The 56,287-nt window shown below is 68.0% G+C and carries 45 protein-coding genes, 1 tRNA gene and 1 pseudogene; 19 read left to right on the plus strand and 28 right to left on the minus strand.

What is annotated here, in order from left to right:
- From BST15_RS22740 to htpG, 4 genes are all read right to left on the minus strand, one after another.
- Positions 1 to 2,909, minus strand: a 2,909-nt coding sequence (locus tag BST15_RS22740) for a PGRS repeat-containing protein (RefSeq protein WP_165757128.1), incomplete at its 3' end; no start/stop codon positions are given.
- Between the two features lie 432 nt (positions 2,910 to 3,341).
- A complete protein-coding gene (locus BST15_RS23090) occupies positions 3,342 to 4,532 on the minus strand; it encodes a PPE family protein (RefSeq protein WP_046191472.1) in 1,191 nt (396 codons plus the stop codon).
- A gap of 73 nt (positions 4,533 to 4,605) precedes the next feature.
- Positions 4,606 to 5,835: a PPE family protein gene (locus BST15_RS13535; protein WP_234808422.1), complete on the minus strand. Its 1,230-nt coding sequence runs from the start codon at positions 5,833 to 5,835 to the stop codon at positions 4,606 to 4,608.
- Between the two features lie 220 nt (positions 5,836 to 6,055).
- Positions 6,056 to 7,996, minus strand: a complete 1,941-nt coding sequence (gene htpG / locus BST15_RS13540) for a molecular chaperone HtpG (protein WP_046189584.1) — start codon at positions 7,994 to 7,996, stop codon at positions 6,056 to 6,058.
- Between the two features lie 164 nt (positions 7,997 to 8,160).
- Here htpG and BST15_RS13545 point away from each other — a divergent pair.
- Positions 8,161 to 11,978 (plus strand): annotated as a pseudogene (locus BST15_RS13545) (BTAD domain-containing putative transcriptional regulator); the annotation flags it as partial.
- A 1,674-nt stretch (positions 11,979 to 13,652) separates the two neighbouring features.
- On the opposite strand, the gene BST15_RS13550 reads toward BST15_RS13545, so the two are convergent.
- Both BST15_RS13550 and BST15_RS13555 read right to left on the minus strand, forming a co-directional pair.
- Complete coding sequence (locus BST15_RS13550; RefSeq protein WP_046189583.1) at positions 13,653 to 15,020, minus strand: metallopeptidase TldD-related protein; 1,368 nt, start codon at positions 15,018 to 15,020, stop codon at positions 13,653 to 13,655.
- Entirely contained in the window at positions 15,017 to 16,531 is a 1,515-nt protein-coding gene (locus BST15_RS13555; RefSeq protein WP_046189582.1) for a TldD/PmbA family protein, read from the minus strand. Before BST15_RS13555 ends, BST15_RS13550 begins: the two co-directional genes overlap by 4 nt.
- Before the next feature lie 33 nt (positions 16,532 to 16,564).
- Between BST15_RS13555 and BST15_RS13560 the strand changes: the two genes are divergently transcribed.
- The 3 genes from BST15_RS13560 to BST15_RS13570 are packed head-to-tail and all read left to right on the plus strand — an operon-like array spanning position 16,565 to position 19,567.
- The gene (locus tag BST15_RS13560; RefSeq protein WP_046189581.1) at positions 16,565 to 17,443 is read left to right on the plus strand and encodes a carbohydrate ABC transporter permease; all 879 of its coding nucleotides are present in this window, start codon (positions 16,565 to 16,567) and stop codon (positions 17,441 to 17,443) included.
- Positions 17,430 to 18,242 carry a carbohydrate ABC transporter permease gene (locus BST15_RS13565; protein ID WP_046189580.1) on the plus strand — a complete coding sequence of 271 codons (813 nt, stop codon included), beginning with the start codon at positions 17,430 to 17,432 and terminating at the stop codon, positions 18,240 to 18,242. The genes BST15_RS13560 and BST15_RS13565 overlap by 14 nt, the downstream gene beginning before the upstream one ends.
- On the plus strand, positions 18,239 to 19,567 hold the full coding sequence (locus BST15_RS13570) for an ABC transporter substrate-binding protein (protein ID WP_046189579.1): 1,329 nt from the start codon (positions 18,239 to 18,241) through the stop codon (positions 19,565 to 19,567). The genes BST15_RS13565 and BST15_RS13570 overlap by 4 nt, the downstream gene beginning before the upstream one ends.
- 21 nt (positions 19,568 to 19,588) lie before the next feature.
- Here the strand turns inward: BST15_RS13570 and BST15_RS13575 are convergent, their stop codons facing one another.
- Both BST15_RS13575 and BST15_RS13580 read right to left on the minus strand, forming a co-directional pair.
- The gene (locus BST15_RS13575; RefSeq protein WP_046189578.1) at positions 19,589 to 20,395 is read right to left on the minus strand and encodes a CbiQ family ECF transporter T component; all 807 of its coding nucleotides are present in this window, start codon (positions 20,393 to 20,395) and stop codon (positions 19,589 to 19,591) included.
- On the minus strand, positions 20,392 to 22,440 hold the full coding sequence (locus BST15_RS13580; protein ID WP_409366545.1) for an ATP-binding cassette domain-containing protein: 2,049 nt from the start codon (positions 22,438 to 22,440) through the stop codon (positions 20,392 to 20,394). The genes BST15_RS13575 and BST15_RS13580 overlap by 4 nt, the downstream gene beginning before the upstream one ends.
- 88 nt (positions 22,441 to 22,528) lie before the next feature.
- On the opposite strand from BST15_RS13580, the gene BST15_RS13585 reads away from it, so the two are divergent.
- From BST15_RS13585 to BST15_RS13595, 3 genes are all read left to right on the plus strand, one after another.
- On the plus strand, positions 22,529 to 22,978 hold the full coding sequence (locus tag BST15_RS13585) for a MarR family winged helix-turn-helix transcriptional regulator (protein ID WP_046189577.1): 450 nt from the start codon (positions 22,529 to 22,531) through the stop codon (positions 22,976 to 22,978).
- 225 nt (positions 22,979 to 23,203) lie between these two features.
- The gene (locus BST15_RS13590) at positions 23,204 to 25,012 is read left to right on the plus strand and encodes a putative bifunctional diguanylate cyclase/phosphodiesterase (RefSeq protein ID WP_046189587.1); all 1,809 of its coding nucleotides are present in this window, start codon (positions 23,204 to 23,206) and stop codon (positions 25,010 to 25,012) included.
- Between the two features lie 418 nt (positions 25,013 to 25,430).
- Complete coding sequence (locus BST15_RS13595) at positions 25,431 to 25,796, plus strand: PAS domain-containing protein (RefSeq protein WP_109370828.1); 366 nt, start codon at positions 25,431 to 25,433, stop codon at positions 25,794 to 25,796.
- A gap of 7 nt (positions 25,797 to 25,803) precedes the next feature.
- On the opposite strand, the gene BST15_RS13600 is transcribed toward BST15_RS13595, so the two are convergent.
- The 3 genes from BST15_RS13600 to BST15_RS13610 all read right to left on the minus strand — a co-directional run bounded on the left by BST15_RS13600 (position 25,804) and on the right by BST15_RS13610 (position 28,530).
- On the minus strand, positions 25,804 to 26,478 hold the full coding sequence (locus BST15_RS13600) for a TetR/AcrR family transcriptional regulator (RefSeq protein ID WP_046189575.1): 675 nt from the start codon (positions 26,476 to 26,478) through the stop codon (positions 25,804 to 25,806).
- Positions 26,478 to 27,170, minus strand: coding sequence for a TetR/AcrR family transcriptional regulator (locus BST15_RS13605; protein ID WP_046189574.1), 693 nt, complete (start codon positions 27,168 to 27,170; stop codon positions 26,478 to 26,480). Before BST15_RS13605 ends, BST15_RS13600 begins: the two co-directional genes overlap by 1 nt.
- A 172-nt stretch (positions 27,171 to 27,342) precedes the next feature.
- On the minus strand, positions 27,343 to 28,530 hold the full coding sequence (locus BST15_RS13610; protein WP_052751480.1) for an esterase-like activity of phytase family protein: 1,188 nt from the start codon (positions 28,528 to 28,530) through the stop codon (positions 27,343 to 27,345).
- Between the two features lie 54 nt (positions 28,531 to 28,584).
- Between BST15_RS13610 and BST15_RS13615 the strand changes: the two genes are divergently transcribed.
- Positions 28,585 to 30,546, plus strand: coding sequence for an acyl-CoA dehydrogenase family protein (locus tag BST15_RS13615; protein ID WP_046189585.1), 1,962 nt, complete (start codon positions 28,585 to 28,587; stop codon positions 30,544 to 30,546).
- Positions 30,547 to 30,585: 39 nt separating this feature from the next.
- Positions 30,586 to 30,972: a hypothetical protein gene (locus BST15_RS13620; RefSeq protein ID WP_046189573.1), complete on the plus strand. Its 387-nt coding sequence runs from the start codon at positions 30,586 to 30,588 to the stop codon at positions 30,970 to 30,972.
- A 15-nt stretch (positions 30,973 to 30,987) separates the two neighbouring features.
- On the opposite strand, the gene BST15_RS13625 is transcribed toward BST15_RS13620, so the two are convergent.
- A tRNA-Asn gene (locus tag BST15_RS13625) sits at positions 30,988 to 31,063 on the minus strand.
- Positions 31,064 to 31,197: 134 nt separating this feature from the next.
- Between BST15_RS13625 and BST15_RS13630 the strand changes: the two genes are divergently transcribed.
- Positions 31,198 to 31,452 carry a hypothetical protein gene (locus BST15_RS13630; RefSeq protein ID WP_046189572.1) on the plus strand — a complete coding sequence of 85 codons (255 nt, stop codon included), beginning with the start codon at positions 31,198 to 31,200 and terminating at the stop codon, positions 31,450 to 31,452.
- 38 nt (positions 31,453 to 31,490) lie between these two features.
- Here the strand turns inward: BST15_RS13630 and dnaG are convergent, their stop codons facing one another.
- The gene (gene dnaG, locus BST15_RS13635; RefSeq protein ID WP_046189571.1) at positions 31,491 to 33,407 is read right to left on the minus strand and encodes a DNA primase; all 1,917 of its coding nucleotides are present in this window, start codon (positions 33,405 to 33,407) and stop codon (positions 31,491 to 31,493) included.
- 94 nt (positions 33,408 to 33,501) lie between these two features.
- Here dnaG and BST15_RS13640 point away from each other — a divergent pair, with 94 nt between their 5' ends.
- Entirely contained in the window at positions 33,502 to 34,269 is a 768-nt protein-coding gene (locus BST15_RS13640; protein WP_046189570.1) for a sensor domain-containing protein, read from the plus strand.
- Between the two features lie 22 nt (positions 34,270 to 34,291).
- On the opposite strand, the gene BST15_RS13645 is transcribed toward BST15_RS13640, so the two are convergent.
- Positions 34,292 to 35,554: a deoxyguanosinetriphosphate triphosphohydrolase gene (locus BST15_RS13645; RefSeq protein WP_046189569.1), complete on the minus strand. Its 1,263-nt coding sequence runs from the start codon at positions 35,552 to 35,554 to the stop codon at positions 34,292 to 34,294.
- A gap of 137 nt (positions 35,555 to 35,691) precedes the next feature.
- Here BST15_RS13645 and BST15_RS13650 point away from each other — a divergent pair, with 137 nt between their 5' ends.
- The gene (locus tag BST15_RS13650) at positions 35,692 to 37,701 is read left to right on the plus strand and encodes a TPM domain-containing protein (RefSeq protein ID WP_083070999.1); all 2,010 of its coding nucleotides are present in this window, start codon (positions 35,692 to 35,694) and stop codon (positions 37,699 to 37,701) included.
- 14 nt (positions 37,702 to 37,715) lie between these two features.
- A complete protein-coding gene (locus BST15_RS13655) occupies positions 37,716 to 38,480 on the plus strand; it encodes a hypothetical protein (protein WP_046191344.1) in 765 nt (254 codons plus the stop codon).
- A 6-nt stretch (positions 38,481 to 38,486) separates the two neighbouring features.
- On the opposite strand, the gene BST15_RS13660 is transcribed toward BST15_RS13655, so the two are convergent.
- On the minus strand, positions 38,487 to 39,869 hold the full coding sequence (locus BST15_RS13660; protein WP_046191343.1) for a glycine--tRNA ligase: 1,383 nt from the start codon (positions 39,867 to 39,869) through the stop codon (positions 38,487 to 38,489).
- Positions 39,870 to 40,032: 163 nt separating this feature from the next.
- On the opposite strand from BST15_RS13660, the gene BST15_RS13665 reads away from it, so the two are divergent.
- Positions 40,033 to 40,386, plus strand: coding sequence for an ArsR/SmtB family transcription factor (locus BST15_RS13665; RefSeq protein ID WP_046191342.1), 354 nt, complete (start codon positions 40,033 to 40,035; stop codon positions 40,384 to 40,386).
- Positions 40,383 to 40,775, plus strand: a complete 393-nt coding sequence (locus BST15_RS13670; protein ID WP_046191341.1) for a Fur family transcriptional regulator — start codon at positions 40,383 to 40,385, stop codon at positions 40,773 to 40,775. Before BST15_RS13665 ends, BST15_RS13670 begins: the two co-directional genes overlap by 4 nt.
- 12 nt (positions 40,776 to 40,787) lie before the next feature.
- Here BST15_RS13670 and BST15_RS13675 read toward each other — a convergent pair whose 3' ends face one another.
- The 5 genes from BST15_RS13675 to recO all read right to left on the minus strand — a co-directional run bounded on the left by BST15_RS13675 (position 40,788) and on the right by recO (position 44,902).
- Complete coding sequence (locus tag BST15_RS13675; RefSeq protein ID WP_046191340.1) at positions 40,788 to 41,177, minus strand: hypothetical protein; 390 nt, start codon at positions 41,175 to 41,177, stop codon at positions 40,788 to 40,790.
- Positions 41,177 to 42,064, minus strand: coding sequence for a decaprenyl diphosphate synthase (locus tag BST15_RS13680; protein WP_046191339.1), 888 nt, complete (start codon positions 42,062 to 42,064; stop codon positions 41,177 to 41,179). The genes BST15_RS13675 and BST15_RS13680 overlap by 1 nt, the downstream gene beginning before the upstream one ends.
- A 93-nt stretch (positions 42,065 to 42,157) precedes the next feature.
- A complete protein-coding gene (locus BST15_RS13685; protein WP_046191536.1) occupies positions 42,158 to 43,378 on the minus strand; it encodes a class I SAM-dependent methyltransferase in 1,221 nt (406 codons plus the stop codon).
- 133 nt (positions 43,379 to 43,511) lie between these two features.
- The gene (locus BST15_RS22400; protein ID WP_207572052.1) at positions 43,512 to 44,018 is read right to left on the minus strand and encodes a hypothetical protein; all 507 of its coding nucleotides are present in this window, start codon (positions 44,016 to 44,018) and stop codon (positions 43,512 to 43,514) included.
- Between the two features lie 110 nt (positions 44,019 to 44,128).
- Positions 44,129 to 44,902: a DNA repair protein RecO gene (gene recO, locus BST15_RS13695; protein WP_046188760.1), complete on the minus strand. Its 774-nt coding sequence runs from the start codon at positions 44,900 to 44,902 to the stop codon at positions 44,129 to 44,131.
- 73 nt (positions 44,903 to 44,975) lie between these two features.
- Here recO and BST15_RS13700 point away from each other — a divergent pair, with 73 nt between their 5' ends.
- From BST15_RS13700 to BST15_RS13710, 3 genes are all read left to right on the plus strand, one after another.
- Complete coding sequence (locus tag BST15_RS13700) at positions 44,976 to 46,421, plus strand: amidase (RefSeq protein ID WP_046188761.1); 1,446 nt, start codon at positions 44,976 to 44,978, stop codon at positions 46,419 to 46,421.
- Positions 46,422 to 46,543: 122 nt separating this feature from the next.
- Positions 46,544 to 46,882: a hemophore-related protein gene (locus BST15_RS13705; protein ID WP_046188762.1), complete on the plus strand. Its 339-nt coding sequence runs from the start codon at positions 46,544 to 46,546 to the stop codon at positions 46,880 to 46,882.
- A 13-nt stretch (positions 46,883 to 46,895) separates the two neighbouring features.
- On the plus strand, positions 46,896 to 47,762 hold the full coding sequence (locus BST15_RS13710) for a sulfurtransferase (RefSeq protein WP_046188763.1): 867 nt from the start codon (positions 46,896 to 46,898) through the stop codon (positions 47,760 to 47,762).
- A gap of 8 nt (positions 47,763 to 47,770) precedes the next feature.
- Here the strand turns inward: BST15_RS13710 and BST15_RS13715 are convergent, their stop codons facing one another.
- The 7 genes from BST15_RS13715 to BST15_RS13745 form a co-directional block, all read right to left on the minus strand.
- Positions 47,771 to 49,228, minus strand: a complete 1,458-nt coding sequence (locus BST15_RS13715) for a flavin-containing monooxygenase (protein WP_046188764.1) — start codon at positions 49,226 to 49,228, stop codon at positions 47,771 to 47,773.
- The gene (locus BST15_RS13720; protein WP_046188765.1) at positions 49,225 to 50,085 is read right to left on the minus strand and encodes an SDR family oxidoreductase; all 861 of its coding nucleotides are present in this window, start codon (positions 50,083 to 50,085) and stop codon (positions 49,225 to 49,227) included. The genes BST15_RS13715 and BST15_RS13720 overlap by 4 nt, the downstream gene beginning before the upstream one ends.
- A 3-nt stretch (positions 50,086 to 50,088) precedes the next feature.
- Complete coding sequence (locus BST15_RS13725; RefSeq protein WP_046188766.1) at positions 50,089 to 50,763, minus strand: DUF5642 family protein; 675 nt, start codon at positions 50,761 to 50,763, stop codon at positions 50,089 to 50,091.
- A gap of 73 nt (positions 50,764 to 50,836) precedes the next feature.
- Positions 50,837 to 51,745, minus strand: coding sequence for a GTPase Era (gene era / locus BST15_RS13730; protein ID WP_046188767.1), 909 nt, complete (start codon positions 51,743 to 51,745; stop codon positions 50,837 to 50,839).
- 90 nt (positions 51,746 to 51,835) lie between these two features.
- A complete protein-coding gene (locus BST15_RS13735; RefSeq protein ID WP_046188768.1) occupies positions 51,836 to 53,134 on the minus strand; it encodes a hemolysin family protein in 1,299 nt (432 codons plus the stop codon).
- Positions 53,131 to 53,667: an rRNA maturation RNase YbeY gene (gene ybeY / locus BST15_RS13740; protein ID WP_046188769.1), complete on the minus strand. Its 537-nt coding sequence runs from the start codon at positions 53,665 to 53,667 to the stop codon at positions 53,131 to 53,133. The genes BST15_RS13735 and ybeY overlap by 4 nt, the downstream gene beginning before the upstream one ends.
- Positions 53,664 to 54,722: a PhoH family protein gene (locus tag BST15_RS13745; RefSeq protein WP_046188770.1), complete on the minus strand. Its 1,059-nt coding sequence runs from the start codon at positions 54,720 to 54,722 to the stop codon at positions 53,664 to 53,666. The genes ybeY and BST15_RS13745 overlap by 4 nt, the downstream gene beginning before the upstream one ends.
- Positions 54,723 to 54,860: 138 nt before the next feature.
- Between BST15_RS13745 and BST15_RS13750 the strand changes: the two genes are divergently transcribed.
- Positions 54,861 to 55,520, plus strand: a complete 660-nt coding sequence (locus BST15_RS13750) for a class I SAM-dependent methyltransferase (RefSeq protein ID WP_046188771.1) — start codon at positions 54,861 to 54,863, stop codon at positions 55,518 to 55,520.
- Here BST15_RS13750 and BST15_RS13755 read toward each other — a convergent pair whose 3' ends face one another.
- The gene (locus tag BST15_RS13755; protein ID WP_046188772.1) at positions 55,521 to 56,195 is read right to left on the minus strand and encodes a helix-turn-helix domain-containing protein; all 675 of its coding nucleotides are present in this window, start codon (positions 56,193 to 56,195) and stop codon (positions 55,521 to 55,523) included.
- Positions 56,196 to 56,287 lie beyond the last annotated feature (92 nt).

Raw genomic sequence — 56,287 nt, forward strand, 5'->3', positions numbered from 1 at the left:
CCCCCGCCCCCGCCGTCACCGCCGACGCCGCCGGTGCCGCCCTTGCCGGCGTTGCCGTTGGTGGCAGTGCCGCCGCGGCCGCCGTTACCGCCGTCACCGCCGGTGCCGCCCTTGCCTCCGGTGTTGCCGTAGCCGCCGCTCTGGGCAGGGGTGGAGGTGGCGCCGGCGCCATTGCCACCGCGTCCACCGTCGCCACCGTTACCGCCGGCCCCTCCGGTACCGCCGTCACCGCCGTTGCCGGAGATCGCACCCCCCGCGCCACCGCGTCCGCCGTTGCCGCCGGTGCCGCCCTTGTCACCACCGGTTCCCACACCACCGTTATAGTTGTTGCCGAATCCCTGTTGGCCGTCGCTGCCGTTGCTGCCCATCCGGCCGGGGCCACCGGCCCCGCCGTCGCCGCCGCGTCCACCGTTGCCGATGTTGCCGCCGTCGCCGCCTACGCCGCCAGCGCCACCGGTCCCGCGGATGGCGGTGGCCGATGCGCCGTTACCGCCGGCGCCGCCGTTGCCCAGTGCCCCGGTCGGCCGCTGACCTGCCGCACCGGTGGCGCCGGTGGTGGAACCGGCCCCGCCGGTCCCGCCTGCGCCGCCGGCACCGGCGTCACCGCCCTTGCCGCCGTCACCGCCGCGGCCGGAGAGCGTGTTGATGTCCGAGTTGTCGCCTCCGCGGCCGCCGTCGCCCGGCGTGCCGCCGGTGCCGCCGTTTCCACCGGCGCCACCGGCGCCCTGCGCACCTGCGCTACCGGATCCGCCGGAAGCCACCCCGCCGCCGGTGCCACCAGCGCCGCCCTTGCCGCCGATGCCACCGGCGCCACCGTTTCCGCCGGTCTTCCCGTCAGCGCCGTAGCTGGCGCCCGCCGCGCCGTTCACCCCGGTCCCGCCGGTCCCGCCGGTCCCGCCGGCGCCACCGGCACCGCCCTCGCCGCCGTCACCGCGGATGCGTCCACCCAGGCCGCCGGCGCCACCAGCGCCTCCGGACCCACCGGTCCCGCCGTCGCTGCCGGACTGGCCTGCGCCGACACCAAGGTCACCCTGACGGCCAGCGGCACCCTTACCGCCATCGCCGCCGTCACCGCCATTGCCGATATTGCCGCCGTTGCCGCCCCGGCCACCGGCACCGCCGCTAAAACCGGGCGAAATGGCGTCGGCGCCGTTGCCACCGGCGCCGCCGTTGCCGTGAATGCCGGTTGGCAGGCCGCCCGCGGTGCCCGCGGCCCCGCGGACGGAACCGCTGCCGGCGCTGCCGGCAGCACCGCCGGTGCCGGCGTTGCCGCCGTTGCCGCCGTTGCCGCCCTGGAAGCCACCGGTGGTGGCGTCGGCACCCTTGCCACCGTCACCGGGGATGCCACCGTTGCCGCCGTTGCCGGCAGCACCGCCGACACCGACCGTGCCGTCATGCCCGGAGCCGCCGGCGGCAACTCCGCCGGCCGCGCCGCCGTAGCCACCGTTGCCACCCCGGCCGCCGGCACCGCCGTCACCGCCGCGCTGGCCGTCGCCGCCCTCACCGGTTCCGGCGGTGCCGTTCTGGCCGGCCCCGCCGTTGCCACCGGTGCCGCCACTGCCGCCGGCGCCGCCGTCACCGCCGTCACCGCTGATCGAACCGCCCAGGCCGCCCGCGCCGCCGTTGCCGCCGAGTCCTCCGGCCCGTCCGGCAGTGCCGGCCTGGCCAGCGTGGCTGCCATCGGTTCCGGCCTCGCCGTTGCCGCCCCGACCGCCGACACCGCCGGTGCCGCCGTTGCCGTGATCGCCGCCGTTGCCGCCCCGGCCACCGTCGCCGCCGGTGCCGTTGTCCATCCCCGCACCACCCGTGCCGCCGGTGCCGCCGGTGCCGTAATTGCCGCCGTTGCCGCCGGCCCCGCCGCGGCCACCATTGTCGCCGGCCTCGGTGGCGTCGAAGCCGCGACCGCCGGTGCCGCCATTGCCGCCGCTGTTCGCGGCGGCACCGGCATCGCCGGTGAACCCCGGCCCCTCGTCGGCCGTACCACCGGCACCACCGACGCCGGCCGTACCGGCGTCGCCACCATTACCGCCTACGCCACCGTCCGGGTGGTCCTCGGTGCCGTCCGCCCCGGCTCCGCCGGTGCCGCCGAGACCCGCGGCACCGCCGCGGCCACCGGAGCCAGCGCTGCCGAATTCTCCCCCGTTGCCGCCGACCCCGCCGATACCACCGATACCACCGTTGCCGCCGTTGCCGCCGACTCCGAAGTTGACGCCGACGACACCTGTCGTGCCGTCACCGCCGGACCCGCCCTGGCCACCGGCACCACCAATGCCGCCGTTGCCGAAGCGTGCGGTACTCGCGCCGCCGGCGCCACCGTTGCCGCCGATGCCGCCGATGGCGCCGCTGGCACCCGTCGCACCGATCCCACCGGTACCGCCGACGCCGCCGTCACCGAACACCACGCCTCGACCGAGACCACCGACTCCGCCTTCGCCGCCCCCGGCACCACCGGCGCCGCCGACCCCACCGTCACCCAGCAACCAGCCGCCGTCGCCACCTTCGCCGCCACGCTCCCCATAGGCACCGTCCCCGCCGGCGCCGCCAGCGCCGAACATTCCGGCATCACCGCCGTTACCCCCCAGGCCGTCGTAGCCGTCGCCACCATCGCCGAACAACAGGCCACCGTCGCCGCCGTCGGGGTGTTCGGCGGTTCCGTCGGCCCCATCACCGATCCACAGCTGACCAGCCGGCGCCAGCAGGTTGATCGCATCGATAAGCCAGGCGTTGTCCGGGTCGTCGATGAAGCTGTCGATGCCGGCGTACAGGGGGTCGTCGACGAACCGATCCAGAAACGCGGCCGCGTCGAAGCCACCGACGAGGCCCGGCGCCCACTCACTGGGATCGAAAAGATCGACGATCCAATCGAAAACATCCGCCTGCGCGCGAGGGCCGACTGCGGACGGCAACATGCCGAACGCCAAGAAGGAACACGCCGCCGCCATGCTCGCGAAAACCCGACGCCAGGACGGCACCATACTCGGCGACCGACGGCGTCCGATGCGGTGTGTATCAAGCACCCGAGTGTGTCCCCTCTTCTTCCACGCTTACGCGCGACGAGCAACATAAAATTCAGCTGAGGTAGCCCTTGAGCAGCCTTTGTCGAAGCATTAAATTAACGCAAATGTAGGCTGAGGTCTAAGATAGGAGAGTTTGCTGCCTCACCGCTGCGCCGTCAAGCGGTTGAGCTCATTGAGTACGTCCATCTGACCGATATGGCCCGCCATAGCCATAGGCTGGAACCTATGCGCGTCGTCGTCATCACATAACACGGGCCACCGTCGGTGTGACGTGGACGAGACACCCCGGGCCCGCCGACGGCTTCATGAGATCGACGCTGCTGCCTACCCTCCGGCAGGTGGCCGCGGAAACCGGAATCGGCGATCACGCAGCCGGTACACCGCGACACCGTCGTTGCGGGCCACCGAACGCCCCATGGGTCCCAGCGCCCCCATCGGGGCGCTGTTTGCCGCGGGCCGCAGTGCCTGGGACGCCTCCGCACGCACCCCGGTCGAACCCGCCGGTCGAGTGGGCTCGACGGTGTCGGTCGTCGGAGCTGCCGTCAGCCACCCCGGCGGCACCGTCAGCTTCCCCACCGGCGCCGATCGGCCGGCGCTGGCCAGCACCGCCTGGGGGAACTGCGGCGACCCAGGCACCCCGTGCGGGACGATCGGGTTGGGCACCGCGGCTCCCGCGGCCGCCTTCTCGTGGGCGTTAAGAAGGGCCACACCGAAGGCGCCCTGCGATCCGGTGGTGAATACCACCTGCTGCGCGATCCCCAGAACCCCCAACGTGGGCCCCAGGACGGCAAGTTCGGCGACGATGGGCCACGTCTGCGGCGACGATGCCGCCACTACCCCGGCTTGCGCCGGCTGCGCCGGGGCCAGGAGGTGCGGTTGCTCAAGCACCGGTGACAGCAGCTCAGAGACCGGCAGTTGCGTCTGCCCGGCGACGGCCTCTGCGGCCGCGCGCGCGGATGCGGCGTGTTGCGCGAGCTGCCCTCCGAGGTTGGTGGTCTCCGGCGGCCGCTGAAACGGTCTCAGGGCCGATGCCTGGGCCGAGGCGCCGGCATAGCCGTACATGGCCGAGGCATCTTGGGCCCACATCTCGGCGTAGCCGGCCTCGGTGGCAGCAATCGCCGGCCCATTCTGCCCAAAGAAGTTCGTGGCCATCAGCATCAGCAACTGGGCGCGGTTGGCCACCACCGCTGTCGGCGGCACGGTCGCCGCGAAGGCCGTTTCGTATGCCCCTGCCACGGCCCGAATCTGAGCTGCGGTCGACTCGGCCTGCACCGCGGTCGCCGAGAGCCACGCGATGTATCGCGTGGCGGCCACGGCCATCGCGTCGGCAGCGGCTCCCGACCACACCTGGCTCTGAAGGTTCGACATCATCTCGGAGTAGCCGGCGGCCAGCGACTCCAGTTGGACTCCGACAGCCTCCCAGGCCGCGGCCGCAGCCATCATCGGCCCCGAACCCGGACCGGAATACATTCTGGCCGAATTGATTTCGGGAGGCAAAGCGCCGAAATCAAACACCAATGATCCCGTCGCTGCGGCAACACAGTGCCCACAACGCTCGGCGGACTCGCGCGCCGCGCATCAGCATCAGCTAGCCGCCAAGCGACGGGCGGGGCATGCTGAATCGCCCCGGCGCGACACGCAAAGCACTGGAGACAGTCTGGCGTCCCGTGGCCGCCGCGCCGCCCATCATGGCCGCCACCGGCCCCATGCCCATGGCCGGGGCAGCACCGGACATGTCCGTCGAACCGTCCGGCACAGCGACTTCACCCGCAAGCTCGTCTTCGGACAACCACACCGGGTCCTTGGAGACCGATGCCACCGGGGTGGCATCGGCCCACGCCGGTGGCACCGACAATTGGCCCACCGGCGCGACGTCGCTGCCCATCTGGGCCAACACCGCGCGACCGCCCACTGCTGCAGACTCCCCTGCCGACTTCTCGTCGTTCACCAGGACCGGCTTCTGTTCGTTCGCCGCGCCCGCGCCGGTTTCGGCATGGGCCACCAGATAGGCATTTCCGGCCAGCGCGAAGGAGCCCACCGACGAGATGGTCCGCGCAGTCTGCAGGGCAAAAGAAGTCGGCCCCAACACGATGTTGAGGGCAGCGATCAGATCCAGCGGCAGCCACGGATCTGCTTGCGCGGGCAGCGCAGCAGCCTGCCCGGTCGCAAGTCCGCCAAGCTGCTGCGGCAGCTGGGCCAGCAGCGGTGAAAGCAGACTCTGGGTATTGGTGGCCGCGGTCGAGCCGGCGGCCCCCGCGACCGCGGCCGCCTGGCCGGCCCCACCCATCGGGTTGGTGGTCTGCGGGGGCTGTTGAAACGGCGCCAACTCGGCGGCCGTCGCGGCCGCGGACGCATACCCGAACATCGCGAGCGCGTCTTGGGCCCACATCTGCGCGTATTCGAATTCGGCGGCCGCGATCGCGGGGGTGTTCTGACCGAAGATATTGGTTGCCGCCAGGTGCGCCAGCCGGGCGCGGTTGGCCAGCACCAGTGCCGGCGGGACGATCGCCGTGCGCGCGTTCTCGTAGGTGGCCGCTGCTGCCCGGGCTTGACCGGCCGCGCGCTCGACCTGGCCGGCGGTTGCCAACGCCCACTCGGCGTACGGAGTCGCCGCAGCGGCCATGGCCGCGGACGCCCTGCCGGTCCAGCTTTCGCCCTGCAGATTGGCGACCACCGAAAAATACCCGGCCGCAAAGGCCTGCAACTGCGCAGCAAGGGCATCGTAAGCGGCCGCGGCCGCCAGCAGGGGTCCCGAGCCTGGACCGGAATAGATCTTTGCCGAGGTCACCTCGGGCGGAGCCGCTCCGAAATCCACCATCGCCCATTCCCTCTTGCTGATGTGTACCGAATTCAGCGGAGAAAACCGTTCCGCCCCGCTACCAGCCTCCGCGCTGATCCGGTCCATCGCTATGCGCTGTAACCCCCAATCTCGGTAGGGGGCGACCTGTAGGCGCACTGAGCACCGCCGGCCGGGAGCTGGGACAGATCCTCTGCCTCAAGCCCCGGTCCGGCGGTCGTTCGTCGCGAATCAGAACTGGTCAGACGGTACGGGCGAGTCGCTGCGCCAGCAGCTCCGCGAAGCGCGCCGGGTCCTCGAGCGCCCCGCCCTCGGCCAACAGAGCGGTGCCGTAGAGCAGCTCCGCGGTCTCGGCGACGTCGGCGTCCTCGCCGCGCTCGCTGTGCGCCTGGCGCAGGCCGGTGATCAGCGGGTGATCCGGGTTGAGTTCGAGGATCCGCTTGCCGACCGGTACGTCCTGGCCGTTGGCGCGATAGATCCGTGCCAAGGCCGGGGTCATCTCAAAGGTGTCGGTGATCAAGCAGGCCGGTGACTCCGTCAACCTGCTGGACAGCCGCACCTCTTTAACGTGTTCGGTCAGCGTCTGCTCGAGCCAGGCGATCAGGTCGGCGAATTCCTTCTGCTGTTCCTGACGCTGCTCCTCGTGCGCCGTCTTGTCTTCCTCGGAGTCCAGGTCCACCTCACCCTTGGCCGTCGACTGCAAGGGCTTGCCGTCGAACTCGGCGACGGTGTTGACCCACAGTTCGTCGACCGGGTCGGTCAGCAGGAGCACCTCGTACCCCTTGGCCTTGAACGCCTCCAGGTGCGGCGACTTGAGCAGTTGCTGACGTGACTCACCGGTGGCGTAGAAGATCTGCTCCTGGCCGTCTTTCATGCGTTCGACGTACTGAGCCAGGGTGGTCGGCTCGGAGTCGCTGTGCGTGGAGGCGAAAGAGCTGATCCCCAGCAGCGCCTCCTGGTTGTCGAAGTCGGACAGCAGTCCTTCCTTGACGACGCGGCCGAACTCTGTCCAGAAGGTGCGGTAGTCCTCGGGCCGCTGGGACTGCAGCTCCTTGATGGTCGACAGCACCTTCTTGGTGAGCCGCCGGCGAATCGCGTTGATCTGGCGGTCCTGCTGCAAGATCTCCCGCGAGACGTTCAACGACATGTCCGCGGCATCCACGACACCCTTGACGAAGCGCAGGTACTCGGGCATCAGCTGGTCACAGTCGCCCATGATGAACACGCGCTTGACGTAGAGCTGGACCCCGACCTGAGCGTCGCGGCTGAACAAGTCGAACGGGGCATGCGACGGGATGAACAGCAACGCCTGATATTCGAAGGTGCCTTCGGCCTTCATCGCGATGACTTCGAGCGGCTCATCCCAGGCATGAGAGATGTGCTTGTAGAACTCGCTGTACTCCTCTTGCGAGACTTCCTCTTTGGGGCGCGCCCACAATGCCTGCATCGAGTTCAGCGTCTGAGTCTCGACGGTGACCGTCTCATCGCCGCCCTCGTGCTCCGGCGGTGTCCGGCGTTCGACCTGCATCCGGATCGGCCAGGCGATGAAGTCCGAGTACTTCTTGACCAGACCGCGGATCGTCCACTCCGCGGTGTAGTCGTGCAGTTCGTCTTCGGCGTCCTCGGGCTTGAGGTGCAAGGTGATCGACGTGCCCTGTGGCGCACCATCGACAGGTTCGATGGTGTAGGTGCCATCGCCACTGGAGGCCCAACGGATGCCTTCGCTCTGGCCCGCCTTGTGCGTGACCATCTCGACTCGGTCGGCCACCATGAACACCGAGTAGAACCCGATACCGAACTGTCCGATCAGCTCTTCGGAGGCCGCCTCGTTCTGGGCGTTCTGCGCCTCACGCAACTGCTGACGCAGCTCGGCTGTGCCGGAGCGGGCCAGGGTGCCGATCAGGTCCACCACTTCGTCGCGCGACATACCGATGCCGTTGTCGCGGACGGTCAAGGTGCGCGCCGACGTGTCGACCTCGATCTCGATGTGCAGATCGGAGGTGTCCGCCTCGAGGTCCTTGTTGCGGAACGCCTCAAGCCGCAGCTTGTCCAAGGCGTCGGAGGCGTTGGAGATCAGCTCCCGCAGGAACGCGTCCTTGTTGGTGTAGACGGAATGAATCATCAGATCCAGCAGTTGCCGAGCCTCGGCCTGAAACTCCAACTGCTCCACACGTTCGCTCATAGCCGCCAAATTTACCGCCGCCCTCCGGGCGTTCTTCGGGGGGCCGAGCGGCGGGCACAGGGGCCCACCGCCGGCCCCGCCAAGCCCCGCGCGGGCCTTTACCCGATCTTGACCGCCTGCTGAATCGCGACACCGACGATGGCCACGTGACTACCATTCAAGCCGTGGAGCTGGGGGTTTTGGGTCCTCTTCAGGCTCGGCACGAGGGGGCGCCGGTCGCGATTCCGGGCGCCAAGCCGCGTGCCATCCTCACCATGCTCGGCCTACACGGCGGTGGCGTCGTGTCCGCCGAAACCCTGATCGATCTGCTCTGGGGCACCCAGCCGCCCCGGACCGCCGCCAAGGCGCTGCAGACGCACATCTCTTCGCTGCGCCGCGCATTGGGCGACGGCTTCGTGCTCACCGAGGGAACGGGCTGGACCCTCGCCACGACCGCGGTGGACGCTCCCCGCTACAAGGCGGCCACCAGGGCCGGTAGCGATGCCGCGACGGCCGGCGACACCAACGCGGCGGTGGCCAGTTTTGACGAGGCACTGAACCTGTGGCGCGGAATTCCCGAACTGCCCGATTCGCGGCGCGGTGTGGCGGAGAAAACCCGCTGGATCGAAGCGCACGCCGCTTTGATCGAGGATCGCGCCGACGCGCTGCTGGCGACGGGGCGGGCCGCGGAGATCGTCGGTGAGCTGGAGGCCGCGGTGGCCGAAGCACCCCTGCGCGAACGGCGCTGGGCCCAGCTCATGCTCGCCCTCTACCGAGCCGGCCGACAAGGCGAGGCCCTGGGCGCCTATCAGCGAGCGCGGTCTCTGAACGCCGATGAGCTCGGCGTTGACCCGGGCCCGGAGCTACGACGCCTGGCGGCGGCGATCATCGCCCAGGACGCCGCCCTAGATCACCCGGCAGCCCAACAGCTCCGGTCAGTGACGCGCGCCGTGACCTTCCTGCTCACCGATATCGAAGGCTCGACCGCAGCGTGGGAGGCCGATGCCACCGCCATGGCCGTGGCGCTCGCCCGCCACGACGAGCTGGTCGAACAGATCGTCACCTCCCGCGGCGGCCGGCTCATCAAGACCCGCGGCGAAGGTGACGCCACCTTCTCGGTGTTCGATCGGCCCTCCGCAGCGGCGGCCGCAGCTGTCGAACTTCAGGACGCGGTCCTGCACGAGCCGTGGGCCTTGAAGGAGGCCATGCGAATCCGGATCGCACTGCATACCGGCGAGGTGGAGCTGCGCGACGGGGACTACTTCGGTCGCGCCGTCAATCGCGCCGCCCGACTGCGGTCGCTGGCCATCGGAGGCCAGATCCTGTGCTCAGGCGCCACTGCCGAGCTCGTCATCGACACCCTGCCCGACGATGTCGTCCTCGCCGATCACGGGATGCGCCAGCTACGCAATCTTCCGCGCCCGGAACACGTCTTCGAGCTGCACCGGCAGACCTCCGCTCCGGTGGAGGAGGACACTTCCCCCGAGCCCGTCACCCGGCCCGAACTCCCCGCGGTTCTGGGTGGCCCCGGCCGGTTTGTGGGGCGCGGCCGCGAGCTGGAACGCCTCGCCTCGGCATGGCAGAGCGCGCTGGCCGGCGGCATTCACGCGATGCTGATCTCCGGTGAACCCGGTGTCGGCAAAACGCGCTTGGCCGGCGAGTGGGCCCACCAGGCATACGAAGACGGCGCCATCGTCTTATACGGCCGATCCGACGAAGACCTGGGCGCGCCTTACCAGCCGTTCGCCGAGGCGTTGCGATCGCTCGTCCCGTGCATCGGCGCCAACCGCCTGCGTGGGATACGCGGGACGGAGTCGCTGCTTGCGCTGATTCCCGGGTTGAGCGAGATGCTGCCGGATCTCTCCGCGCCACCTGGCGCCGATCCCGACACGGAACGCTACGCACTCTTTGACGCGGTTGTCGCGCTGATGGAACTCGCCTCCGCCAGCGCGCCCGTCGTCCTGATTCTCGATGACCTGCACTGGGCGGCCAAGCCCACGCTGCTGTTGTTGCGGCACCTGCTGCGCTTCGGAGACCACACCCGCGTGCAGATCGTCGGGACCTACCGCAGCACCGACCTTGACCGATCCCATCCGCTGGCGGCGATGCTCGCCGACCTCCACCGAGGCGGCACCGCGAGCCGGGTTGCCCTTAGTGGCCTCGATCGCGACGACGTCACCGCCTACGTTGCCGGAGCCGGGTACGACGACGACCACCTCGCCCAGGCACTGGCGTCGGTCACCGGCGGCAATCCGTTCTTCTTGATCGAAGCGCTGCGCCACGTGGACGAGAGCGGCGGAGTTTGGGACCCCAACACCTTGCCGCAGGGTGTCCGTGAAGCGGTGAGCCGCAGGCTTTCCCGGCTTCCAGCCGACACGAACAAGGCGCTCGCCGCTGCTGCTGTGGTCGGCAGCCGATTCTCGTTGGACCTCGTGGAGAAGGTGGTTGAACGAGATCTCATCGACGCGTTAGACGAGGCCTGCAAGGCGGGCATCGTCGTCGAGGAGTCCGGCGGTCACTACCGGTTCAACCACGCCATCGTCCGGCAGTCACTGCTGGCCGAACTCGCATCGGTGCGGCGCATGCGGCTGCACCAACGGATCGCCGCCACGCTGGAAGCGAAGCCCGGCCCAGACGACGAGCTGCTGGCGGAACTGGCCTACCACTACTACGAATGCGCATGGGCCGGTAACGCGGCGAAAGCCGTCACCTACTGCCGGCGAGCGGCGGACCAGGCGATGTCGCGCCTGGCCTTCGAAGGTGCGGCCGACCTCTATGGCCAGGCGCTCCACGCGCTGGAGGAGATCGACGACGAGCTTGTTGATCGCGCCGACCAGCTGGCCGAGTTGCTGGTCGCGCGTTGCGAGGCATTGCTGGCCGCGGGCGACGTGGCGTCGGCGTCGACTGCGGTGTCGCAGTTGCAGTCGGCGACCGCCGACTCGGTCCGCCTGAGCGCGTGGGCGACCTGCTTCGACGGTCAGCTCTCGATGCTGACCCACCCGGAGCGGTTGGATGACGTCGAGACCGCGCTGGGTGCGGCGGCCGACACCCTGGCCGGGCTCAGCGACGCTGCCGGAGCGGCCAAGGCCCATACCGTTCGAGCCGGGTGTCTTGCCCGGGACGAATCGGCGACTGCGAGATCGCCTTGGACAATGCGCTGACCGCGGCGCGCGAAGCGCGCGATCACCGCCGGGTGAACGCGGTCCTGGGAGGCGCTCCGCTGGCAGCGCTGTGGGGCCCCAATCCGGTGCCGCGGGCCGGCGGGCGATGCCTGGACGTGGTGCGGCTGCTGCGCATCACGACCGACTCCCCCGCCGTTGAGGCGACGTCCACCCGATGCCAGGCCGTGTTGGAGGCCTTCCGCGGCCGGGCGGCCACCGCCCGGCGCATGATCGCCTCGGCACGGCGCACGGTGACCGAACTGGGGCTACGCCATGCCCTGCTGGAGGTCGAGGAGTTCGCCGGGATCATCGAACTCATCGTCGACGACCCCAGCGCGGCCGAGGCGCCGCTGCGGCAGGCCTACCTGGGCTTCCGCCGGATGGGCTTGGACGCCGACACCGCCGAGGCCGCCGCACTGTTGGGCCGAGTGTGCCTGACGCTGGGGCGGAACACTGAGGCGGAGGAGCTGTGCACCGAGAGTGAGCGTCTCGCCGGACACGCGCTGAAGGCCTCCATCGCCTGGCGGACGCTGCGAGCACTGCTGCTGGCCCGCAGCGGTGATCATGACGCGGCCAGAAAGATGGCCGAGTCCGCGGTAGGTCTGGCCGACCGTACCGACGCTTTGGTCGATCACGGCGACGCCTGCCTGGCACTGGCGACGGTCCTGGACGCCGCCGGTGATGTGGCTGGGGCACGAAGTGCCGCCGAAAGAGCGGCCACACTCTATGAACGCAAGGGCGCCGAGACCCTGGCCGCCAGGGCTCATGCGATGCTGGGCGAGCGCGTCACCCCGCCCACCGAGGCACTGCCCGAGCCCGCTGTCGCAGAGCCCGAGAACGCGGCCGAGTTGGAGGCGCTGCACCCGCGGTTCGGACAGGGCTGCGCGCCGCAGCGGCGTGAAGAGAACCAGACGGCACGCATGTATCGGCGCAACCTGGAGCACTACGCAGCCCACGACTGGCAGGCGATGGCAACGAGTCTGGCGCCGCACTTGGTGGAGGAAGATCGCCGGCGAGCGGTCAACGCAGGCCTGCAGCAAGGCAAAGACGCGGTTATGGCCGGCTACCGCGCGTTGGCCGAGATTGGAGCAACCATCGCCTCGGACACCCTCGCCACCCGCGGCCAGTACCTGGCGTTGAATCGCAGCCGGGCCACGGTAGGTGGCCAGGGTGACGATGCGTTCCATGTCGACTATCTGGAAGTGACAGAGATCGACACGGCCGGACAGTTCGTGACACACATCATCTTCGACATCGAAGACATCGATGCCGCCGTCGCCGAACTGGACGCCCGTTACCTGGCGGGCGCGACGAGCGCCTGCGCACAGGCGTGGTCGGTGATAACTGCGGGCTATGCAGCATTCAACCGACACGACTTTCCCGATCTCGACTGGGTGACCATCGATCACCGTCGCGCGCGAGCGTTCGAACCCGGTGAATTGACGGCGTATATGCGTGCGACGTGGGATCTGGCGCCCAACGTCGGGGGGTACAGTCAGGCCGTGCATCGGCTGAGCCCCCTGGGCGCGGTCGTCACGCACGTGGTGCGCGGCACCTCACAGGATGGGTTCGAGGCCGAATGGCGCGAAGTCGTCCTGTTCGCGGTCGAGGGCGAAATGATCAGCCGCTGCGAAGTATTCGACGAGGCCGACCTCGACACCGCGCTCGCTAGGTTCGACGAGCTGAGTCGACCGACTCCGGCGCTGGAGAACGCAGCAACACGGACCTGCGTACGCGTTGCCGAGGCATTCGACCGCCGTGAGGGGGATGCGATCTTCGCGCTTGCCGACGACAACGGCCGCTACGAGGATCGGCGGAAAGGCCTGCGCTCCGTCCTCGACGGTCCCGAGCGGCGCAAAGTCATCGACGCCACCTTGAAGACGGTCCCGAGCACCTGGCGGTTGGAGGTAGAACCGATCGCAATCCGCGGATCTCGGCTCTCGCTGACCCGCGACTGTTATCGCGATGCCGGCGATCCCGATCGAACGGTCGTCGTCGAGCTTTTGCATCTCGTGGAGGTCGACACCACCGGTCTTATGCGGCACACGGTGACTTTCGACCCCGACGACACCGATGTCGCCATCGCCGAGCTTGACGCGCGTTACCTCGCCGGCGAAGCGGCCGAATACGCCCAGACGTGGTCGCTCGTCATGAGCGCCTACGCCGATTTCAACCAGCGCAACGCTTTTGCAACGACGCCGGACTGGATCAGCATCGACCACCGGAGGGGCGCAGGTTTCGAGACCGGAGACATGATCCCCTATATCGAGGCCGCCTGGGCCGACTCCCCCGACACCACCATCTACATCGCAGCGGTGCATCGACTCAGCCAGATCGGCGCGGTCGTCACCCACGTGGCGCAGGGGGTCTCACAAGACGGTTTCGCCGCCCAGTGGCGCGACATCATCGTCATGACCGTCGACGGCCAACGGTTCAGTCGTTCTGAACTCTTCGACGGGGACGACCTCGACGCCGCGCTGGCCAGGTTCGACGAGCTCAGTTGACCGAGGCGGCAGTCACTGCGCCTGACTCACCGACGACATGTGGAAATCGGGAATGCGCAGCGACGGCATGGACGCCCGGGTGGCCCAGTCGCCCCACTCCCGGGGCAGGGTCGGTTCGGCGATACCGGCCTGGGTGGCGCGGCGCAGCAGGTCCAACGGACTCTCGTTGAACCGGAAATTGTTCACCGCCGCAGTCACTTTGCCGTCTTCGACCAAATAGACACCGTCACGGGTCAGACCGGTCAGCAGCAGCGTGGTCGGGTCCACCTCACGGATGTACCAGAGCGTGGTGAGCAGCAGCCCGCGCTCGGTGGAGGCGATCATCTCGTCCATGCTGGCCGAACCGCCCGTCATCAGCAGGTTGTCGGCGGGCAGGGCCACAGGGACACCGAACTCGGCGGCGGCGGCCCGCGGATAAGCCAGCGCATTGATCACGCCACCGCGGATCCAGTCCACGCACCCGATGTCCAAGCCGTTGTCGAACACCGACGCCGTCTCCGATGAGGCGCCGGTCGCCACGAACGGCGCGCATTCGAGCCCGAACGCGTGCGGGTCGGAGTACAGCGTCAGCGGCAGATCGGACAATCGCTCCCCCACCCGGGTTCCGCCGCCGGGTGCCGAGAGTGCGGTTCGGCCTTCCTGGGCGCCGCGGCCGCCCATCGTCCAGCCGAGATAGATCATCATGTCGGCGACCGTGGACGGCGGCATCAAGGTCTCGTAGCGTCCGGCCGGCAGTTCGACGCTGCGCGCCGCCCAACCCAGCCGCGTCGAGAGCTGTTCCAGAAGGGAATCCGTTGGCACGTCGACGAAATCGGGGGTGCTGATGCCGGCCCAGGCACTGGCGCCGGCACGTTTGCCGTTGATCTCCACCGTCCCGGTGGGCTGAGTGAATCGTCGCCGCAACCCGGTCGAGGACGCCAAGAAGGTGGTCTCCACCTCATGGCGGGCGAATCCATAAAGCTGGTCGGAACCACCAAAGCCGCGACTCAGTGACGTAGCCAGCCCGGCGAAAACCTCCGCGCCGGTCTCCGGTACCGGGTCATCCCAATCATCCGGTACACCGTTGCCGCGCACCAGTTCCGAGACGTCGCGGGCTTCCGGCGCTTGCGCCGCCGCCTCCGCGGAGGCCGCAACGAGCTCGGGGATCAGTGCCGGATCCACCTCCGCCGAGCGCAGCGAACCGACCCGTGCGCCATTGTCGTCGGAGACGATTGAGATCACCGTGGTGGTGCGGCTACGCGACACCCCATTGGTGGTCATCGAATTGCCGGCCCAGCGCAGTGAGGCCTGCGAACGCTCGGAAACCAGCACTATGGTCTCGGTGTTGTCGCTCTTCGCAGCGGCCAGGGCCGCGTCGATGACCTGGTGCGGTCCGATCATTCCCGGCCCCCCTCGCTGCGCGTGTTGAGCACGTTGATCCCCCGGAACAGCGCCGACGGGCAGCCGTGGCTGACCGCTGCCACTTGGCCTGGCTGGGCCTTACCGCAGTTAAAGGCACCACCCAACCGCCACGTCGAGGCACCACCGACGGCCTCCATGGCGTTCCAGAAATCAGTGGTGGTTGCCTGATAGGCCACGTCACGCAGTTGGCCATCGAGGCGGCCATCGCGAATCCGGAAGAACCGCTGGCCGGTGAACTGGAAGTTGTAGCGCTGCATATCGATCGACCACGATCGGTCTCCGACGATGTAGATGCCGTCATCCACCCGGCCGATCAGATCGACGGTGGACACGTCCTCGGGCCCCGGCTGCAGCGACACGTTGGCCATGCGCTGGATCGGGACGTGGTGCGGCGAGTCGGCGTAGGAGCACCCATTGGAACGAGATTGCCCCAGCCTGGGCGCGAACACCCGGTCCAGCTGATACCCGACGAATCGCCCGTCGCGCACCAGATCCCAGGTCTGGGCCGCAACACCTTCGTCGTCGTAGCCGATGCTCGCCAGCCCGTGGGGAACCGTGCGGTCCGCCGTCACGTTCATCACCGGCGAGCCGTAGCGCAGCGTACCGAGTTTGTCCGGGGTGGCGAATGACGTTCCGGCGTAGGCCGCCTCGTAGCCGATAGCACGGTCGTATTCGGTCGCATGGCCGATGGACTCGTGGATGGTCAACCACAGATTGGTGGGATCGATCACCAGGTCGGTTGGCCCGGCGATCACGCCGGGGGCTTTCATCTTCTCGGCGAGTAGTACCGGAAGCTGCGCCAATTCGTCCGACCAGTCCCAGACGGTGTCGCCGGCCACCGCCTCCCAGCCCCGCGCGGTCGGGGGCGCCAGGGTGCGCATCGAGTCGAAGCCTTCCGGCCCGACGGCGACCGCGTCGAGGACCGGCATCAGCCGCACCCGCTGCTGGGTGATCGCCGAGCCGAACGTGTCGGCGTAGAAGGTCTGCTCCTTGACCGCGGTGAGTGAGGCCGACACATGGTCTACCCCGTCGGCCGCCAGGAGACGGCCCGAGTAGTCCTCCAACACGTCGATCTTGTCGGCGGTGGGTACGTCGAAGGGATCGATCAGGTAGTCCGATACCCAGCTGGCGTCGCGGTACACGGGCTCGGCGGCAAGCTCAACGCGTTCGGAGTTGAGGACCGCCAGCGTCTTGGCCACCTGCACGGCGCGACGCGCGGTGTCGGCCGCGACGCCCGGTGCCAGTTCGGCATGCGAGGCGAAACCCCAGGTGCCGTCGACGATCACGCGCACCGCAAAGCCGAGCTCGCGATCGATGACGGCCGTCTCCAACTCGCCGTCGCGCAGCCGGATGATCTCCGTCGCTATCCGGTGGATACGCAGGTCAGCATGCTCGGCACCGGCCGCAGTCGCCGCCGACAACGCGGCGTCGGCCAGTTCGTGGCGGGGCAGGGCCAGAAAGTCGGCGTCGATCCCCCGGTTGGCTGTCACCCGTCCACGTTATCGACCGGCTTTAATACCTGCATGGCAGACTCGCCGCGCATGACCCGCTCCACCTCGCTGGGTTACGCGCTGCTGGCCCCCAGCCTCTTCGGCGTGGTCGCATTCCTGCTCTTGCCGATGCTGGTGGTGGTGTGGCTCAGTCTGCACCGCTGGGATCTGCTGGGCCCGATCAGTTACGTGGGCGCCGAGAACTGGCGATCGGTGCTGACCGATCCGGTATTCGGAAATTCTCTTGTGGTGACCATGCTTTTCGTGGCGCTCGTGGTGCCGCTACAGACGCTTCTGGGGCTGGCTGTCGCCGTGCTGCTGGCCCGCGAGTTGCCCGGCAGCGGCGTGTTCCGCACCCTCTATGTGCTGCCGTGGATCTGCGCACCGTTGGCGATCGCCGTGCTGTGGCGCTGGATTCTGAGCCCCACCGACGGGGCGGTGAGCACACTGCTGCAGCACCGCATCGAATGGCTGACCGATCCCGGGCTGGCACTGCCGGTGACTTCAGCGGTGGTGGTGTGGACCAACGTCGGCTATGTCGCGTTGTTCTTCCTGGCCGGCATCCTGGCCATCCCCACCCAGGTGTTGTCGGCGGCGCGTATCGACGGCGCCAACGGGTGGCAGCGGTTCTGGCGGGTCACCGTGCCGATGCTGCGGCCCACCCTGTTCTTTGTGCTGGTGACCGGAGTGGTCAGCGCGGCGCAGGTGTTCGACACCGTCTACGCGCTGACCGGCGGCGGACCGAGCGGCCGCACCGACCTGATCGCACACCGCATCTATGACGAGGCGTTCGGTGCCGCGGCGATCGGCCGGGCCGCGGTGATGGCCCTGGTGCTGTTCGCCGTACTGGTCGGTGTGACGGTGGTACAACAGCTTTCACTGGGTCGGCGGGTCAGTTATGACCTCACGTAACGCCGTGGTCTACGCGTTGCTGACGCTGGGGGCGCTGATCACCCTGGCGCCCTTCGCGCTCGGATTGTTGACGTCGTTCACCCCGGCGCAGCAGTTCGCCACCGGGACCCCGCTGTCGTGGCCACACCCGCCGACCCTGGACAACTACGGCGATCTCGGCGGTGCCGGATTCGCGCGTGCCGCGGCGGTGACGACGCTGATGACCGCTGTGATCCTGATCGGGCAGCTCAGCTTCTCGGTGCTGGCCGCCTACGCCTTCGCGCGGCTGGACTTCCCGGGGCGCGACACCTTGTTCTGGGTGTATGTCGCCACGTTGATGGTGCCGGCCACCGTGACGGTGGTGCCGCTGTACCTGATGATGGCGCAGCTTGGGCTGCGGAACACGTTCTGGGCGCTGGTGTTGCCGTTCGTCTTCGGCTCACCGTATGCGATCTTTCTGCTGCGGCAGCATTTTCGTGCCGTGCCCACCGATCTGATCAATGCCGCACGTCTTGACGGCGCGAACACCCTGGACGTGATCGTCCACGTGATGCTGCCCGCCAGCAGGCCGATCCTGGTCACCCTCGGATTGATCACCGTGGTCTCGCAGTGGAACAACTTCATGTGGCCGTTGGTGATCACCAGCGGTGACAAGTGGCGGGTCTTGACGGTGGCGACAGCTGCCCTGCAGTCGCGCTACAACGCGCAGTGGACGCTGGTGATGGCGGCGACCACGGTGGCCATGATTCCGCTGATCGTGCTGTTCCTGGTGTTCCAGCGGCGGATCGTGCAATCGATCGTGGTCACGGGAATCAAGTGACTCGGCCTCGGCTCTCCACCCTGTTCGCTGCGGCGGTGATCGGGGTTGCCGCGCTGCTGGCCGCTGCCGCGGTACTGCTCGACGGCGCCGGCACCCGAGCACCCGACGGCACGACGGTGGTGACGGTGCGGTTGTGGGACGAGCAGGTCGCACGGGCTTATCGGCATTCGTTCGACGCGTTCCACCGGGAGCACCCCGACATCGAAGTCCGCGTCAACGTCGTCGCCTACGGAACCTACTTCGACACGTTGCGCACCGATGTCGCCGGTGGCGGTGCCGACGACATCTTCTGGCTCTCCGATGCCTACCTCGCCGGGTACGCCGACAACGGCAGGCTGATGAAGATCGACGACGGCTCGGATTGGGAACCGTCGGTGGTCGCCCAGTTCACCCGCAACGGCACGCTGTGGGGTGTCCCGCAGCTGACCGATGCCGGCATAGCGATGTACTACAACGCGAATCTGCTGGCCGATGCCGGCGTGCGAGTCGCGCAGTTGGCTGGGCTGCGCTGGGACCCGCACGGCATCGAAGACACGTTGCGGCCGCTGCTGGCGCGGCTCACCCGCGACAGCGCCGGGCGCGGCGCTGATGACCCCGGGTTCGACGAGCGCCGGATCCGGCAATGGGGTTACAACGCCGCCAACGACCCGCAGGGCATCTACCTGAACTACATCGGCTCGGCCGGCGGGGTATTTCAGCGCGGCGACGAGTTCGCCTTCGACAATCCCGCCGCGATCGGCGCCTTCGACTACCTGGTGCGGCTCATCAATAGCGATCACGTGGCTCCGCCTGCTTCGGACACCAACACCAACGGCGACTTCTCCCGCAATCAGTTCCTGGCCGGAAGGATGGCGCTGTTCCAGTCCGGCACCTACAACTTGGCGGCCATCGCCGAACAGGCCACCTTTCCGTGGGGAGTGGCGATGCTACCGACCGGACCGGCCGGGCGGGTCAGCGTCACCAATGGGATCGCGGCCGTCGGCAACGCCGCCGCACGACACCCGGCGGCCGTACGTGACGTGCTGGCCTGGCTGGGCAGTCGCGACGGCAACGAATACGTGGGCCGCACCGGCGCTGCGATCCCCGCGGTGCTCAGCGCACAGCAGGTCTACTTCGACTACTGGTCGCAGCGCGGGATCGACGTGACGCCCTTCTTCGCGGTGCTGGACGGGCCCCGCATCCCCGCTCCGGGTGGCGGCGTCGGATTCCCCGCCGGAAACCAGGCGATCAAGCCCTATTTCGACGAGATGTTCCTCGGCCGCCTGGAGGTCGCTACCGCGCTCCGGCAGGCGCAGGACGCCGCCAACACGGCCGCGCACCGCTAGGGTTCTGGCCCGCGACCCCACTCAGGTCGTGCCCAACACCGTCAGTTCGAGCGCCACCGCCGCCCCGCACACGACGGCCACGATCACCAGGGTGCTCAGATCGGCCAGCCGCGGCCGCGCCGGCGACGCAGAGATCTGGCCGCTACCGCCACGCGCGGTGATCGCATCCCCCATCTCATCCGCCCGGCGAAGGGTGACCGTGATGGCGGCGGTGATCAAGTCGATGGCTTCGCGCGCCCACAGGCGCCGGCGATGCCGCCGCGAACGCGGCCGGGCCCGGGGGCGCAGTCGCCGCGCGGCATAGAGCACCCGGAATTCGTCGATCAGCATCGGGAACGCCCGCAGCGCCAAAGCGAGCGCCACCGCCCAATCATCGATGGGAATACGCAACAGCCGCAAGGGCTTCCCGAGCACTGCCACCGCCGGGGCGATCTCTGCCACGTTGGTGGTCCACGACACCATCGCGCCCAGTCCCAGCAGTACGAACGACAAGGCGGTGATCCGCAGGAAGTACAACAGTCCACCGAATCCGGCGGGGTCACCGCCCGACATGGCCGCGGTGGCGCCGCCGACCACCAAGAGCACCCACAGCCAGCGCGGCACGGTGGGCAGCGCACCGCGGGGGATGCGCGCGATAGCGGCCGCCCCGAACACCAACACCGCGGCCGCCCCGATGGTCGCCCAACCCGGGTAGAACGTGAGCAGCACCGAGATGCCGAAGACCACGATCAGCTTTGTCCCGGCCCACAGTCGGTGCACGGCGGAGTCGCCGGGAACCGGCCGCAGCAGCACCACCGGCCGCGGGGTGCTGCGCGGCTGCCCCGTCACGCGGCACCCGCCGGCGCCGTCACCAGTTCGCCGTTGTGCAGGTGCAGGGTCCGCGGGCACAACGAGTCGAGTCCGGCGAAATCGTGCGAGATGACCACGACCGTCAGTCCTCGCTCCCGCCGCAGCTCCTCCAGCAGGCGCAGGAGACCATCGCGGCTGGCCGCGTCGAGCCCGGCGAGCGGCTCGTCGAGGATCAAGGCCCGGGGCGATCGAGCCAGCAGGCCCGCCAGCACCAGACGGCGCATCTGGCCGCCGCTGAGCTGGTCGATACGGCGTCCGGCCAGCGCTGAATCCAGCCCGACAGCGGCCAGCGCAGCGCTCACCCGGGCGTGGTCACGAGACGAGAAGCCCGCCGCCGAGGCCACTTCCCGCCCCACATAGCTGCGCATCAGCTGGAGGCGAGCCGCCTGGAACGACAGCGCGACGGCCCCCACCTGCTGGTCCACGGGCCTGCCGCCGAGCAGACAACTGCCGGTGGTCGGGGTGGTCAGGCCCGCCATGATCCAGGCCAGTGTCGACTTACCCGAGCCGTTGCCGCCGTGGATCAACAGCCCGTCGCCCTCATGGACTTCGAAACTGATATCACGCAGCGCGGTCTTAGCCCACGGCGTGCCGCTGGCGTATTCGTGGCCCACGCCGGACAACTCGAGCACCGGTGGAGCGCCGTCACGGCGTTCGCTCCCGGCTGAGGCCGCGGGGACCTCGACGGTCTCCACCATGGCGGTGTTGTCGCGGGAGCCGGACAGGTCGATGGTTCGGTCGGCGCTGCCGGCCTCGTCGTTGTAGTGGGTGATGTGCACCAAGGAGGTACAGCGTTGACCGCTACACCCGGCCAGCTTGGACAACACCCCCAACAGCACCTCACGGCCCTGGGGATCAACCATGCTGGTGACCTCATCGGCGATCAGGAGTGCGGGTTCGCGGGCCAGTGCCGCGGCGACGGCCAAGCGCTGCAGTTCCCCACCGGACAGGCTGCCGGTGTCGCGCTCGGCGAACCCGGCCAGACCGACCTCCCCAAGCACCCGCTCGACGTCGACGGCGGTGCCCGCAGGCAGGCCCCACACCACGTCGTCGGCGACCCGCGTGCCCAGCACTTGGCTTTCGGGATGCTGCATCACGACCGCGGTCCCGCCGGGGGCGCCAAGGCCCACGGCCCCGGGACGCTCGATCGTGCCCGCCGTGGGGGACCGGCCGGCCAGCAACAGCATCAGCGTGGTCTTGCCCGAGCCGTTGGCCCCGGTGATGGCGACGTGCTCGCCTGCGCCTACTTCCAGGCTGACCGGTCCCAAGGCGTCATGGTCGGACTGCGGATAGCGGAAGCGGACCCCGTCCATCCGAACCGGAACGGGGGCCACCGGACCGTCCTCGACTGCCAGGTCCAGCTTGTGCACGTCGGGAACCCCACGCAGTCGGTGGAGCACCCGCGACAGCGCCCACCATCCCAGCAGCGAGACCATCATCACGCCGATCGTCATCTGAGCCAGGATCAGCCACTGCCAGTAACGCAGCAGCGTGCCGAGGAAGCCGTTGAGGTCCTCGGCGACCCGCTGGAACTCCGGCAGCGGGATACGTTCCATGAACGCCGCGACACCGTGCACATTGGCGGTGATCGCCTCGAAGATCAGGTGCCGTAAGCGCGACAAGACGTTCAGCGCCAGCACCATCACGGCGCCGAACAGAAGGCCGGCCACCGCAGAGGCCACGATCACGGTGGGCAGGCCACGACGATGACGCTTGATGACCCCCGTCAACCCGCCGATGTAGGCGCTGTTGACCACAGTCATGAAGCCGCCCATGCCGGCAATCAGGAACGCTATGGCCGCGGCTGCCACCATCGCGGCGATCAACACGCGAATCCGGTGCCGGTAGGCAAGCAGCCCCATCGGCACCGTTCCGAGCAGCGCCAACCCGCCGGCGAAGGGCACGACGACGGCGATGATCGCCGTCGCCGCGCACAGTGCCGCCATCACGGCGGCCTGCGCGATCTCGACGGGCCGCATCGACCGCGCCCGGACTCGGTTGGCGCCCTGGCCGGTCTTGGTCACCCGTCGATTCTGCCAGCCGCGTCGACCGGCCCCTGCCGCGTGGACCGAGGTCGTCCACTTTCGTTCACGGTTGTGAAATACTTGCCCGATGGTAGCCCCCGCCCATTCAAGCCTCGGCGCCGATTTGCTCAGTGTTGTCTCCCGCCTCAACCGGCTCGCCACCCAGCGTGTTGCGCTGCCGATCCCGGGAGCCCAGGCCCGGCTGCTGTCCACTATCGAGGACTTGGATGTGGCCCGGATCTCCGATCTGGCCGCGGTGGACCACTGCTCCCAACCGACCATGACGACTCAGGTGCGCCGGCTCGAAGACGCCGGACTGACCACCCGTGCCACCGATCCGCTTGACGCGCGAGCCGTGCTGATCCGGATCACCGACAAGGGCATCGACACCATGGCGCGTGTCCGGCAGGACCGGGCGGCGGCCCTGGATCCCGAGTTGGACCGGCTGGCTCCCGAAGACCGTCGAACGCTGGCCGAGGCCGTCGACGTGTTGCACCGATTCCTCGCTGAGGCCGCTCCCACCCGACCGGTTCGCTGACGCCGGGCGGAGCGGCGCTGATCGCCGGTCGCTCTGCCAGCCGAGATTCGGCTGAGATGTCACCAGCTCGGCCGCCTTTTCGAATATGCTCGACACCGGCATCGGCCCGAAGCGATCCCAGGCCTCCTGCGGCCCCCGCGGCTCGCCCACTGGGTTGCCGGTCTTCGGGGGAAGGACATCGTGGCGGATAGATTGGCGCTGGTCACCTCGATCGCCGCCCAGCTGATGGCCACCACACCATCGACGGCTGCCGCGGTCAGCGAACGTGTGCTGCAGACGCTGGTCGAGCAACTCAACGTCGACGCCGGGTTCCTGCGCCACAACGATCACGAGATCAGAGCCTCCAAGCTGGTGGCCGAATGGCCACCGCGCCCCGATCCCCCGCACCCCGATCCGCTGGCCGTCGTGTCCTTCACCACAGCCGATCCGGTCTTCACCACCTGCGCCCACGGGAAGCGGGTGGCGGTCGTCCGGCCGGATCCGGACGAATCCAGTTATGTGCGCCAGATGGCACGGGATCACGCTATCGAATCGCTGTCGGTGGCCACCGCGCCGCTGATCTCCGGCCCGGTGACCATCGGCATGCTGGGCCTGGTCAAGTTCCGCCGGCCCAAGTGGCGGCCAGAAGAACTCAACACCATCGAGGCGATCGCCTCCCTGTTCGCCCAATTGCAGGCCCGTGTCGCCGCCGAGGAGCGGTTGCGCTACCTGGCCGATCACGACGACCTGACCGGCCTGCACAACCGCCGCGCCCTGGTGGCCCACCTCTCCGAGCGGCTTATCGCCGGCAAGCCCGGACCCGTCGGCGTCTTCTACATCGACCTCGATCGGCTCAAGCCGATCAACGACTACCTCGGTCATGCCGCCGGCGACTGGTTCATCCAGGACTTCGCCCGGCGGCTGCGCGCCTATGCCGGGAACCGCACCATGACGGCCCGCATCGGCGGCGACGAATTCGTCGTCATCCCGGACTGGCCCATGTCCATGTCCAGCGCCGAGACCTTCGCCGACCGGCTGCAGGGCGCGCTGCGTGAACGGGTGGAGATCCAGGGCCACACCGTCAACAGCACGGTCAGTGTGGGTGTGACGGTCGGTCTTCCCGGGGAGGACACCAGCGCGGGCCTGCTGCACCGGGCCGACGAGGCCGTGCTGGCCGCCAAACGCGGCGGCGGGAACCAGACCGTCAGCTCCACCGACGACATGTCCTTGAAGAGCCTGTTCCGCAAGGACATTGAACTGCATATGCAGGGCAAGATCGACGACGAATCGCTCCTGCTGTACTACCAGCCCGAGGTCGACCTGTGGAGCGGTGCGATCGTCGCAGTGGAGGCTCTGGTTCGCTGGCGGCATCCCACCCGTGGGCTGCTGTTGCCCGGTTCCTTTATCAGCATCGCCGAATCGGCCAACCTGGCCGACGATCTGGGCCGCTGGGTGATGCGCAGCGCGTGCGCGGAATTCAGCGGGTGGCAGGCCAACGGTGTGCGGACCAACGCCACCCTGCGCATCAACGTCTCGCCGGTTCAGCTGGCCGCCCGCGGGTTCGTCCAGAACGTGGTCGACACCGTCAACGAGTTCGGCCTGAGTCCCAGTTCGTTGTGCCTGGAGATCACCGAACGTGCGGTGGTGCAGAACATCGAGACGACCCGCCGGACGCTGGCGGAGTTACGCGAAGCCGGAGTACAGATCGCCATAGACGACTTCGGCACCGGATACGCGGTGCTGTCCCACCTCAAGGATCTGCCGGTCGACATCCTGAAGATCGACACCGTGTTCGTCCGCGAACTGGGCGTCAACGCCGGCGATCTCGCGATCGTCCGCGCGATCATCGCGCTCGCCGAGGCCTTCGGTCTGCAGGTGGTCGCTGAGGGCGTGGAAACCTCAGCGGCCGCGCTCACCTTGATGCGGCATGGATGTCACCGGGCGCAGGGATTCCTGTTCTCCCGCCCGGTTCCGGGCCCCGCCGCTGAGTCAATGCTGGCGGCGCGCTGGATGGCCATGCCTTTCCTGGCCGACAGCCAGGCGTTGGTGATCTGACAAGAAAGTCGCCCGGTAGAAAGCGGCACGCAACCGCACCCCCGACTGCCCGCCGGCGAGCGCTGCGGTCGGTGCGATGCACCAACCCGGCTCGGCATACAGCGGGAAGCGGCGATGCGGACCCCTCAAGGTGCCCCGGGCGAAGCTATCGGAGGAACTCACCGGCGCCGGCCACGGCGCACGCCGCAGCGCGCCCGTCGCTTGCAAACCAGTCCCTCGCATAAACGGGAATAGTACATACCTTTTGGATGATGTTCAATCCCCACAAGACTGTGCGTCAGGTCACGTCGAGAGTGGTCCCGCCACCCCCTTCATGGGGACTCTCCGACAGCTCTCAACAACGCCCGAACGGTCCGCGGTGCCCGTCATAATCAGACCCATGGAGCGACGGCGTAACGCGCAGACCCCTCTGGCCCCGATGGACACGCTGCGGCAGCTGCCCGCCTTAGTCGCACTGGAGAGAATTCCCGTTCCGGTACTCGCGATCGCCGATGACGGCACCATCTTGTTCGCCAACAGCGGTTTTGCCACCATGCTCGGCTACACCAAGGAAGAGGTGCTCGAACGGGAGTTCCGGCAGATCTTCGGCGAGGTTCCGCCGGCGGAGGAATCAGCGCTGTCGGTGATGCACTCGCTGGCCAATCTGGTTGTGTCCCTGGAGCATCGGGACGGCTCGACGGTACGCGCCCTGATGAGCAAGTCTGCACTCGAGCGTGCCGATGACCGGGTGGCCCTCGCGACGTTCCAAGATCTCACCGAGCAGCTCTGGCTCGAGGAGCGCTGACACCGTCTCAGCGGACGGGCGCCGCCCCGTCGACACTGTGCGGTCCGCTGTCCTGAAACCGCTGCGCGTCACGCGCCAGGAACTGCTGGAAATATGCCAGCGAGTCCTCCACCACGATCGCAGGCAGCAGCATCTCCCACATCCGGGTGACCCGGCCGATGCTGTCGCCCGCATAGTGCGTCAACAGCCACGTTCCCAGCATGGCTGAGGTGACCGCCTCGGAGACCTGGCGGGCATCGAGCCCCTCGCGCAAGTCACCCTCTGCGATCGCCCGTGAGGCCTGGGCGGTGACCGCGGCCGCCCACTCACCGCCGACCTCAGCACCCAATTCGTTGGATTCGGCCAGCGCGAACACCAGGTGACCCGCGGCCCGCGCCTCCTTGTCGACCGCCAACACCTCGGTGACCGCGAAGATCCCGTGGATCATGCCCTCCAGCGCGGGCGACGACGGCTGACACATGCTGCGGAAGGTGTTCAGAACCGTGGTGAACCCGCCCTCGATGATGGCGGTCACCAGTGAATCCATCGAATCGAAATGGTGGTAGAGCGCACCCTTGGTGACGCCGGCCCGCTCGATGATCGCGGTCCGCCCGGCAGCGACGTAGCCGGACTCGCCGAAAACATCAATGGCGGCGTCGAGCAGTTTGCGACGGGTGGCTTCGGACCGAACCTGGCGCGCCATCAGCCGGCCTCCCCCTCGGACACCGCCGAACGTGCCTGCGCCGACGTGGTGTTGATGGCCAGCGCCGTCCGGCGCCGAACGAACTGGACGAAATAGTCGATCCGGTCGGCGGGCACGACACTGGAGAGAACCACCGACCAGATCCGCGCCAGCTCACCCAGAAACTGTTCGGGTTCATCGAGATTGCCCGCCTGCCGCAGACCAAGGTACAACGCCACCATCATCCGCACCACGTCCTGCGGATCGCGATCGACGACGTCGCCTTCGGCAATGGCCCGTTCGGCCACCACGGTCAACGTCCGGATCGCATTGTTGAGCACCGTCGCCTGCAAACCCTCGGCACGGCCGACCACCGGCAGCAGGTGCAACAAAGCTCGGGCACCGTCGGAGGTCAGATCCTCGACCGCCATCAGGTAACCCACGTCAAGCAACGTTTCCAGACCGGAAAGCTTGCGGTCCACCAAGGACCGGATCGCTACGCCGGCGCGCGCGATTTGTTCGTCGATGACGGCCAATGCGAGCGCGTGCTTAGAGCGGAAGTGAAAATACATCGCACCCTTGGTCAATTCCGCTTCCGCGAGAATGTCGTCAAGGCCGACGTCGTGAAACGGCCGCTGAGCGAACTGATGCGCAGCGGCACGGATGATCTGCTGGCGCGTGGCATCGGCGCGCCGGTCGGTCGAATCAGCCAACGCGTGATCTCAGCTTCGTCGCGAACCGACAGTCGTACCCCACCCGGGTAACGCTATCAGTCGAATGCCGAAGGTGACTCGTTTCTATACCTGAAATGGCCATTCACCCCCGATCGCATTCCAAAAATGCCAATTCTGCGGCGGCGGATTGCATTCGGTCTGCTCAGGCTCCTTACGCCGGTTCCACGACAGAGCCCGCGACAGGCCGCACCAGCCCTTCTGCGGGCATCGCGAAGGCAAGGAACTGCGTCACCTGACGCGGGGAGAAGTTGTCGTCACTGACCAGCACCACAGTCGGCCGGCCGTCGGGCAGACGCGGTCCCAAGGTGATCCCCTCGATATTGTCGACGCGATCTGGACCCGGTGTCGCGGTCAAGTCGGCCAGCAAAGTCTTGGCCATCGGAGTCACGGCGGTTTCCGCCAATGCAGGCATGCCAAGCACATCGGTGGCATCGGCGATCTCGGCGCGAAACAGGCGCACCGTCGGCCGTTCACTGAACGCTCGCTCAATCACCAGAAACACCGTGTCCGACAAGGCCACCAAGTCGGTGAGGCCGTTGGACTCCGCCGGCCCGGTGGCCGCCTCCAGCGGATAGGCGTATTGGGCCACCGGCCCACCGTCGACGGAGCCGCCGTCGAGGCGGTAAGCGGTGATACGCGTCAGGGCGCCGTGGGCGCGGTCTGGCAGGGCGCCGTCGTCGAAGCCCGGTCCCTCCATGGCGGTGAAAAGCATTCGACCGTCGGCGGTGACCGTCAGGCCCTCCAGGGTGGTGTTGCGGCGCGGGCCGGTGGCCTGTGCCGACATGGTCAGCTGAGGCGGCATGGTGAACCGGCCGAGATAGCTGCCGTCGAGTGCAGCGCTACGGACCCAGGGATCGGCAAGGACCGGGGCGTGGACACCGTCGGTGCGCCGCTCCCCCTCCGATGACCAATACAACCGCTGCCCAACCGCATCGAACGCGATGCCCTCAGGATCGGGGGGCACCACCGCTGGACTGGCGTCGAAGTCCGCGGGCTCAAACGCACGCCCACCGTCGTCCAGCAGCGGGTGGACCGCGCTGATGGACACCGCGCCGACACCGCGCTCGGACACCGGGAGGCGCACCGTGTAAAACCGGGCCGGCCCGTGCGCCGACCGGTCGTCGGTGATCACGTAGTAGCAGTCCCGGCCGGCGTCGTAGCTGATTCCCGACAGCCCGCCGACGATGGTGCCGTCGAACGTGGCATGGGAGGCGACTGTGGCCTGGCCCAGGTATTGCAGCCCTGCCGTGGCCGCCGGAGCATCCCCGGGTACGACCAGCCCTGCTGCGGCCAGCAGCACACCGCACAGCGCCGGCAATCGGCTCAGCTTGTGACGCACATCCGTAATGTAAACCCGGTTTAGCGGGAAGCCCGAGTGGATACCGTGCATGAGGTGACCACCACTTCCGATGCACTGCGCACCACGTTGGACGGCCGCTGGCAAGGGGTGAAGGACAAAGTCCGGGCCACCCTGTGCGATGAGAAGTTCCGTCCGCACTACACGCCGAACACAGCGATCGCCCGGGCCAAGGTCGCCGAACAGCTCAAGATCATGGCGGGCTCCGGGGTGGCCGCAGACAGTTTCCGCAAGGAGCACGGCGGCACCGGCGACGTCGGCGCCGCGGTCACCATGATCGAGATGCTGGCCATGTCGGATCTGTCGCTGATGGTCAAAGCCGGAGTGCAATGGGGCCTGTTCGGCGGCGCGGTGGAGAACCTGGGCACCGAACGCCACCACCGCGCCTACGTCGAGCAGATCATCGACCTTGAGTTGCTCGGGTGCTTTGCCATGACCGAGACCGGCCACGGCAGCGACGTGCAGTCGCTGGAGACCACCGCCACCTATGACCCGGTAGCCCAGGAGTTTGTGATCCACTCCGCCACCGGCACCGCGCGCAAGGACTACATCGGCGGCGCGGCCGAAACCGCAACCATCGCCGCGGTCTTCGCCCAGCTGATCACCGGCACCACCAGTCACGGCGTGCACTGCTTCCTGGTGCCGATTCGCGACGCGCAGGGCAACGATCTGCCCGGCGTCACCACCTCGGACTGTCACTACAAGGGCGGCCTGCCCGGTGTGGACAACGGACGGATCGTCTTCGACAACGTGCGAGTGCCCCGGGAGAACCTGCTCAACCGCTACGCCGACGTCGAACCCGACGGCACCTACCAGTCCTCGATCGAAAGCGACAGCCGGCGGTTCTTCACCATGATCGGCACACTGATCCGCGGTCGCGTCTCGGTGGGCGGCAGCGCCGGTGCGGCCGCGCGGGTGGCACTGGACATCGCGACCCGCTATGCGCTGCAACGCAGACAGTTCAGCGCACCGGGCGAGGACGGGTCCGGAGGCGAAGTGCTGATCATGGACTACCTGGTCCACCAGCGTCGGCTACTACCGCTGATCGCCCGCTCCTACGCGCTGCAGTTCGCCCAGAACGAGCTGGTGAGCCGCTGTCATGATCTGCAGACCGCCGACGACCCCGACGCCGAGGAACAGCGCGAGCTGGAGGCACGCGCGGCCGGATTGAAGGCCGCCAACACCTGGCACGCCTCGCGCGCCATCCAGGAGGCACGAGAGGCCTGCGGCGGCGCCGGATACATGGCCGAGAACCGGCTGATCGCCCTGCGGGCCGACATCGACGTGTTCACCACCTTCGAGGGCGACAACCACGTCCTGACCCAACTGGTGGCCAAGCAGCTGCTGACCGACTATGCCGATGACATCGCTGACATGAGTCCGGTGGGATGGGTGCGGTTCGCGGCCGAAACGGTCGGCGATCGTGTTCTGAAACGCACTGCAGCGGAAACGATCATGCAGACCATCGTGGACGCCAGGCAGGACAGCGAGGAGGAGGGCAGCCTGTTCAACCGCGGCACCCAGGTGCACATGTTCGAAGACCGCGAGGAATACCTCCTTACCTCGGTGGCCCGCAGGCTGCGCGCCAAGTCCGAGGAGATGAGCGACTTCGATGCCTTCAACGCGGTTCAGGACCACGTCCTGCACGCGGCCACCGCGCACATCGACCGGGTGGTGTTGGAGGCATTCGTCGCCGGAATCGACTCCTGTCCCGACGACGATGCCCGTGAACTGCTGGAGCTGGTGTGTGACCTGTACGCGCTCAGCGTCATCGAGGACGACAAAGCCTGGTACATCGAACACCGGTACCTGTCGACCGACCGGGCCAAGGCCGTCACCCGCGGCATCAACGACCGGTGCCGCAAGCTGCGCCCGCACGCCCAGGATCTGATCGACGGATTCGGCATTCCCGAGCAGTTGCGGTACGCCGAAATGCTGCATCCGGAACACTTGTCAGTACCGCCCGCCGCCGTGCCCCGCGGGCAGCCATCTCTATAGGCTGGGCTGGACCCAGACTCAACAAAGGAGTACCTGAACATGCCGTGGTTCCTCGCCCTCAACGCCACACCCGCAAAAGGTGTGCAAGCGCCGACCTATGAGCTGCACGAAACCGCGGACATCGAGCGGATCATCGAGGAGATGGCCACCTTCGCGGCCACCGACCGGGCCGTGGCCGTGCCCGCCGTCTTCAACAGCGGGCGCCAGCAGGTCAACGTGTATGTGCGGCCGGCGGCCTGGGGCGCGTGGGCGGTCTACGAGCTCAGCGAAGAAGAGCGCCGCGAGATGATGGCCAACAACCCGCTGGTCAACGCGCTGGCCCAGGCCCGCGCCGCCAAGCAGCAGGGACAGCAGGCTCCGCCGATGTTCGCACCGCAGCAGCCGCCTTCGCAGACGGGGCCGTCGGTGATTCCCCGGCTTGACTAGCGCCGGTGTCAAACGTGGCTCCCCCGGGTGGACTCGAACCACCAACCCTCCGGTTAACAGCCGAATGCTCTGCCAATTGAGCTACAGGGGATTGCTGTCCTCGCGGACTTGCAAGACTCTAGCGCATACCGAAACCAGCGTCGCGCAACGGGGGTCGCACTCGGGTGCGCCGTCGCCGGGTGAGGCAGGATGGAAGCACTGCATCGACTGTTCTAAGGGGCCGCTTTGATCGGGTACGTCGTGGTGATGGGGGTCGGCTACGTGATGGGCACCAAGGCCGGCCGCCGTCGCTACGAACAGATCGTGGGCACCTACCACGCGATGACGAGCAGCCCGGTCGCCCAAGCGCTGATCGACAAGGGCCGGCGCAGTATCGCCAACCGGATCCATCCGGATCCGACCATGGTGACGCTGACCGAGCTCGAAGAGGGCATCACGGTGGTGCGCCCGGAGGATCCGGACGACAAACAGCAGAAGTGAGGCCGCGCTCGCGGTCAGGCGGTCAGGCGGTCAGGCGGTCAGGCGGTCAGATCATCGCCGCTGGCCTGCTCAAGCAGGCTGCGCCGGTAAGCCTCCATCGCCACCAGGTCACCGAAGAGCGCGTGGTACTCCTCGCTGTGCTCTACCGGCGACATGCGCTGCAGCTTGGACTTGACCTCGGCGATCTGCCGGCCCACCCACACCTCCTGCAGCCGGGCCAGCACACCGCCGATATAGCGCGGCAGTTTGTCATCGTCGACGCGGATGGCCTCCACGCTCAGTTCGTGGATCAACGCGATCGTCAGCGCCGAGGACGTCTGCTCGCGCACCATCTCGACCCACTGCGCTCCCCCGGCTCCGGCTACCCCGGCAGTTCCCCCGGCAGCGTCGATAGCGGCACGCAGGGCGGCATAACCGGGGTGAGTGAAACTCTCCACCGTGAGCGTGTCGAACACCGGCCCGGCCAACGCCGGGAACTGCAGCGCAGCCTTGAGCGCCTCGCGCTGCGGCCACAACGTGGGATCAGCCGGATTGGGGCGGGCAACCGTCGGCGCTTCGGCGGGCGCAGGCGCGGGCCGCGACACCAGACGATCCCTGGTCTGACCTGGCCCCTTGGCCTCGTTCTTGGCCTGGGCGCGTACCCGGCCGATGACCTGCGCGACGTCATCCCAGCCCACCCAACCGGCCAGTTGCCGGGCATACTCGTCGCGCAGCGTCGGATCCTTGATCGCAGCGACCATCGGAACGCAGCGGCGTAGCGCGGCGACCCGACCCTCGGCCGTGTCGAGGTCCATCTCGGTCAGAGCGGTGCGTACCGCGAACTCGAACAGCGGGGTGCGGCGGGCGACCAGATCGCGCAGCGCCTCGTCGCCGTGAGCCAGGCGAAGGTCGCAGGGATCCATGCCGTCTGCGGCAACAGCCACAAAAGACTGCCCGGCCAGCTGCTGCTCACCCTCAAGCGCCTTCACCGCGGCAGCACGGCCCGCCGCATCGCCGTCGAAGACGTAGATCAGTTCGCCCCGAAAGAACTTGTCGTCCATCATCAACCGGCGCAGCATGCCCAAGTGCTCATCGCCGAACGCGGTCCCGCACGACGCGACCGCCGTCGTCACGCCGGCCAGGTGCATCGCCATGACATCGGTGTAGCCCTCGACGACGATCGCCTGATGTCCCCGGGCGATGTCACGTTTGGCCAGGTCAAGTCCGAACAAGACGTTGGACTTCTTGTACAGCGTGGTCTCGGGGGTGTTGACGTACTTGGCTTCCATCGGGTCGTCGTCGAAGAGTCGACGGGCGCCGAAGCCGATCACCTCCCCCGCCGACGATCGGATGGGCCACAGCAGCCGGCGATGGAACCGGTCCATCGGGCCGCGGCGACCCTCCCGGGACAGGCCCGCAGCCTCCAACTCTTTGAACTCGAAGCCCTTGCGCAACAGATGCTTGGTCAGGCCGTCCCACCCCGACGGGGCGAAGCCGCAGCCGAACCGCTCGGCAGCCGCGGCATCGAAGTTGCGTTCGGTCAAGTACTTTCGCGCCGGCGCCGCCTCGGGGGTACTCAGGGCCGCGGCATAGAACTCGGCGGCGGCCGCATTGGCGGCGATCAACCTGCTGCGGCCGCCACGCTCACGCTGAATGTTGGTGGCCGATGCGCCGGTGTAGGTGATGGTGTGCCCGACCCGGTCGGCCAGCATCTCCACGGCCTCGACGAAGCTGGCGTGCTCGATCTTCTGCACGAATGCGTAGACGTCGCCGCCCTCGCCACAACCGAAACAGTGGAACAGGCCGTGATTGGGCCGGACATGAAATGACGGCGATTTCTCGTTGTGAAACGGACACAGGCCCTTCAATGAGTCCGCCCCGGCACGTCTGAGCTGCACGTAGTCGCCTACAACGTCCTCGATCCGGACACGCTCGCGGATGGCGGCGATGTCGCGGTCGGAGATACGGCCTGGCACCGGGTCAGTCTAGAGTGCGCCCGTCTCCGAGGGCCCCGAAGCGGGTTGCACCCCATGCTTTAATGACGGGTCAACTGCGGTGTCAGGGGCGTGAATGAACTCGAAGCGGGTCTGGTCGGTGGCGCTTGCCGCCATCGCCGTGCTCACCGCGGGTGCGGTGGCCGCCTGGGTGGCGCTGCCCGACCGATCCCGCGGCTCGGCCGGTGTCACCGGCTCTGCCGTCAAGGAGGTGCTGCTCAACGGCACCGAGCTGACGGCCATGCTCGGTCAACCCTTCACCACCGTCACCGGGCCGCCCGCCTACGGCGGCATGGAGGCGATGGACGACTCGGCGACTCCCGGCGACTGTGTCGGGGTATTGGACGTGGCACAGCGCAGCGTCTACTCGTCGGCGCCCGTCCAGAGCTATGCGCGGGAGACGTGGATCGACTCCCAGCCCGACCGAGACCGCTTCACCCCACTGGACACCCGGGTGATGTTCGTCAAGGAGGCGGTTGTCGCACTGCCCAGCCCCAAGGACGCACAGCAGCTCTTTGCGAAGTTCGCCGAGCAGTGGAAGCGCTGCGACGGCCATCCGGTCAACGCAACGAACCCCGATACCGACGGTGCGCCGCACCTTCCCGGCACCGAAATGCACATCACCGACGTACGGATCAGCGACGACGTCCTGGCGGCATCGATCGTGCTGGACAAAAGCCCCAAAGCGCCCGACACCCGGGCCATCGGGCTACAGGACAACTGCATCGTCGGAGTCCTGATCGCGTTCACCGGAGCCGAGAACGCCAGCGGCTCCGGCGATCCCCAGACCAGCAGCACCGATGTGGTGCGCGCGATGATGGACAAGGTCGCCGCGCAGCGCTGAGTGTGCTCGACCCGCGGTGTGATCAGCCCGCGATGAGGCGTTCCAGCCGACCTTCGGTGCACGACGCGATCTGGTCGATGATCACCCGCAGCCGCGCACCGTCGTCGGTGGCCGCGGTGAACGCCGGGACGAAGATCGGGTCCAGACTCTCCGGCGCCGTTGCAAGCAACCGGTGCGCGACCTCGTGCACCTGCTCGCGCTGCGCCGCCTGAATCCTGCGGTGCTGCTCAGACGAGATGATGAACTGCACCGCAAGGGTTTTCAGCACTGCCACTTCGGCCCTAACCAGTTCCGGCACGACCAGATCCGCCTGGTAGCGCGTCAACGGTCCCGGCCCCGCCGAGGCATGGGTCGCGGTGATCGCCGCTGAGGCAAAGCGTCCGACGAGTTCGCTGGTCAGGCGTTTGAGGGCAACCAACGCCGACACGGTCCCCGGAAAGGCGCCATGGGCTCCCACCGCGGCCACCACCGGCAATTCGGTCAGGCGACGCGCCGCCTCAGCCAGATCATGAACCCCGTCGGGATCGCCCAACCGTGACAGCTCGGCCACGGTCGAGGCGTCGGCAAGCACTCGCAGGTCGATCCGCCCAGAGATGACCCCGTCTTCGACGTCGTGCACGGAGTAGGCGACGTCATCGGCCCAATCCATGATCTGCGACTCCAGGCAGACCCGTCCTACCGGCGCTCCTAGGCGCATCCACTCGGCGGCCGCCAGGTCGTCGTCGTAGAAACCGAATTTGGTCCGGATCGATCCGTCTGCCGCGTTGCGGCGCCACGGGTACTTCGTGACGGCGTCCAACGCCGCCCGGCTCAGGTTCAACCCCGCGCTGGCGCCGTCAGGCCCCAGAACCTTCGGCTCCAAACTGGTCAGGATCCGAAAGTTCTGCGCGTTTCCCTCGAATCCTCCACAACTCGAAGCGATTTCGTTGAGGGCTTGCTCGCCGTTGTGGCCATAGGGCGGATGTCCGATGTCGTGGGCCAGTCCCGCCAAATCCACCAGGTCAGGGTCACAACCCAATCCCATCGCCATCCCCCGCCCGATCTGCGCCACCTCCAGCGAGTGGGTCAGCCGGGTGCGCGGGGTGTCACCGTCGCGGGGGCCGACGACTTGTGTCTTGTCGGCCAGCCGGCGCAGCGCGGCACTGTGCAGAACCCGGGCCCGATCACGGGCAAAATCGGTGCGGTACTGGCCGCCGGTTCCAGGGAGGCCGGCGGTTTTGGGCGATTCCGCCACGAGGCGCTCGCAGTCGTGCGCGGTGTAGCTGTCGCGGGAGTTTGTGGCCACCGCCGCGAGTCTATTTTGAGCTCACGCCTCCCGACGACACGGCGGGCCGAAGTTCGAAGTGCGGCTCAGGCGAATACGGGTCGACCGGCCGCGGAATTGGGTTCGATCGGCACCCGATCGCATATAGATTTACCGGCATGCGCATCACCCGGCTGGCCGGCGCCGCCCTCGCGTTTCTCATCGCTGTGCTCCTGGTGGCGCCGCTCGCCGCGGCGCAACCTCCGATGCATCTGCCCACCTCAATCACCGACAGCGCCGGAGCACTCTCGCAATCTGAGCGGGCCGGGGTGCAGGACGCAATCGACACGCTCTACGCCGATCGGCACATCCGCCTGTGGGTGGTCTACGTCGACGTGTTCTCCGGGCAGACCGCCGAAGACTGGGGCCGCAGCACCGCGCGCCTGAGCGACCTCGGCAGCAACGACGCCGTGCTGGCCGTGGCCACCGCTGATCGCAGCTACTCCTTCCTGGTGTCCAGCAGCATCTCTGAGATCAGCGCCAGCAAGGTCGACGCGCTGCGCCGCAACCAGATCGAGCCGGCTCTGCACCGCGGCGACTGGGCCGGGGCGGCCACGGCGGCCGCCGGCGGGCTCAACGCCGCGGCCGCGCCCGCCGAGGTGAGCTGGACGCCGATCCTGATCGCGCTGGGCGCCCTCGCGGCCGCCGGTCTGGTGTTGGCGCTGGCGGTCCGTCAACTGCGGCGCAGGCGCCATGCGGCCGCCCTCACGGCGGCCCGGCGGGTCGACCCCACCGATCCCAACGCACTGTCGGACATCCCGGTGTTCGCCCTGGACGCCCTGTCGCGAGAGAAGGTCGTCGACGTCGACAACGCGGTGCGCACCAGCGCCAACGAGTTGGAGCTGGCGGTCGAGGAGTTCGGCGACGAGCGCACCCGCTCCTTCGCGCAGGCCGTTGCCTCCGCCAAGGCAGCCATGGAGCATGCCTTCACGGTTCGCCAGCAGCTCGACGACGACATTCCCGAGACCCCGGCCCAGCAGCGCGATCTACTGACCGGGGTGATCGTGACGGCCTCCAAGGCCGACCGCGAGTTGGAGACCCAGCGGGCCTCTTTCGAGCAACTGCGCGACCTGGTACTCAATGCCGGCGCCCGTCTCGACACGCTGACCCAGCAACTCGTCGAGCTGACGGGACGCATCCCGGCCTCCGAGAAGCATCTGGTCGAACTGCACAACGAGTTCGACGTCACCGCGCTCAGCTCGGTGACCGGCAACGTCAAAACCGCACAGGACAGGGCGTCCTTCGCCGAACGGAACATCACCCGGGCCCGTAGCCTGGCCGACCGCCCGGTCACCGGCGGCCAGAGCGAGCTGGTGGACGCGGTGCGGGCAGCCGAGTCGGCACTGGGTCAGGGCCGAGCCCTGCTTGACGCGGTCGACAACGCCGCCAGCGACATCCGGCACGCGGTGGCCGCCCTGCCCGCGACCATTGCCGACGCCGAAGCCGGCATCACGGCGGCCTCGGCACAGCTGCAGCGAGGGGTGGGCAGCCACACATCCGAACTGACCGCGGCCCGCGACGCCGTGGCCAAGGCCCTCGCCACGGCCCGCGCCACGGCCCGCGCCTCCGGCGACCCGCTGGGGGCGTTCACTGCCCTGATCAAGGCCGATGCAGACCTGGATCAACTGCTGGACACGGTGGCCGAGGAACGCGCCGCCGCCGAACGTCTGGCCCGCACCCTCGAACAGGCATTGTTCACCGCGTCATCGCGGATTCGTGCCGTGTCGGACTACATCGACACCCGTCGCGGCAGTGTCGGCCCGGAGGCGCGTACCCGGCTGGCCGAAGCGCGGCGCCGGCTCGACGCCGCCAACGAGAAACGCACCACCGATATCGCCGCCGCACTCACCCAGGCCAACTCCGCGGCCACCTTGGCGACCGCGGCGCAGTCGCTGGCCAAAGCGGACGTACAGGATGCACAGCGGGAGTATTACGGGCGCTACGGGGGCGGCCCCGGCGGCGGCAACGACACCGGCGCCATGTTGGGCGGCATCATCATCGGCAACATCCTTAGTGGGGGCGGCGGTGGTTTCGGCGGCGGAGGCGGCGGAGGCGGCGGTTGGAGTCCGACCTCATTCGGCGGCTCCTCCTCTGGCGGCGGCTTCTTCGGCGGTGGCGGCCGGTTCTAGGCTGGCGACAACCCATGCTCAAACTCATCAACATCGCCGTGTTCGCGGCGCTGGCGGCGTGCTGCTACGCGCTGTGGGTCCGCCGCGACACGTGGTCCTCCCGCTGGGACAGCAGTCCCTCGCGAATCCTGGTCTTCATCGTTGGCGCGGGTGTCCTCATGTCGCCGGTGGGATGGGGGTTTCTGGATCCGATCCTGCACAGCGTGCTCGGGGTGTGGAACGTTTCCGGCCTGGTTGCTGCGCTCTGCATGTTCGGCGCGGTGGTGAGCATGTCCGGGCATGTGGTGACGCGTCTGAGCGATCAGGACGGAGCCAGGCGACTGGAACGCCGCTACATCACCACACCACTGAGATTCGTGGTGCCGCTGACGATCGTCGTGTACTTCATCGCCGATCGTGGGCAGGCGCAGTATCAGGATGTCTTCGCGACCCGCGGCCCGTGGTTCACGGTCTACTGGGCGCTGATCTGCGGCTCTGCGCTTTACCTGTTCTGGTTCACCGGCCGGTTGTTACTGGCGCTGCGCAACGATCCGCGCTCCACGGCGTCGGCCAACCGGTATCTGGTCTGGATCGCCCTGAAGACCGCGGCCATGTCCTACCAGCTGATCAGCGTGCTCGCCGGAAGTACCTTCACACTGCCCACCTGGATCGGTGCGGGGGCGGCGAGCCTGGCTTTCGCCTACGCCGCCGCACAGTCATGGCGAGCCCGGGCAGACTGGTTCACACCGGTCAGACCGAACATCGCCGAAGTCGCCGACGAGGAAGTCGCCGGCGACTGAGGGCGATCAGCAACCCTTGAGACGCACCGCCAGGTAATCCGAGACCGCGTCGATGGCGACCCGCTCCTGAGACATCGAGTCGCGCTCGCGCACGGTGACGGCGTGGTCTTCGAGCGAGTCGAAGTCCACCGTGATGCAGAACGGTGTGCCGATCTCGTCCTGGCGCCGATACCGTCGCCCGACCGCTCCGGCGTCGTCGAACTCCACGTTCCAGGATTTGCGCAGCTCCGCGGCCAAGTCCCGGGCCTTCGGCGACAGGTCGGCGTTGCGGCTCAGCGGCAGCACCGCAGCCTTGACCGGCGCCAACCGCGGGTCCAGCCGCAGCACGGTGCGCTTGTCCACCCCGCCCTTGGCATTGGGGGCCTCGTCCTCGTGGTACGAGTCGACCAGGAAGGCCATCAGCGAGCGGGTCAGACCGGCCGCCGGCTCGATCACGTAGGGCACGTAGCGGGTGTCGGCGGCCTGGTCGTAGAACGACAGGTCCACACCGGAGTGCTCCGAGTGTGTGGTCAGGTCGAAGTTGGTGCGGTTGGCGATGCCCTCCAGCTCACCCCACGGGTTGCCGGTGAAGCCGAATTTGTACTCGATGTCGGTGGTGCCGGCGGAGTAGTGCGACAGCTTCTCCAGCGGGTGTTCGTAGAGGCGCAGGTTCTCGGGCTTGATGCCCAGATCGATGTACCACTGCAGGCGCGCGTCGATCCAGTACTGGTGCCACTCCTTGGCCGTGGACGGCTCGACGAAGAATTCCATCTCCATCTGCTCGAACTCACGGGTCCGGAAGATGAAGTTTCCGGGGGTGATCTCGTTGCGGAAGCTCTTGCCGATCTGCCCGATTCCGAACGGCGGCTTGCGCCGGGCCGTGGTCACCACGTTGGCGAAGTTGACGAAGATGCCCTGCGCGGTCTCGGGGCGCAGGTAGTGCAGGCCCTCTTCGGACTCGATCGGCCCGAGGTAGGTCTTGAGCATCATGTTGAAGTCACGGGGCTCGGTCCACTCGCCCTTGGTACCGCAGTCCGGACACGAGATTTCGCTCATGGGCACGTCATCGGGGTTTCCACCCTTCTTCAGCGCCACCGCTTCCTGCATGTGGTCCTGCCGGTGTCGCTTGTGACAGTTGAGGCATTCCACCAGCGGGTCGTTGAACACCGCGACGTGACCGGAGGCCACCCACACCTGACGGGGCAGAATGATCGCGCTGTCGAGACCAACGACGTCGTCTCGGGAGGTCACGACCGAACGCCACCACTGCCGCTTGATGTTCTCCTTGAGCTCCACCCCGAGTGGTCCGTAATCCCACGCCGACTTTGTGCCGCCGTAGATTTCGCCCGACTGGAAGACCAGGCCACGTCGCTTGGCCAGATTGGCAACGGTGTCGATGATGGACGCCACGAGGGGGTGTTCTCCTGTCTGGACGGGACCGTGCCGGCAATGCCGGCACGCAAAACATCAGTCATCGTATCGACACCGCCAGCGTTCTTTGACATGCATCATCACGCATGGAACAGTGGACGTCGGCTCAAGATCGTTTTCCAACGTGTGCGGAGGTGGTGGTATGCCCCCCTCAGCCTCGGGTCTGGTGGATGGTCATCAACACAGTGGCCCCGCGTTTCCCGCGACTCCGCCGAGGGAGATCCTCGACGCCGCCGGGGAATTGCTGCGTGCCCTCGCCGCCCCGGTGCGCATCGCGATCGTGCTGCAGCTGCAGGAGTCGCAACGCTGCGTCCATGAACTCGTCGATGCGCTGGGCGTGCCCCAACCGCTGGTCAGTCAGCACCTGAAGATCCTCAAAGCGGCCGGGGTGGTTGCCGGCGAACGTTCCGGCCGGGAAGTGCTCTACCGGTTGGCCGACCATCACCTGGCGCACATCGCCATCGACGCAGTGGCCCACGCCGGTGAAGACCGTTGAGCGCCCCCGGTGTGCGGTCCACCCGGCAACGGGCCGCGATCGCGGCCCTGCTGGACACCGTCGACGATTTCCGGTCGGCGCAGGAACTGCATGACGTACTGCGTGAACGCGGCGAGAACATCGGCCTGACCACCGTCTACCGCACGCTGCAGGCGATGGCCACGGCCGGACAGGTCGACACGTTGCGCGCCGACACCGGCGAAGCCGTCTACCGGCGCTGTTCGGATCACCACCACCATCACCTGGTGTGTCGGGGCTGCGGAGCCACCGTGGAAGTGGGCGACCGCGAAGTCGAGGAGTGGGCGGCACGCATCGCCACGGAGTACGACTACTCCGACGTCAGCCACACCATCGAGATCTTCGGCACCTGCGCCAACTGCCGGACGTAGACCCGGCCGCCCTCAGCCGGTGAGGACCCCACGGATGTCGACGCCTTTGGCCAGCACCAACAAGACCAGTGTCCGCAGCGCGTCGTCGGTCAGGCCGGTGCCGGGAAAGTTATAGCGCAGCATCGCATCTGCGGACTCGGCATCCTTCTCGACCAAGGTCACGGTGCCGAGTTGACTGAGGTCCGCCTGCTCAGCGGCACGCTGGCGCAACGTCATGGTCAGTGGCAGATCCCACCCCAGGATCTGGGTGAGCGACACCAGCTCGAGGTCGTCGGCGATCGGCACCACCCGCAACGACGCCAGCGTCCCGTCGTGCCGGACGGTCAGCGCACCGTCGGGTTCGGAGTCGACGGCCAGCACCTCGGCAAGCACCGCGGCAAGACGATCGGCCAGCGTCGCCATCACGCCGTTCCGAACCGACGCTGCCGTGAGGCGTACTGTTCGCACGCCTCCCACAGGTCGCGGCGGTCGTAGTCCGGCCACAGCTTCTCCTGGAAGATGTACTCGGCGTACGCCGCCTGCCACAGCATGAAGTTGGACGAACGCTGTTCACCGGAGGTGCGGATCAGCAGGTCGACGTCGGGCATGTCGGGCCGGTGCAGGTGCCGCGCGATGGTGGCTTCGGTGATCCGGTTCGGATTCAGCTTGCCCGCCACCGCCTCCCGGGCAATGGCCTGCGCGGCTTCGGCGATCTCGGTGCGCCCGCCGTAGTTGACGCAGTAGTTGATGGTGATGACGTCGTTGCCGACAGTCATGTTCTCGGCGATCTCGAATTCCTTGATCACACTGCGCCACATCTTCGGCCGCGAACCCACCCAGCGCATCCGCACACCCATGGCATTGAGGTTCTCGCGGCGCCGGCGCACCACCTCGCGGTTGAAGCCCATCAGGAAACGGACCTCTTCGGCGGAACGCTTCCAGTTCTCGGTGGAAAATGCATACACGGTCAGCCACTTGATGCCGAGTTCGATGGCCCCGCAGGTGATGTCGATCAGCACCGCTTCGCCCATCTTGTGCCCCTCGGTGCGGCCCAAGCCTCGTTGGGTGGCCCAGCGACCGTTGCCGTCCATCACCACGGCAACGTGATTGGGCAATGCCTCGGCGGGAATCTGCGGCGCGACGGCCTTGGAGGTGTGCTGTGGGGGGCGGCACGGTCCGCCACCGGGAGGCGACGGCAGCTGCGGGAAAACCACCGGCCAGGTGGATTTGTCCGGGAACACCGGATAGTCGTCAGGTGCCGCGGGCAGTTGGGGGAAGGCGACCTTCCGCGCGGCACGATTCAACACCATGGGTTCTATCCTGCCCGACCGGTCCGAAACCGCCCGCGGCGACCGTGGGGTCGCCGCGGGCGGCTTATCGGATTCGACTGTTGCGGCCGTCGATCAGGAACGGGCACTCAGATCGATCGAAACGAAGTCCAGGCGGTACAACGACTGGAACAGCTTGCGACCGAACTTCTCCAGGTCCGCGGCACTGCCACGTGCCGGGCCGGCGGCCTGCGCCAGGTCCGCGGCGATCTGGCGGATGCTACGACGGCCGTCGATGCTCTGAACGAACGGCAACTGCGCCGGGTTCAGCGGCATGCGCCAGCCCGAACGGAAGATCTCGTCGTTGTTCAGGCCACACTTCCAGCGGAAGAGCGGCACGTAGTCGAGGCTCTCCGGAGTGGAGAAGTCGATCACGTAGCTGCTCTTGGGCCGCTCGGGTCGAGTGGCGATGAAGAAGTGCCGCGCGTTGAGGGTGTGGATGCGCTCCATCACCGACCAGATCTTCTCCTCCGGCAAGGCGTTCACCTTGTCGTAGAAGCCTGCGTGCGGCACCGCCACGTCGTGGGCGTAGTACGGCGCCTTGAGCAGCCAGCCCTGGAAGTCCAGGCCGGCCGAGTTGGCCAGCTCGATGCAGCCGTCGACGTCGTAGCTCTTCGCCCGACCGTGCAGGAACGTGTCGACCAGGCCCGAATCGGCGAACAGGTCGCCGGCAATCTTGATGTACGGCTGGACCGGGTGGTCCGGCGACAGCAGGCGGAGGGCCTGACGGACGGTCTGGATCGACTCGTCGTTCTGCTCCAACCCGAGGTCCTGGAAGACCGTCTCCATGATCTCGATACCGATGCGGCCGTAGCGCGCGTAGAGCATGATGCCGGCGACACCGTCGGGACGCAGCTGGTCAGCGATCGCCTTCATGCCGACCTCGGGGTCGGCCATGTGGTGCAGCACGCCCGTGGAGATCGCCAGGTCGAAGTCCCGGCCGAGGGTGGACAGCTCCTCGATGGGCAGCTGGTGCAGCTCAAGGTTCCACAGTCCGTGCTTGTCCTTGAGGTACTGCTGGTGCCCCAACGACGACGCACTGATGTCGACGGCCACCACCTTGGCCTGGGGGTTGTTGTAGGCGAAGACGGCCGCCTGGTTGGTGCCGCAGCCCGCGATCAGGATGTCGAGGTCGGGGCGGTAGTCCCGGTCCGGCCACAGCACCCGGTGCGCGTGGCTCGGGTCGAACCACTCCCAGTTTGTGGTCGTCCATGCCTGCAGGTCATTGATGGGCGGCGGGTAGGTCCACCGCTCGTATTGCCGGGAGACGACGTCTGCACGTGGGTTCTCGGTCACTTCTGTGTGGCTCCTTGTCGAATTAACCCCCCGCCGGGTCGGTTCAGACTTTAGCGGGGCCTGTTTGTACCGATGCGCCGGGCGACTCCGACTGGAGCCCCCGACGCACCGGGTTGATCATGTACGGCTTAGGTCAGCCGGCACTCCCGGGCTGACCGGGCTGGCCGGGCTGACCCGGTGTCCCACCCGGTCCGGGTGCACCGCCCAGGCCGCCGGCACCGCCCTCGCCGGGCTGGCCGCCGGGCCCACCGGCACCACCGGCACCACCGTGCCCGCCGTCGCCGCCGCGGCCACCCTGACCGCCGGCGCCGCCTTTACCGCCCGCGCCGCCCTTGCCGCCTTTACCGCCCTGGCCACCCTTGCCGCCCTGGCCACCCAAGCCGCCGGCTCCCGGGGCGCCGTCGGCACCCGGAGCGCCATCGGCCCCGTCCGCGCCATCAGCGCCGTTTGCACCGGGGCCGTTCGACGGCAGCGGCGACGTGATTCCGGCGGCCGGGCCGGGCTCGGCGGCCCGCGCGCAGGAAGTCATGGCCGGGATCATTCCCACGACGAGTAGCGCTCCGGCCGCCATACCGATACCGGCTCCGTAAGCCGGTGTCGTCCTCTGCGCCCAGCGCCCCCACCCGGTGTCGTGAAACATTCGACCTGCCTTCCTGATTAAACCTAGGGATCGTGAAGTCGCATCAGCCTACCGCCGACACCCGGTTAGTCCACCGAAACGGACACAATCGCCAGCTCACTACCCTCAGATCAGCCGTCGCTGCCAGTGGCCCCGGGCGCGGCCACCCCGTGCTGGACCCGCTCCACCAAGGGCAATGTCCGCAGCCGTCGCTCCAGGTGCCACTGCAGGTGGGCGGCCACCAACCCACTGGCGTGGCTGCGATGCGCGGGGGTAGACAGCGCGGCGGCCTCCCAGTCGCCGTCGTGCAACGCCGACATCAGATCCAGCACACCCATCGGCGGGGTAGTCGACCCAGCCGGGCGGCAGTGGCTGCAGACGCTGCCGCCGGCAGCGACGTGAAATGCCCGATGCGGGCCCGGAGTGGCGCAACGGGCACATTCGGTCAACGCCGGCGCCCACCCGGCCACCGACATGGCACGCAACAGATAGGCATCCAGTACCAGCTCGCGGGGACGCTGGCCGTCGGCCACGGCACGCAGCGCGCCAACGGTGAGCCGATGCAACGCCGTCGCCGGCGCCCGTTCGGCGCCGGCCAGGCGTTCCGCGGTCTCCAAGATCACGCAGGCGCAGGTGTATCGGCCGTAGTCGCTGACGATGTCCGTGGCGAACGCGTCCACTGACACCACCTGAGTGACGATGTCGAGGTTGCGGCCGGGATGCAGCTGCACGTCGATGTGAGCGAACGGCTCCAGCCGGGCCCCGAACTTGCTGCGGGTACGGCGCACCCCCTTGGCCACCGCGCGAACCAGCCCGTGGTCGCGGGTGAGCAAGGTGACGATCCGGTCGGCCTCGCCGAGCTTGTGCTGGCGCAGCACCACCGCCCGGTCCCGGTACAGCCGCATCGGAACAGTCTCGCATCGTCTAGGGGTGTTTCACGGACGCGGACCGCGTGGCACGCCGATACGCTCTTCACCGATGACCCCCCCACCTGCGGCGTCCGGCACCCGCTTCCCCACCCTCACCGAGCAGCTCTACCAGCTGGCCAGCGGCGAGGCGACCTCCGTCGAGCTGGTGCGTCGGGCGCTGCACGCCATTGACGCCAGCCAGTCCACCCTGAACGCCTTCCGGGTGGTGTTCACCGAGTCGGCCCTGATCGAGGCGGCCCAGGCCGACCGGCGCCGGGCCGCCGGCCACCGCGCTCCCCTGCTGGGCGTCCCGATCGCCGTCAAAGATGACACCGATATCGCCGGCGTGCCCACCTCGTTCGGCACCTCCGGGTACGTCGAACCCGCCGGCAGTGACGCCGAGGTCGTGCGCAGGCTCAAGGCCGCCGGCGCGGTGATCGTCGGCAAGACCAACAGCTGCGAACTGGGCCAGTGGCCCTTCACCAGTGGCCCGGGATTCGGCCACACCCGCAATCCCTGGTCCCGTCGGCACACCCCCGGCGGGTCGTCCGGAGGCAGCGCCGCCGCGGTGGCTGCCGGCCTGGTCGCGGCGGCCATCGGATCCGACGGCGCAGGCAGCGTGCGCATCCCCGCCGCATGGACACATCTGGTCGGCATCAAGCCCCAGCGCGGCCGCATCTCCACGTGGCCGCTGCCCGAGGCATTCAACGGGCTCACCGTCAACGGCGTGCTGGCCCGCACCGTCGAAGACGCGGCCCTGGTGCTCGACGCGGTGTCCGGCAATGTCGAGGGCGACCTGCACAAGCCCGCACCACTGACGGTTTCCGACTCGGTGCGGACCGCGCCGGGCCAACTGCGCATCGCCCTGTCCACGCATTTCCCCTTCACCGGTTTTCCTGCCCGCCTGCATCCGGAGATCAGGGCCGCGCTGGAACGCACCGCCGAACAGCTGCGGCTGCTCGGGCACATCGTGGTGCCGGGCAATCCGGACTACGGGTTGCGGCTGTCCTGGAATTTTCTGTCGCGCTCCACCTCGGGTGTGCTGGCCGCCGGGCAGGGATTCGACCACGTCGACTTCGACCCGCGGACCCTGGCCAACATGCGTACCGGTCGACTGTTGTCACAGGCCGTGCTGCGCAAAGCCCGCGCCCATGAGACCAGGGATCAACAGCGGGTGGGTTCGATCTTCCGCATCGTCGACGTGGTGCTGGCACCGACCACTGCGCAACCGCCGCCGCTGGTGCACACATTCGACGACCTGAACGCGTTCGACACCGACCGCGCGATCATCGCCGCGTGTCCGGTGACCTGGCCGTGGAACCTGCTGGGGTGGCCGTCGATCAATGTGCCCGCCGGCTTCACCTCTGACGGGTTGCCGATCGGCGTTCAGCTGATGGGGCCGGCCAACAGCGACGGGCGGCTGGTGTCGCTGGCCGCTGAGCTGGAGGGCATCAGCGGGTGGGCTGCCCGGCAACCCACACCGTGGTGGCGCACCGAGCCCGGAGCCGGCTCGTGACTGCTCCACAGCGTCGCTAGCTGCGACTTCAGCGGCTTCAGCGGAGGTCGGCTAAGCTTGGCCAGTCTCGACTTCAGGTCTTCACACCTCGCAAACGTGCACCGATGAAAGGCGTCCGCAAAATGGCCTCTCTGTCCTTGACCAGGCTCGCTGTCGCAGCTGGCAGTCTGGCTTTGTCGCTCACTGCCGGAGCCGGGCTCGCAGCCGCAAGCCCCGACCTGGGTCCGATCATCAACACCACCTGCACCTACTCGCAGGTGCACCAGGCGTTGGTCGCCGAGAACCCCGCCGCAGCCGCGGAGTTCGACGCCAGCCCGAACGGGCCCGGCATGTTGCAGATGTTCCTCAACGCACCGCCCGCCAAGCGCCAGCAGCTGGCCGGCATGGTCCAGGCCATGCCTGAGGCCCAGCAGTATGTCGGCACCATCACCTCGGTCGCCAACTCCTGCAACAACTACTGAGCGGGCCCCCGCCGTGGGGCCGCGCGGCACGGTGCTGATCACCGCCGCGGAACTCGCTGAGCTGCTGCGGTCCGGTGATCAGGTCACCGTTCTCGACGTCCGCTGGAGCCTGGACGAACCGGACGGGCATCCGGCATATCTTCGGGGTCACCTTCCGGGCGCGGTGTACGTCTCGCTCGAAGACGAGCTGTCCGACCACACCGTGGCCGACCGGGGCCGCCACCCACTGCCCACCGGACGAAATCTGGAGGCAGCCGCCCGCCGTTGGGGCGTCCGGCGTAACGCGCCGGTGGTGGTCTACGACGACTGGCAACGGGCCGCTTCCGGTCGGCTGTGGTGGTTGCTGACGACCTCGGGAGTGCGAGACGTCCGCATTCTCGACGGCGGCCTGCCGGCCTGGATCCGCGCCGGCGGCGAGTTGGACACCGGCGATGTCTGGCCGGAGCCCGGCAATGTCACACTGCTGCCCGAGGACCTCTACGACGGTCTACGGCCCACCCTGACCGCCGACGAGGCCGGCGACGGCGCCCGCATCGGTGAGCTGGCACTGCTCGACGCACGCGGCCCCGACCGGTTCCGCGGCGAGACAGAGCCGCTCGACGCGGTGGCCGGTCACATCCCGGGCGCACAGAACCTGCAGTTCACCACCCTGCTTGCCGAGGACGGCACCTTCCTGCCCGACGACGAGATCGCCGCACTGCTGGCCGATCGCGGTATCAGTGCCGACGCCCCGGTGGGGGCCTACTGCGGTTCGGGGATCAGCGCGACGGTGATCGTCGCGGCGCTCGCCGTACTCGGCCGCTCGGCGGCTATGTTTCCCGGGTCGTGGTCGCAGTGGAGTTCGGACTCCTCACGCCCGGTCGCCCGCGGCGCGGGCTGAGACCCCGCTCAGCCGAGGTGGAAGTCGGCCGGGTCGGGGCTGCTCAGCATCGCCTTCATCGTCGCGCGATCGAAAGGCCACAGGTCGACGGCGCCACTTTCGGTGAGGTACCACGAATTGCACCCGGTATTCCATACCGTCGGCCCCATGGCGGTGGCGACGTCGTCATTGAATCGTGTGGTGGCCTGATCGGTGACCTCAACGCTGCTCAGCTCACCGGCCCGGAATCTCGCCAGCCACTGTGCGATGTAGGTGGCGGTCAACTCCGCGGTGTACTGCAGTGAGATCGAACCAGTGGGCGAATTGGGCCCCAACACCGTGAACAGATTCGGGAATCCAGGAATCGCGGTCATCCGGTAAGCACGTGGCCCCTTGGCCCAGGCGTCGTCGATGCTGACTCCATCTCGGCCGTGCAACCGCAACGGGCGCATGTAGTTGTGCGCATGAAAGCCGGTGGCCAGCACGATCACGTCGGCCTCCCGGTGAACGCCATCCGCGGTCCGGATGCCGTCCGCGGTCACCTGGGCGATTCCGTCGGTGATCAGCTCGGCATTGGCGGCGCTGATGGCCCGGTAGTAGCTTCCCGAGACCACCTGGCGCTTGCACAACGGCTGGTAATCGGGCTGGAGTTTGGCCCGCAGATCTTTGTCGCGCACCTGGATGCGCAGGCATGCCCGGGCATAGGCCTGCACGGCCCGGCGCCGCCACGAGGGTCGGGTGGTGACGTCGGTCAGCACCGCGGAGCCACCGAAAGCCATCATCCGGTAGAGCCGGCGATGCAGATTCGGGAACCGCGCCAGCACCGCGGCGATCCCGGGCAGCTGGCGCAGCGACATGGGCGCCCACAGGATCCACTGCGCCGAACGCACGTAGTGGTCCAGCGATGCCGCACGGGGCTGCAGCGCCGACACCACCTGGACCCCGGTCGATCCGGTGCCGATCACCGCGATGCGCCGGCCCGCTGTGTCGAGGCCGTCCTCCCATCGCGCGGTGTGCACCACCGGCCCGGCGAAATCCGCCAGTCCGGGGATCTCGGGGACGAACGGATGATGTAGCACCCCGGTCGCACAGATCACGAAGTCGGCGTCCAGCACCTCACCGGCGGCGGTGGTGACGGTCCAGCGGCTGCGCTCGTCCCAGCGGGCCTCGACCACCTCGGTGTCCAGCCGGATCAGCTCAGCGAGTCCGAGCCGATCGACGACCTCTCGGTGATACCGCTGGATTGCCGGGCCGGAGGCCCAGGCGTGCCGCCAGTCCGCCTTGGGCGCGAAGCCGAACTGGTAGATCTGGGAGGGCACGTCGCAGCGCAGGCCGGGATAGTGATTCCAGTACCAGACCCCGCCGACGTCGGAGCCCTTCTCCAGCACGGTGATATCGGTGAAGCCGCGTTCACGCAGGACGTGCGCGGTGGTAATCCCCGCGACGCCCGCGCCGATGATGATGACCCGAGGCTCACGACCGGTCACGAGGGCGCCTCGCCCCGATGAGCGCGCGCCTGCCGATCCACCCGATCAAGGTAGGTCTTGCGCGCCGCGGTGTCGATCGATGTCAGTGCTCGCCGGTCGTCCAGCAGCCGACGGGCCAGGCTTTGCAGCCGCTCGGGCACGAAGGCGGTGGTGGACCACGCCGGTGCCACCCAGCGGGGCACGGACCTACGAGCGGCGCGGGTCCGCAGCACCGCCAGGATGGCCGCAGCCACGTCCTCGGGATCGACGGTGGGCATACCACCGCCCAGCGGCGCGCCGGCGGTCAGCTCAGTGCGCACCGCCGACGGCAGCACCGCGGACACCGCTACCCCGGTTCCGGCGTACTCGCGCCGCGCGGACAGCGATGCGCCCAGCGCCGCGAACTTGCTCGCGTTATAGGTGACCATGCCCGGCACCGGGATCATGCCGGCCATCGAGGCGACGTTGACGACATGACCGCGGCCACGTTGGGCCATACCGGGCAGCACCGCCTGCATGCCGTTGAGCACGCCACGGACGTTGACGTCCAGGATCAGGTCGCGGACCGGTTCCGTCTCGGCCTCGAAGGCCCCCAGGGGCATCACCCCGGCATTGTTGACCAGGACGTCCAAGGGGCCACCGGCGTCCGATTCGATGTGCTCGAGCATGTCCCGCCAGGACGCCGCGCTGGTCACGTCCAGCCGGCCACCCGTGACGCCCAGCTGAGCTGCGGTATGCAGGCAGGCGTCTTCGTCGACGTCACCGATCCAGACCCGCGCACCATGAGAGGCCAGCAGCGCGGCCGTGGCCGCACCGATGCCGCGGGCGCCGCCGGTGATCAGGACCCGGGCGCCGCCCAGCGACGGCTTCTTCAGCACAGGTCAGTCACGCAGCGCTGACACCGAATCGACCAGCAGCTGCCGCGCTCGGTCCGCGTCGACCATCGCCGGCGCCTGGCCCTTGACGGCCTGCGGATTCGCGGTGACCTGCACCAATGCGGTGCCCATGTAGGCGGTGAAGGTGTAGGACTCGCGAGATTGCGTCTGGCCGTCCTTGCCTGCGAGCTCGATCTCGGAGTGCGATCCGACCGTCTTGACGTGGTCGATCTCCGGAGCGTCCACCTCGTCGAGGTAGCCGGTGAGCTTCCCTGCGCTGAACGAGACGTGCCTGCACTTCTCGGCGTCGGCCTCGTCGTAGGTCAGCTCCTGGTCGGTCTGCATGGCGATCACGACCAGCTGGTTGCCGCCGCCGACGATCGACACCATCGACATCTTGCCCTGAACGCCCTTCGGCGGACGGCCGGTGTTTGCGGCGTAGTCAGCACAGTCGGCGGGGTCGAATGTCACGCCGGGAGGCATCTTCTGCTCCCCGAGGATCTTCGGGTCGATGTCGTTGGGGCCCTTGGTCTGGGTCTTGTAGTCCGAGCCAAAGGTCGACTGGACGTTGAACAGCTTGGTGGTGTCAAGCGGCTTCTGGGATCCCCCGCAGCCCGTCAGTGCCTGCGCACACAGGATGAGACCGACGGAGGAGGCAACCAACGACTTGCGTACGGACATGCCTGGAATCTACCAATGCCGTTTCACCGCCTGCGGGCGGTGGCGCTCACGGCCGGGAGCACCCCGGCCGGACCTAGAACCCCAGCCGCCCGAGCTGCTTGGGATCGCGTTGCCAGTTCTTGGCCACCTTGACGCGCAGGTCGAGAAACACCTTGGTGCCCAACAACTTCTCGATCTGAGTGCGTGCCACCGTGCCGACCTCACGCAGCCGGGCACCGCCGCGGCCGATCACGATCCCCTTCTGGCTGTCGCGCTCGACGTAGAGCAGCGCATACACCTCGATCAGGTCGTCGCGATCCTCGCGCTCGCGCACCTCTTCGATCACCACGGCCAGCGAATGGGGCAGCTCATCGCGCACCCCTTCCAAGGCGGCCTCCCGAATGAACTCGGCCATCAGGGTCTCTTCGGGCTCATCGGTGAGTTCGCCGTCCGGGTAGAAGGCGGGTCCGACGGGCAGCGCCGCGGCCAGCACGTTGATCAGCACGTCGACCTGCTCGCCGCTGATCGCCGACACCGGCACGATCTCGGCTTCCGGCGCCAGCTCACCCACCGCCACCAGCTGGGCGGCCACCTTGTCACGGCTGGTCTTGTCGATCTTGGTGACGATGACGACCAGGGTCGTCCTGGGTGCCACGGCGCGGATCTGCTCGATGATCCAGCGGTCCCCCGGCCCGATCGGCTCGTCGGCGGGAATGCAGAGGCCGATGACGTCGACCTGTGAGTAGGTGTCCTTGACCAACTCGTTCAGCCGCTTGCCGAGCAGGGTTCGGGGCCGGTGCAGACCTGGAGTGTCGACGAGGATGATCTGGAAGTCGTCGCGGTGCACTATGCCGCGGATGGTGTGCCGGGTGGTCTGCGGGCGATTGGAGGTGATCGCCACCTTCGCGCCGACCAGGGCATTGGTCAGTGTCGACTTGCCCGTGTTGGGCCGGCCGACGAAACAGACAAATCCGGAGTGGAACCCGGAATCCGATCCAGTCACGAGCCGCCTTTCGCCGAACGTGTTTTCAGCACGAGATTTCGGGTGGATTGTCGGATTGAGTGCACGTTCGGCGCGCTCACGGCAACGGCGTCACGGTTCACCTGCGGCCTCCTCGCCGGCGGGTTCGGCCGGGCTGACCAAAACAGTGCTGACCCGCACCCGCCCGCGGCCGTCACGGCTGCCCTCTGCCCGCAGGCGCAGACCGTGTGACACTACCTCGGCGCCGGGCAGCGGAACCCGGCCGAGCTCCAGCGCGAGCAGCCCTCCGACCGTGTCGACATCCAGATCAGAGTCGAACTGCACTCCGTAGAGTTCACCGACGTCTTCGATCGGCAGCCTCGCCGAGACCCGAAACCTGTTGTCGCCCAGCTCCTGGACCGGAGCCACCTCACCCTGGTCGTACTCGTCGGCGATCTCGCCGACGATCTCCTCCAGCACGTCCTCGATGGTCACCAGTCCCGCGATCGCGCCGTACTCGTCGACCAGCAACGCCATGTGATACCGGCTGCGCTGCATGTCTTCCAGCAGCGCATTGAGTGCCTTGGAGTCGGGCATGAAGACCGCCGGACGCATCACCTGCGCGACGGTGGTGTCCTGTCCCCCGTTGGTGGAGTAATACGTTTGTTGAACCAGGTCTTTGAGGTAGACGACGCCGAGAATGTCGTCGACATTCTCACCGATCACCGGTATGCGGGAGTGGCCGCTGCGCACCGCCAACGAGGTGGCTTGCCCAGCGGTCTTGTCGCTTTCGATCCACACCATCTCGGTGCGCGGCACCATCACCTCGCGAGCCGGGGTGTCGGCGAGCTCGAACACCGACTGAATCATCCGGCCCTCGTCGGCCGCGACCACCCCACGTTGCTGCGCCATGTCGACGATCTCACGCAGTTCGACCTCGGAGGCGAACGGGCCGTTGCGGAAACCGCGTCCCGGAGTCAGCGCGTTGCCCAGCACCACCAGCACGCGGCTGATCGGGGCGAGCAACACCGAGATCACATGCAGGGGCAGCGCCGAGGCCAGCGCGATCGAGTAGGCGTTCTGCCGGCCCAGGGTCCGCGGCCCCACCCCGATCACCACGAAGCTGACCACCACCATGATCGCTGCAGCGGCGAACAGGCCCCAGTCCAGGCCGAGTACGGCATTGAGCAGGTACACCAGCAGCGCGGTGGCGGTGACCTCGCAGGTGATGCGCAACAACACCACCAGGTTGATGTAGCGAGGACGTTCGCCCATCAGCTTGACCAGCCAACCGGCGCCGGGCCGTTTTGCCCGCACCAGTTCCTCGACCCGCGCCGGCGACACCGTGTTGACCGCGGCGTCGATAGCTGCGAACAGGCCACCCAGACCGATCAACGCGATCACGCCGAGTAGCAGTGGTGTTTCGGTCACGATTCGTCGAAGTACCGGGACTTGTCCAGCAGCCGTCGGTCCTTCTCACTCTGGGTCTGCGCCCGGTAGGTCTCCACCTGGTCGGCCACCCACTCCTCGAGCAGACGGCGCTGCAGGGCGAACATCTCTTTTTCCTCGTCCGGCTCGGCATGGTCGTAGCCCAGCAGGTGCAGCACGCCGTGCACGGTGAGCAGTGCCAGCTCCTGGCCCAGCGAATGTCCGGCCGCCGCGGCCTGCTCGGCGGCGAACTCTGGGCACAACGCGATATCGCCGAGCATCGACGGACCGGGTTCGGGGGCGTCCGGCCGGCCGCCAGGCTCCAGCTCGTCCATCGGAAAGCTCATGACGTCGGTGGGGCCGGGCAGGTCCATCCAGCGCATGTGCAGATCGGCCATTGCGGCGGTGTCCAGCAGAACCATCGACAGCTCGGCACCGGGATTGACGTCCATCTTGGCCAGCACGAACTTGGCGACGCTGACCAGCTCGACTTCGGAGACGTCGAGGCCGGACTCGTTGGACACCTCAATGCTCATCGGCGTGACCTACCTTGTGAGGCGCGCCGCGACGCCCGGTTCATGGCCAGCCCGGGCTGGGCCTGCTCGGATTCGTGGCGAGAGTAAGCGTCGACGATCTCCGATACCAGCCGGTGCCGGACTACGTCGACGCTGGTGAGCTCGGCGACGTAGATGTCATCAATGTCATCGAGGATGTCCACCGCGGCCCGCAGTCCGGACCGGGCACCGCCCGGCAGGTCGATCTGGGTGATGTCGCCGGTGACCACGATCTTGGCGCCGAAACCCAGCCGCGTCAGAAACATCTTCATCTGCTCGGCGGTGGTGTTCTGCGCCTCGTCGAGAATGATGAATGCGTCATTGAGAGTCCGCCCGCGCATGTAGGCCAGCGGCGCCACCTCGATCACCCCGGAGCTCATCAGCTTGGGAATCAGCTCGGGATCCATCATGTCGTGCAGCGCGTCATACAGCGGGCGCAGGTAGGGGTCGATCTTCTCGCTCAACGTCCCGGGCAGAAACCCGAGCCGCTCACCGGCTTCCACCGCGGGACGGGTCAAGATGATGCGGCTCACCTGCTTGGTCTGCAGTGCCTTGACCGCCTTGGCCATCGCCAGATAGGTCTTACCGGTGCCCGCCGGGCCGATCCCGAACACAATGGTGTGCGCGTCGATGGCGTCGACGTAACGCTTCTGGTTGAGCGTCTTGGGCCGGATGGTCTTGCCGCGTCGCGACAGGATGTCGAGGGTGAGGACCTCGGCAGGTGATGCGCTGCTCGCACCGGTGCCCACCAGCATGCCGACGCTGTGCCGCACGGTTTCGGGTGTGAGCGCCTGACCGGCCGCCGCGACCGCCACCAGCTCGGCGAGCACCCGCTCGGCCAGCGCCACATCCGCGGGTGGCCCGGTGATGGTGACAGCGTTGCCGCGCACATGCAGGTCGGCGGCAAGCAGGTCTTCGATGGCGCGCAGGTTCTCATCTGCGGAGCCCAGCAGGCCCATGACGAGATCGGGTGGAATGTCGACGGTGCTGCGAACCTGCGAGGCCGGCCCGGCAGCGGGGGTATCGCGGGGCGTCACGGGGCTTCCGATGCCTGCTTCCTGGGGATTTGCACCGTGGGTACGGCGATGAGTCGGACACCTGAGTCTACCGCCTGCTATCACCGACGAGCGGTTCGTTCAAGACGGGGCGCTGTCGCGCGGGCGAAACTGCCGGATATGAGCGACGAAGCCTTCACCCCCGCCCTGGGCCGCCTGGCGCCGGCCCGGTTCTTCGACTACGTGGTGGCCCTCACCCGTGAACGCCTGTGGCGGGGGCTGACCATCATGCACCTGGCGCCGCGGCCCGGCGAGACGATCCTCGATGTGGGTTGCGGCACCGGATCATTGGCACTGCTGGCCGCTCGGGTGGAACCGCAGGCGACGATCGTGGGTCTGGATCCCGATCCCGAGATCTTGGCCGTGGCGCGGCACAAGGATGCGGAGTCCAAGTCAGCCGGCCGGGTGCGTTGGGTGACGGGAATGGGCGACGCCCTGGTGGAGTCGGTGGACGCGGAGTCGATGGACGGCGTGATGTCCAGCCTGGTGCTGCACCAGTGCCCGATGGACGTCAAGCGCGCCATTCTGGCGTCGATGTTTGCGGTGCTGCGGCCGGGCGGGAGGCTGGTGATCGCCGATTTCGGGTTGCAGCGGACTCCGCTGATGCGCCTGGCGTTTCGGTTCGTCCAGTTCGCCGACGGCAAGACCGACACCCAGCCCAACGCCGATGGAGTTATCCCGGAGCTGATTTCGGCCGCCGGTTTCACCGACGTCCGCGAAGCCGAGGTGGTGGCCACCATCAACGGGACGATCTCGATCTATACCGCCCGCAAGCGGTGATCACGAGAGGGCCTGGCGCACCACCGCGGGCGTCAGGCCCATCATCTCGCGCATCTGCCGGGTGAAATGGGCCTGATCGGCGAAGCCAGCGGCGATCGCGGCCTGCGCCAACGGCATGCCCGATTGCAGGGCCTCGACGGCCCGGCGCAGCCGCGACCAGACCCGCCAGCGGGTGAGCGGCATCCCCAGTTCGCGGCGCGACAGCGCGCGCAGGCGCTGCGGCGAGAGACCGATTTCAGCGGCCAGGCCCGGCACCGAGATGCTGTCGTCGGCCAACAGGGCTAGGGCCGTCACCAGGCGCGGGTCCAGTTCCTGCGAGGGTCGGCGGCAGGCGGCCTCGACATCGGGTTCACGCAGCTCGCCCAGCTCCGGGGCGGCGGCGATCCCGGGGTCATAGCGTTGCCGCAGCTGGTCGGCGAACAGGCAGTGCGGCTCGATGAAATACGTGATCAGGTCACGGATGGCCAGGATGCGGTGCGGAGCCATCGGCGACACGACCAGTGCAGCGGCCTGATGATGGGCTCCGGCAAGGTCCACCATCGCCACTTCATCTTGCCCAGCGACCACGATCTGAAAGGCGCCGTGGCGGTGAATGGGGCCGCCGCCCCCTACCGGTCCGCGGTAGACGGCGTAGCCGTCGCTGATGCTCAGCGATGGGCGCTCAGTGTCCGTCATCGTCGTCGCTGGAGTCCTTGTCGCTCAAGAGTTTTTCGGGGTGGTGGTAGTGGTTGGTGCGGGGTTGGCCGTGGTCGAGGTGGGGTGGGGGC

Origin of the sequence: Mycolicibacter arupensis (assembly GCF_002086515.1) — a bacterium.
Lineage (GTDB): Bacteria > Actinomycetota > Actinomycetes > Mycobacteriales > Mycobacteriaceae > Mycobacterium > Mycobacterium arupense.

Excerpts from the sequence above, each read along its gene's own strand:
- BST15_RS13535 (WP_234808422.1), bottom strand. The coding sequence starts at position 5,835 with ATGGTGGATTTCGGAGCGGCTCCGCCCGAGGTGACCTCGGCAAAGATC.
- htpG (WP_046189584.1), bottom strand. The coding sequence starts at position 7,996 with ATGAGCGAACGTGTGGAGCAGTTGGAGTTTCAGGCCGAGGCTCGGCAA.
- BST15_RS13550 (WP_046189583.1), bottom strand. The coding sequence starts at position 15,020 with ATGATCGGACCGCACCAGGTCATCGACGCGGCCCTGGCCGCTGCGAAG.
- BST15_RS13560 (WP_046189581.1), top strand. The coding sequence starts at position 16,565 with ATGGCAGACTCGCCGCGCATGACCCGCTCCACCTCGCTGGGTTACGCG.
- BST15_RS13565 (WP_046189580.1), top strand. The coding sequence starts at position 17,430 with ATGACCTCACGTAACGCCGTGGTCTACGCGTTGCTGACGCTGGGGGCG.
- BST15_RS13585 (WP_046189577.1), top strand. The coding sequence starts at position 22,529 with ATGGTAGCCCCCGCCCATTCAAGCCTCGGCGCCGATTTGCTCAGTGTT.
- BST15_RS13590 (WP_046189587.1), top strand. The coding sequence starts at position 23,204 with ATGGCCACCACACCATCGACGGCTGCCGCGGTCAGCGAACGTGTGCTG.
- BST15_RS13595 (WP_109370828.1), top strand. The coding sequence starts at position 25,431 with ATGGACACGCTGCGGCAGCTGCCCGCCTTAGTCGCACTGGAGAGAATT.
- BST15_RS13600 (WP_046189575.1), bottom strand. The coding sequence starts at position 26,478 with ATGGCGCGCCAGGTTCGGTCCGAAGCCACCCGTCGCAAACTGCTCGAC.
- BST15_RS13620 (WP_046189573.1), top strand. The coding sequence starts at position 30,586 with ATGCCGTGGTTCCTCGCCCTCAACGCCACACCCGCAAAAGGTGTGCAA.
- BST15_RS13640 (WP_046189570.1), top strand. The coding sequence starts at position 33,502 with ATGAACTCGAAGCGGGTCTGGTCGGTGGCGCTTGCCGCCATCGCCGTG.
- BST15_RS13650 (WP_083070999.1), top strand. The coding sequence starts at position 35,692 with ATGCGCATCACCCGGCTGGCCGGCGCCGCCCTCGCGTTTCTCATCGCT.
- BST15_RS13655 (WP_046191344.1), top strand. The coding sequence starts at position 37,716 with ATGCTCAAACTCATCAACATCGCCGTGTTCGCGGCGCTGGCGGCGTGC.
- BST15_RS13665 (WP_046191342.1), top strand. The coding sequence starts at position 40,033 with ATGCCCCCCTCAGCCTCGGGTCTGGTGGATGGTCATCAACACAGTGGC.
- BST15_RS13675 (WP_046191340.1), bottom strand. The coding sequence starts at position 41,177 with ATGGCGACGCTGGCCGATCGTCTTGCCGCGGTGCTTGCCGAGGTGCTG.
- BST15_RS13680 (WP_046191339.1), bottom strand. The coding sequence starts at position 42,064 with ATGGTGTTGAATCGTGCCGCGCGGAAGGTCGCCTTCCCCCAACTGCCC.
- BST15_RS22400 (WP_207572052.1), bottom strand. The coding sequence starts at position 44,018 with ATGTTTCACGACACCGGGTGGGGGCGCTGGGCGCAGAGGACGACACCG.
- recO (WP_046188760.1), bottom strand. The coding sequence starts at position 44,902 with ATGCGGCTGTACCGGGACCGGGCGGTGGTGCTGCGCCAGCACAAGCTC.
- BST15_RS13700 (WP_046188761.1), top strand. The coding sequence starts at position 44,976 with ATGACCCCCCCACCTGCGGCGTCCGGCACCCGCTTCCCCACCCTCACC.
- BST15_RS13705 (WP_046188762.1), top strand. The coding sequence starts at position 46,544 with ATGGCCTCTCTGTCCTTGACCAGGCTCGCTGTCGCAGCTGGCAGTCTG.
- BST15_RS13725 (WP_046188766.1), bottom strand. The coding sequence starts at position 50,763 with ATGTCCGTACGCAAGTCGTTGGTTGCCTCCTCCGTCGGTCTCATCCTG.
- ybeY (WP_046188769.1), bottom strand. The coding sequence starts at position 53,667 with ATGAGCATTGAGGTGTCCAACGAGTCCGGCCTCGACGTCTCCGAAGTC.
- BST15_RS13750 (WP_046188771.1), top strand. The coding sequence starts at position 54,861 with ATGAGCGACGAAGCCTTCACCCCCGCCCTGGGCCGCCTGGCGCCGGCC.
- BST15_RS13755 (WP_046188772.1), bottom strand. The coding sequence starts at position 56,195 with ATGACGGACACTGAGCGCCCATCGCTGAGCATCAGCGACGGCTACGCC.